The 57,671-nt window shown below is 34.9% G+C and carries 39 protein-coding genes and 1 tRNA gene (2 of these 40 cut by a window edge); 23 read left to right on the top strand and 17 right to left on the bottom strand.

The window, feature by feature from the left end; translation table 11 throughout:
- The 13 genes from VP395_RS07230 to polA all read right to left on the bottom strand — a co-directional run.
- Positions 1-285, bottom strand: the start of a protein-coding gene (locus VP395_RS07230; protein ID WP_346241107.1) for a hypothetical protein. Its footprint begins 321 nt before the window's first position; only the first 285 of its 606 coding nucleotides appear in the window; its start codon is at positions 283-285; the stop codon falls past the left edge of the window.
- Positions 285-1,745 (bottom strand): RNA polymerase factor sigma-54, encoded by a 1,461-nt coding sequence (rpoN, locus tag VP395_RS07225; RefSeq protein WP_346241106.1) that lies wholly within the window; start codon positions 1,743-1,745, stop codon positions 285-287. Before rpoN ends, VP395_RS07230 begins: the two co-directional genes overlap by 1 nt.
- A 69-nt stretch (positions 1,746-1,814) precedes the next feature.
- Complete coding sequence (gene asnS / locus VP395_RS07220; RefSeq protein ID WP_346241105.1) at positions 1,815-3,248, bottom strand: asparagine--tRNA ligase; 1,434 nt, start codon at positions 3,246-3,248, stop codon at positions 1,815-1,817.
- A 137-nt stretch (positions 3,249-3,385) separates the two neighbouring features.
- Positions 3,386-5,791 (bottom strand): efflux RND transporter permease subunit, encoded by a 2,406-nt coding sequence (locus tag VP395_RS07215; protein WP_346241103.1) that lies wholly within the window; start codon positions 5,789-5,791, stop codon positions 3,386-3,388.
- Positions 5,792-5,838: 47 nt separating this feature from the next.
- Positions 5,839-7,104 (bottom strand): hypothetical protein, encoded by a 1,266-nt coding sequence (locus VP395_RS07210; protein WP_346241102.1) that lies wholly within the window; start codon positions 7,102-7,104, stop codon positions 5,839-5,841.
- Positions 7,105-7,160: 56 nt separating this feature from the next.
- Entirely contained in the window at positions 7,161-7,718 is a 558-nt protein-coding gene (gene frr / locus VP395_RS07205) for a ribosome recycling factor (protein ID WP_346241101.1), read from the bottom strand.
- A 44-nt stretch (positions 7,719-7,762) separates the two neighbouring features.
- On the bottom strand, positions 7,763-8,470 hold the full coding sequence (gene pyrH / locus VP395_RS07200; protein ID WP_346241100.1) for a UMP kinase: 708 nt from the start codon (positions 8,468-8,470) through the stop codon (positions 7,763-7,765).
- 336 nt (positions 8,471-8,806) lie between these two features.
- Positions 8,807-9,781 carry a translation elongation factor Ts gene (gene tsf, locus VP395_RS07195; RefSeq protein WP_346241099.1) on the bottom strand — a complete coding sequence of 325 codons (975 nt, stop codon included), beginning with the start codon at positions 9,779-9,781 and terminating at the stop codon, positions 8,807-8,809.
- Between the two features lie 83 nt (positions 9,782-9,864).
- Positions 9,865-10,641 carry a 30S ribosomal protein S2 gene (gene rpsB, locus VP395_RS07190; RefSeq protein WP_132214410.1) on the bottom strand — a complete coding sequence of 259 codons (777 nt, stop codon included), beginning with the start codon at positions 10,639-10,641 and terminating at the stop codon, positions 9,865-9,867.
- A gap of 193 nt (positions 10,642-10,834) precedes the next feature.
- A complete protein-coding gene (gene rpsI / locus VP395_RS07185) occupies positions 10,835-11,221 on the bottom strand; it encodes a 30S ribosomal protein S9 (protein ID WP_346241098.1) in 387 nt (128 codons plus the stop codon).
- Positions 11,221-11,676 (bottom strand): 50S ribosomal protein L13, encoded by a 456-nt coding sequence (rplM, locus tag VP395_RS07180; RefSeq protein ID WP_346241097.1) that lies wholly within the window; start codon positions 11,674-11,676, stop codon positions 11,221-11,223. The genes rpsI and rplM overlap by 1 nt, the downstream gene beginning before the upstream one ends.
- Before the next feature lie 234 nt (positions 11,677-11,910).
- Positions 11,911-12,873: an L-threonylcarbamoyladenylate synthase gene (locus VP395_RS07175; protein ID WP_346241096.1), complete on the bottom strand. Its 963-nt coding sequence runs from the start codon at positions 12,871-12,873 to the stop codon at positions 11,911-11,913.
- 39 nt (positions 12,874-12,912) lie between these two features.
- Complete coding sequence (gene polA, locus VP395_RS07170; RefSeq protein ID WP_346241095.1) at positions 12,913-15,759, bottom strand: DNA polymerase I; 2,847 nt, start codon at positions 15,757-15,759, stop codon at positions 12,913-12,915.
- A gap of 260 nt (positions 15,760-16,019) precedes the next feature.
- Between polA and VP395_RS07165 the strand changes: the two genes are divergently transcribed.
- Together VP395_RS07165 and VP395_RS07160 are read left to right on the top strand one after the other, a co-directional pair.
- A complete protein-coding gene (locus VP395_RS07165) occupies positions 16,020-17,255 on the top strand; it encodes a metallophosphoesterase (RefSeq protein WP_346241094.1) in 1,236 nt (411 codons plus the stop codon).
- A gap of 131 nt (positions 17,256-17,386) precedes the next feature.
- Positions 17,387-17,683, top strand: a complete 297-nt coding sequence (locus VP395_RS07160; RefSeq protein WP_346241093.1) for a thioredoxin family protein — start codon at positions 17,387-17,389, stop codon at positions 17,681-17,683.
- Between the two features lie 23 nt (positions 17,684-17,706).
- Here VP395_RS07160 and VP395_RS07155 read toward each other — a convergent pair whose 3' ends face one another.
- Both VP395_RS07155 and VP395_RS07150 read right to left on the bottom strand, forming a co-directional pair.
- Positions 17,707-18,429 (bottom strand): polysaccharide deacetylase family protein, encoded by a 723-nt coding sequence (locus VP395_RS07155; RefSeq protein ID WP_346241092.1) that lies wholly within the window; start codon positions 18,427-18,429, stop codon positions 17,707-17,709.
- A 3-nt stretch (positions 18,430-18,432) separates the two neighbouring features.
- Complete coding sequence (locus tag VP395_RS07150) at positions 18,433-21,741, bottom strand: glycosyltransferase family 117 protein (RefSeq protein ID WP_346241091.1); 3,309 nt, start codon at positions 21,739-21,741, stop codon at positions 18,433-18,435.
- A 240-nt stretch (positions 21,742-21,981) separates the two neighbouring features.
- Between VP395_RS07150 and VP395_RS07145 the strand changes: the two genes are divergently transcribed.
- Positions 21,982-22,054 (top strand) — tRNA-Gln (locus VP395_RS07145).
- Positions 22,055-22,366: 312 nt separating this feature from the next.
- On the top strand, positions 22,367-25,414 hold the full coding sequence (locus tag VP395_RS07140) for a choice-of-anchor I domain-containing protein (RefSeq protein WP_346241090.1): 3,048 nt from the start codon (positions 22,367-22,369) through the stop codon (positions 25,412-25,414).
- A 51-nt stretch (positions 25,415-25,465) separates the two neighbouring features.
- Here VP395_RS07140 and VP395_RS07135 read toward each other — a convergent pair whose 3' ends face one another.
- Positions 25,466-26,290, bottom strand: coding sequence for a universal stress protein (locus VP395_RS07135; protein WP_346241089.1), 825 nt, complete (start codon positions 26,288-26,290; stop codon positions 25,466-25,468).
- 135 nt (positions 26,291-26,425) lie between these two features.
- Between VP395_RS07135 and rimP the strand changes: the two genes are divergently transcribed.
- From rimP to infB, 3 genes are read left to right on the top strand one after another with little or no spacing between them, the layout of a single operon-like run.
- The gene (gene rimP, locus VP395_RS07130; RefSeq protein ID WP_346241088.1) at positions 26,426-26,887 is read left to right on the top strand and encodes a ribosome assembly cofactor RimP; all 462 of its coding nucleotides are present in this window, start codon (positions 26,426-26,428) and stop codon (positions 26,885-26,887) included.
- A gap of 13 nt (positions 26,888-26,900) precedes the next feature.
- Positions 26,901-28,133, top strand: a complete 1,233-nt coding sequence (gene nusA / locus VP395_RS07125) for a transcription termination factor NusA (protein ID WP_346241087.1) — start codon at positions 26,901-26,903, stop codon at positions 28,131-28,133.
- A 29-nt stretch (positions 28,134-28,162) separates the two neighbouring features.
- Positions 28,163-30,970 (top strand): translation initiation factor IF-2, encoded by a 2,808-nt coding sequence (gene infB / locus VP395_RS07120; protein WP_346241086.1) that lies wholly within the window; start codon positions 28,163-28,165, stop codon positions 30,968-30,970.
- Positions 30,971-31,041: 71 nt separating this feature from the next.
- Here infB and VP395_RS07115 read toward each other — a convergent pair whose 3' ends face one another.
- Positions 31,042-31,431: an SPOR domain-containing protein gene (locus VP395_RS07115; RefSeq protein WP_346241085.1), complete on the bottom strand. Its 390-nt coding sequence runs from the start codon at positions 31,429-31,431 to the stop codon at positions 31,042-31,044.
- 214 nt (positions 31,432-31,645) lie between these two features.
- Here VP395_RS07115 and VP395_RS07110 point away from each other — a divergent pair, with 214 nt between their 5' ends.
- The 16 genes from VP395_RS07110 to sov all read left to right on the top strand — a co-directional run.
- Positions 31,646-32,929 (top strand): cytochrome c3 family protein, encoded by a 1,284-nt coding sequence (locus VP395_RS07110; protein WP_346241779.1) that lies wholly within the window; start codon positions 31,646-31,648, stop codon positions 32,927-32,929.
- 33 nt (positions 32,930-32,962) lie between these two features.
- Positions 32,963-36,067 carry a TAT-variant-translocated molybdopterin oxidoreductase gene (locus VP395_RS07105; protein ID WP_346241084.1) on the top strand — a complete coding sequence of 1,035 codons (3,105 nt, stop codon included), beginning with the start codon at positions 32,963-32,965 and terminating at the stop codon, positions 36,065-36,067.
- A gap of 28 nt (positions 36,068-36,095) precedes the next feature.
- Complete coding sequence (gene nrfD / locus VP395_RS07100) at positions 36,096-37,553, top strand: NrfD/PsrC family molybdoenzyme membrane anchor subunit (protein ID WP_346241083.1); 1,458 nt, start codon at positions 36,096-36,098, stop codon at positions 37,551-37,553.
- Positions 37,554-37,556: 3 nt separating this feature from the next.
- Positions 37,557-38,087 carry a DUF3341 domain-containing protein gene (locus tag VP395_RS07095; RefSeq protein ID WP_346241082.1) on the top strand — a complete coding sequence of 177 codons (531 nt, stop codon included), beginning with the start codon at positions 37,557-37,559 and terminating at the stop codon, positions 38,085-38,087.
- 5 nt (positions 38,088-38,092) lie between these two features.
- On the top strand, positions 38,093-38,644 hold the full coding sequence (locus VP395_RS07090) for a c-type cytochrome (protein WP_346241778.1): 552 nt from the start codon (positions 38,093-38,095) through the stop codon (positions 38,642-38,644).
- A 22-nt stretch (positions 38,645-38,666) separates the two neighbouring features.
- The gene (locus tag VP395_RS07085) at positions 38,667-40,022 is read left to right on the top strand and encodes a quinol:cytochrome C oxidoreductase (RefSeq protein WP_346241081.1); all 1,356 of its coding nucleotides are present in this window, start codon (positions 38,667-38,669) and stop codon (positions 40,020-40,022) included.
- 29 nt (positions 40,023-40,051) lie between these two features.
- On the top strand, positions 40,052-41,119 hold the full coding sequence (locus tag VP395_RS07080) for a cytochrome c oxidase subunit II (protein WP_346241080.1): 1,068 nt from the start codon (positions 40,052-40,054) through the stop codon (positions 41,117-41,119).
- 29 nt (positions 41,120-41,148) lie between these two features.
- Entirely contained in the window at positions 41,149-42,948 is a 1,800-nt protein-coding gene (locus VP395_RS07075) for a cytochrome c oxidase subunit I (protein ID WP_346241079.1), read from the top strand.
- Positions 42,949-43,184: 236 nt separating this feature from the next.
- The gene (locus VP395_RS07070) at positions 43,185-47,870 is read left to right on the top strand and encodes a gliding motility-associated C-terminal domain-containing protein (protein ID WP_346241078.1); all 4,686 of its coding nucleotides are present in this window, start codon (positions 43,185-43,187) and stop codon (positions 47,868-47,870) included.
- Positions 47,871-47,898: 28 nt separating this feature from the next.
- Positions 47,899-48,858, top strand: coding sequence for a PorP/SprF family type IX secretion system membrane protein (locus VP395_RS07065; RefSeq protein WP_346241077.1), 960 nt, complete (start codon positions 47,899-47,901; stop codon positions 48,856-48,858).
- An 18-nt stretch (positions 48,859-48,876) separates the two neighbouring features.
- On the top strand, positions 48,877-50,766 hold the full coding sequence (locus VP395_RS07060; protein WP_346241076.1) for an OmpA family protein: 1,890 nt from the start codon (positions 48,877-48,879) through the stop codon (positions 50,764-50,766).
- A 195-nt stretch (positions 50,767-50,961) separates the two neighbouring features.
- Entirely contained in the window at positions 50,962-51,984 is a 1,023-nt protein-coding gene (gene ruvB, locus VP395_RS07055) for a Holliday junction branch migration DNA helicase RuvB (protein ID WP_346241777.1), read from the top strand.
- Entirely contained in the window at positions 51,981-52,904 is a 924-nt protein-coding gene (queG, locus tag VP395_RS07050; protein WP_379884212.1) for a tRNA epoxyqueuosine(34) reductase QueG, read from the top strand. The genes ruvB and queG overlap by 4 nt, the downstream gene beginning before the upstream one ends.
- 153 nt (positions 52,905-53,057) lie before the next feature.
- On the top strand, positions 53,058-55,358 hold the full coding sequence (locus VP395_RS07045; RefSeq protein WP_346241075.1) for an NADP-dependent malic enzyme: 2,301 nt from the start codon (positions 53,058-53,060) through the stop codon (positions 55,356-55,358).
- 51 nt (positions 55,359-55,409) lie between these two features.
- On the top strand, positions 55,410-55,991 hold the full coding sequence (gene ruvA / locus VP395_RS07040; RefSeq protein WP_346241074.1) for a Holliday junction branch migration protein RuvA: 582 nt from the start codon (positions 55,410-55,412) through the stop codon (positions 55,989-55,991).
- Between the two features lie 6 nt (positions 55,992-55,997).
- Positions 55,998-57,671, top strand: partial view of a T9SS outer membrane translocon Sov/SprA gene (sov, locus tag VP395_RS07035; RefSeq protein WP_346241072.1) — the start only. It continues 5,580 nt past the right edge of the window; 1,674 of the gene's 7,254 nt are visible here — the first part of the coding sequence; it begins with the start codon at positions 55,998-56,000; the stop codon falls past the right edge of the window.

Raw genomic sequence — 57,671 nt, 5'->3', positions numbered from 1 at the left:
AATACGTAATAAAACTATTAGAATAATAATACAATTTAAGGTCAAGGGTAAAATGCGCTCGTTAGTTGTTTTTAAATAAATTGACTGTATTTTTCCTAATGTTTTTAATAAAAAGTATATTAAAATAGGCAATAAAACAGTTAGTATAGCTAAAGAAATAAGTTTAGCATATATTATTTCTTCAGGTGTAAAACGTGGAGATACTAAAAAATAAAAAACAACACCAACTAGCGGCATAAGTAATGGATGGAAAATAAACGAGATACTTTTTAAAATACGATCCATTATATTTTTTTTCGTAATCGAGCCACCGGAATATCTAATTGTTCTCTGTATTTTGCAACTGTGCGTCGTGCTATAGGATAGCCTTTTTCTTTTAAAATTAAAGCTAAAGTCTCATCTGTTAAAGGTTTTCTCTTGTCTTCTTCCTCAATAACCGTTTCTAAAATTTTCTTTATTTCTCTTGTTGAAACATCTTCACCTTGGTCGTTTTTCATCGATTCTGAAAAGAATTCTTTTATCAACTTCGTCCCGTAAGGGGTGTCTACATATTTACTGTTTGCTACTCGTGAAACGGTAGAGACGTCCATAGAAATTTCATCAGCTATATCTTTTAAGATCATGGGCTTTAAATTGCGCTCATCACCTGTTAAAAAATAGTCTTCTTGGTAGTGCATAATGGCACTCATGGTAATAAATAAAGTTTGTTGGCGCTGTTTAATAGCTTCAATAAACCACTTAGCAGCATCTAGTTTTTGTTTGATAAAAATAACGGCATCTTTTTGGGACTTCGATTTGTCTTTCGACTCTTTATAGCCTTTAAGCATATTGTTATATTCTCTCGATACATGAAGCTCTGGGGCATTGCGGCCATTTAGCGTTAGTTCTAATTCACCGTCAACTATTTTAATGGCAAAATCGGGGACCACATGCTCTACAATTCTATTGTTTCCTGCGTAAGATCCACCAGGTTTAGGGTTCAAATGTTCAATTTCACTAATGGCATCTTTTAATTGAATTTCTGAAATGTCAAACTTTTGAATGAGCTTGTCGTAATGCTTCTTTGTAAATTGTTCGAAGGCGTCATCAATAATTTCAATAGCTAATTCGGTATCGGGTGTTTTTTCTTTTCTATGCAATTGAATACTTAAGCACTCTTGTAAATTTCTGGCGCCAACACCTGCTGGGTCTAATTGATGTACAATTCTAAGAACTTTGGCAATTTTTTCTTCGGTGGTATAAACACTTTGGGTGAATGCTAAATCGTCCATAATATCGGATAACGATCTACGGATGTATCCACTCTCATCAACGCTACCAACTAAGAATTCAGCTATTTCGTATTCTTCTTCATCTAGCCTATATGTATTTAGCTGAGTTATTAAATGTTGTGTAAATGAAGTTCCTGCGGCATAGGGCATCGTTTTTTCCTCATCATCACTGCTGTAATTATTGGTTTGGGTGCGGTAATCTGGAATTTCATCATCACTTAAATATTCATCTACGTTTATATCATCATTACCTATTGATTCGCTATCATCAAAGTCGTCATTTGTATTATCTAAATCCAAATCAAAGTCACTTTCAATTTCTTCGGCACCACCTTCAAGAGCTGGATTTTCTTCTAGTTCTTGTTTTAAGCGTTGCTCAAAAGCTTGCGTAGGTAACTGTATCAATTTCATTAATTGAATTTGTTGCGGCGACAGTTTTTGCGATAATTTGAATTGTAAATGTTGTTTGAGCATATTTTGATTTGGTTTAAAATGATAGTAAAATAATTTTTCACTAATTTATTACCAAGATACTAATGTTTTTTAAAATTCGGCGTTTTGAGGTGTTCTTGGAAACGGAATAACGTCCCTTATATTGCTCATTCCTGTAGCAAACATAACCAAACGTTCAAAACCTAAACCAAAACCAGCATGAACCGCAGTGCCAAATTTGCGTAAATCTAAATACCACCATAGCTCTTCTTCAGGAATATTAATAGAAGCCATTCTTTGTTTTAGCACTTCTAAACGTTCTTCACGTTGTGCGCCACCAACAATTTCGCCAATACCCGGAAAGAGAATATCCATGGCGCGAACCGTTTTTCCATCGTCATTCAAACGCATGTAAAATGCTTTTATGTTTGCGGGATAATCAAATAAAATAACAGGGCATTTAAAGTGTTTTTCGACTAAAAAACGTTCGTGTTCACTTTGTAAATCGCAACCCCATTCATTAATGATATATTTGAACTTCTTTTTCTTATTAGGGTTGCTGTCTCGAAGTATATCAATGGCTTCGGTGTAACTAACGCGTTTGAAATTATTATCGGTTACAAAGTTTAATTTTTCAATCAAACCAAATTCACTGCGTTCGTTTTGTGGTTTGGTTTTGTCTTCGTCTTTTAATCGGGCGTCTAAAAACTCTAAATCTTCACGGTTGTTTTTAAGAATGTATTTTAGCACGTATTTCATGAAATCTTCGGCTAAATCCATGTTACCCGCCAAATCCATAAAAGCGACTTCGGGTTCAATCATCCAGAATTCAGCTAAATGGCGTGATGTGTTTGAGTTTTCAGCCCTAAAAGTAGGTCCGAATGTGTACACTTTTCCTAAGGACATGGCGTAAGTTTCGGCTTCTAACTGCCCAGAAACGGTTAAATTGGTTTCCTTTCCGAAGAAATCTTTAGAATAATCTACATGGCCTTCTTCATTTAAAGGTGGTTTTTTAGCATCCAGATTGGTAACTCGAAACATTTCGCCTGCACCTTCGGCATCACTTCCTGTAATTATAGGAGTATGTACGTAGTAAAACCCGTTTTCATTAAAATATTGATGAATGGCAAACGAAAGGGTAGAACGCAAACGCATAACCGCGCTAAACGTGTTGGTTCTGGTACGTAAATGGGCATTTTCTCTTAAAAATTCGAATGAGTGCTTTTTTGGTTGAATGGGGTAAGTTTCGGGATCTGAATCTCCTAAAACTTTCAATTCCTTAACTTGGATTTCTACTTTTTGCCCTTTGCCTTGGCTTTCAACTAAATCGCCTTTAATATGAATAGCAGCACCTGTGGTAATACGTTTTAAAAGGGCTTCATCAAAGTTTTCAAAATCTACTACACATTGAATGTTGTTTAGTGTAGAACCATCGTTTAAAGCGATGAATCGGTTCGCTCTAAAAGTTCTAACCCATCCTTTTATATCAACTTCAGAACTAACAAAATCTTGTGACAGTAATTCTGAAATACTACGTAATTTCATAAGTATTAAAATTTATTAATGTAAATATAGAAAATTCAGAATTCAGAATTCAGAATTCTGAGACTATTCGGTTTCGTAGATGAAAATTCAAATTCTTAAAACCAAATTCCAAAGATTTTCAGTTTTGAATTTAGAATTTAAATATTGAAATTTTCTTCTTCTGTTTCGTCTTCTTCAGGAATAATATTTATTGCAGGTTCTTTCAAAACTTCTTTATTGGCAATGCTGCGTTCTAAAGATAGTAATAGCGAAGGAAGCAAAAGAAGATTGGATAACATAGCAAAAAGCAATGTGGCGGATACTAATGCCCCCAAAGCGACGGTACCACCAAAACTAGAGATGGTAAATACCGAGAAACCAAAGAATAACACAATAGAAGTATAAAACATGCTCACACCTGTTTCACGTAAAGCACCGTAAACCGATATTTTAATTTTCCAGTTGTTGGCTTGTAATTCTTGTCTGTATTTAGCCAAAAAGTGAATGGTATCATCAACCGAAATACCAAAGGCGATACTGAATACCAAAATGGTTGAAGGTTTTATAGGAACGCCCAAATAACCCATCAATCCTGCGGTTACCAATAGCGGAATGAGGTTAGGGATTAGTGAAACAACAATCATACGTGCAGACCTAAACATATACGCCATAAACAAAGCGATTAAAAGTATGGCAAGCGATAAAGAAATAGCAAGGTTTTTAACCAAATAGGTAGTGCCTTTTTGAAATACTAAGGCTTTCCCCGTCATGGTAACGTTGTATTGTTCTTCAGGAAAAAATTTGTCTATTTCACTTTGAAGGTTTTCTTCAATACGTTCCATTTTATCGGTGCCAATATCTTTCATAAAGGTTGTGATACGCGCATATTGCCCAGTACTATCCACAAAATTCTTAAGTAAATCAACATCGGATGTTGAGTTTTTGGCGTACGATAAAATAAAACTGTTTTCTTGTGAAGTAGGCAGTTGGTAAAATTTGGTGTTTCCGTTGTAATAAGCTTGTTTGGAATATTTAACCAAATCTACCACAGAAATGGGTTTCGATAACTCAGGCGTTTCGTTAATGGCTTCCTGTAATTCATCCATACGTCTTAACGTAGAAAGTTTCATAACACCTTGTTTTCGCTTGGTGTCAATCATAAATTCCAAAGGCATAATACCGTTAAATTCATCTTCAAAAAAACGGATGTCATTTACAAATTCAGAATTTTGTGGCATGTCTTCAATTAAACTGCCCGAAATCTTTATTTGGTAGATGCCTATAATACTTACTATCAATAGAACTAAAGCTACAGAGTAAATGGCAATGCGTTCGTGCTTTACCATGCGCTCCATCCAGTTTACAAAACCACCAATCCAACGTTTGTTTAAGTGTTCTAAATGTCTGTCTTTTGGGTAAGGTAAAAACGTATAAATAATAGGGATAATTAATAAACACAGTATAAAAATAGATAGGATACTTAACGAAGCTACAATACCAAATTCTTTTAAAAGGGTGCTTTCAGTGAAAATAAACGTGGCAAAACCAGAGGCGGTAGTTACATTAGTCATTAATGTAGCATTTCCAATTTTTGTGATAACGCGCTGTAACGATTTCACTTTATTACCATGAAGTTTTACTTCGTGTTGGTATTTATTAATTAAAAAGATACAGTTTGGAATACCTATAACAATAATTAATGGCGGAATGAGAGCTGTTAAAACAGTTATTTCGTAGTTTAAAGCGCCGATAATTCCGAGAGTCCACATCACCCCAATACAAACAACAACCAGCGAAATTAAAGTAGCTCTAAACGATCTAAAAAATAAAAAGAAAATAAGCGAAGTAACCAACAAAGCCGCTAGTACAAACCAAACAATTTCATCTACAATTAATTGCGCGTTTAGTGTTCTAATATACGGCATGCCCGAAATGCGAACATCTAAATTTGTAGCAATCTCAAAATCTTCAATTTTTGGTATTAATTCATTAAGTATAAATTCTTTTCTGGCCGATGTATTTACAATAGCTTTATCAAGATAAATAATGGTTCTTATGGTTTTTGTTTTCTTATTGAATAAGAAATTATCATAAAATGGATATTTGTTGAAAAGCTCATCTTCAAGTTCAATTATTTGAGAAACTGATCCTATAGAATCTTTAATAAAAGGTTGAAGGCTGAATTTTTGGTGAAGCGTATCTTTTACTAGTTTTTGAAGGTCTTTAACAGAAATAACCGTTTCAACTTCATCATATTTTTTAAAACTGTTGGCTAATTTGTTCCAGGCGTTTAGTTTATCAACAGACAATAAAGTGCTGTCTTTTACGCCAATAATGACAAGATTTCCTTCTTCACCAAAAGTTTTTAAAAAGTTGTTGTAGGTGATGTTTACTTCGTGATCATCTGGTAAAAGGTTCGCTTCGGTATTGGAAAAACGCATATTTTTCCATTGCGTACTAAACAAAATGGTAATAATAATGATACTAACAAGAATACCAATTTTATTACGTAAAATTAACCTTGCGATAACGTCCCAAAAATCCTTGGTAAAAAGTTTTAACATGCCTTAAATAAAAGTTGCGCAAAGGTAGAAAAAATGAGGCTATTACCTCATAAAGTCAAGTTAAATGTAAACTTAAAGGCAACATTATCACCAAACTCGGGCAAATGATAGGCGCCATAGCGGTAAGTAAAACTTAAACCAAATCCAAAAAGTAGTTTATTGATTTCAAAACCCGATTCAGTATAGCCTTTTTTAAGCGAGCCAAATGTAACGTTTTGGTGTTTTTCAGGTTCTTTGGTGTCGCCTATGGCATAACGTGTAATTAAAACTATTTGCGGTTTGTAACGGGCTGTAACATAAAAAGGTTTGAGATAATGTTTGAATTGAAGTGTAGCAAACTTATCAGAAAAAAACTCATTAAAAAACATGGTTTCAAAACTATTGGTACCCGCAACCGAAAAGCGTTGCATGATAGTTTCTTTTGTAATGTTATTGGGGTAGGCGTGGTATAAATGGGTTAAGGGAATATCTCCATTTGCTATACCACCTACTAATGTGATTTCAGAAAGATTACTATCTTTTTTTCCAATTTGGTGAATGGTTCTAAAATCTATTTTCGAAAAATTTAAATCGCTTTTAAAAACATCATTAAAACTTTTGGTGTATTGTAATGTGATTAATGGATATTCGTTTTCTTTTACGTTAGTTTCGGAAACCTTAGTGCTTTTAAGTGGACTCCATTGGAATGCAAATTTAGCAATACTTAAGTTGAAAGTATTTAATACACCATTATTGGTTACGTAACCGTAGCTATAAGTGGGTTTAATGTAGCTTTCTGAAAATTCGGTTTCTGCATTTAAATTGTTTGATATTTGGTGTTCGAAAGCAATGGACTTTGTAATATGTTTATGAAACAAATCGATATTGAGTAAACGAGGTTCAAAGAACTGAAAAATGCGTTTATCCGTTAAAAATTTTGTGCTTCCGGTTTCTTGTAAGTCATCGGTATAAGAAAACGTCATCCATGTATTGGTTTTTTCGTTTAGCCTAAAACTGCTACCAACATTATATTTAAATGTATCGTCTCTAAATCCATAAACAGCGTATCCGTTTATTCTAACATTTTCTGAAAAGGCATCATTTGTAATGCCACCTATTCCCGTTCGTATACCTTCATATTGGTTGTATTTTATAAGATATCTTAAATCAAAATTGAAGTATTTGGTTGGGATATAGCCATTTGCTAGTCCTTTAACCAAAGCGGTTTTTTTAACAGAATCTTGTATCGCTTCTACATGGTTTTCTTTAGCAGATTGTGCCTGAGATATTGTAACAAAAAAAGCATAAACTAGAAGAATACAATATTTAAACATAGGTATAATGCAAAGCTAAAGTTTGAAAAAAAAGCGACTTTTCAGTCGCTTTAAAATTATACAGTCATAATTTCCTTTTCTTTGTTATCGAAAAGGTCATCAATCTTTTTAACGTACTTATCGGTTAAATGTTGCACATCTACCTCGGCGTTCTTTTTAAGGTCTTCAGATACTTCGTCTAATTTTTTAATATCATTATTAGCATCTTTTCTTGCAGAACGAACCCCGATTTTTGCGTCTTCAGCTTCAGCTTTAGCTTGTTTTGCTAAATCACGACGGCGTTCTTCTGTTAAAGGAGGGACATTAATAATAATAGTATCGCCATTGTTCATAGGATTGAAACCCAGATTTGCAATTTGAATCCCTTTTTCAATTTCTTGAAGCATCTTTTTTTCCCATGGTTGTACGGTAATAGTTCTACCATCTGGAGTATTTACATTGGCAACCTGAGATAGAGGTGTTTGCGCCCCGTAATAACTTACCATAACACTTCCAAGCATGGCAGGACTCGCTTTTCCTGCTCTAATATTAACAAATTGCTTTTCTAAATGCTTAATGGCACTGTCCATTGCCTCTTTTGCTGTGTCTAATATAAATTGTATTTCTTCATTCATAATATCAAACTTTTTCAATCAATTACTTAAAAATTACGCCAAGTTTATAGGTTTACTTCGGTTCCTACTTTTTCGCCAGAAACAACTTTTAGTAAGTTCCCTTTTTTGTTCATATCGAAAACTATAATTGGAAGTTGGTTTTCTTGACTAAGTGTAAAAGCCGTAGTATCCATTACTTTTAAGCCTTTTCGCAACACATCATCAAATGATATAAAATTGAATTTTACAGCATTAGTGTCTTTTTCTGGGTCGGTATTATAAATACCATCCACACGTGTTCCCTTTAAAATCACATCGGCTTCAATTTCTATAGCACGTAAAACTGCTGCAGAATCGGTAGTAAAATAAGGATTTCCGGTACCACCACCAAAAATAACAACACGCCCTTTTTCTAAGTGACGCATTGCTTTACGGCGTATAAAAGGCTCTGCCACTTGGTTAATATGTACAGCAGACTGTAAACGAGTTGGCAAGCCAGCATCTTCCAAAGCACTTTGTAGCGCTAAACCATTAATAACGGTTGCAAGCATACCCATATGGTCTCCTTGCACACGGTCCATACCGTTACTAGCACCAGCAACCCCTCTAAAAATATTGCCACCACCAATTACTATGGCAACTTCAACACCTTTGTCGGTAATGGTTTTAATATCTTTTGCATATTCGGCCAAACGTTCTGGGTCAATACCGTATTGGCGCTCTCCCATTAGGGCTTCACCAGATAGTTTTAAAAGAATTCTTTTATATTTCATTATTTTTATACTGAAGTTGTGCAAAACTACATAAATTTTTGGTGTTTACCGAAGTCCAATTTATCAAAATAACGGTATACATCAATAAATTTTATGTTTTGGGTGTTACCCTAAAGAGATGGGTTTGTAGTTTGCCCTGAGCATAGACGAAGGGCTATAAGTTCTGGCTCCTGCATCGCTGTGGGCTTTCTACTCCAATCGCTAAGCCAAGTCAATTACTTAAAAACTAACTATAATCCCAGAAATTAAGTTCATCATTTCACAAAAAAAACCACTTCATTTTGTTATGAAGTGGTTAAATATTTATAATATTAAGTCCTGTTTCTAGGAAATTTATTATCCTAAAGCAACACGTTTAAATCCTGCAATAGCAACATCTCCATAAGAAGCAACATATTTAGCAACGTTTATTTTATCATCTTTAATAAAGTTTTGATCTAATAAACATTGTTCTTGGTCTAAAGTGGTGTTGTCTGAAATAAAACGCTCTAATTTACCTGGTAAAATCCTATCCCAAATTTGTTCCGGTTTTCCTTCAGCTTTCAATTCAGCTTTTGCAGTTTCTTCAGCTTTTGCTAAAACTTCAGGCGTTAATTGCGCCATAGAAATGTATTGTGGTACATTTTTAAGGGTTTTACCTAAACGAGCAAACTCTTCATTATCTTTTTCAATAACAGCAATTCTAGCTTCTAATTCTGAAGCAATATATGCAGGGTCAAAATCTTTGTAAGATAATGTTGTTGCACCCATAGAAGCAATTTGCATTGCAACATCTTTAGATAATGTTTCAGCATTTTTTACATTAGCAGTTAAACCTACTAAAGCAGCAATTTTGTTAATATGAACGTAAGAACCAACATAAGGAGCTTCTAATTTTTCAAAAGCATTGATATCTAATTTTTCACCAATAACACCTGTTTGCTCAATTAATTTATCAGCAACAGTCATTCCACCAAAATCAGCGGCTAAAAGTTCTTCTTTTGTGTTTACTGTAAATGCTAAATCAGCCAATTGGTCAGCTAATGCAATAAAGTTTTCGTTTTTACCAACAAAGTCAGTTTCGCAACCTAAAACGATGGCAACACCTACGGTATTGTCAGCATTAACTTTTGCAATAGCAGCACCTTCAGAAGACTCACGGTCTGCACGGTTTGCAGCAACTTTTTGGCCTTTTTTACGTAAAACTTCAATTGCTTTATCAAAATTGCCTTCAGCTTCAACTAAAGCTTTTTTACAATCCATCATTCCTGCACCTGTAGCTTGTCTTAATTTATTAACCTCAGCTGCTGTAATTTTTACTGTAGATTCCATATCTTTTTTAATTTAAAAAAGTCGTTCAAATATTCCTGTAAAGAAAATAATTAAACGACTTATTTGTATTGTGAAATTGTTAATTATTCTTCCTCGTCGGTAACAACTGCTTTAGATGCACGTTTTTTAGTTGGTGCAACTTTTTCATTGTCATCATCTTGGTCTTCTTTGTCAGATTTTCTATCGGCTAAACCAGCAGCAATAGAAGCTGTAACATAAGATAATACTTTATCGATAGATTTAGAAGCATCATCATTTGCAGGTATTACATAATCAACTTGACGTGGATCAGAGTTAGTATCAACCATTGCAAAAATAGGAATGTTTAATTTTTGAGCTTCTTTAATAGCGATGTGCTCACGTTTAATATCAACTACAAATAATGCACCTGGTAAACGTGTCATGTCTACAATAGAACCTAAGTTTTTTTCCAACTTAGCTCTTAAACGATCTACTTGTAAACGTTCTTTTTTAGAAAGCGTTAAGAAAGTACCATCTTTCTTCATTCTATCAATCATAGCCATTTTTTTAACAGCTTTTCTAATAGTTACGAAGTTAGTTAGCATACCACCTGGCCATCTTTCAGTGATGTAAGGCATAGTGATAGATCCTGCTTTTTCAGCTACGATATCTTTTGCTTGTTTTTTTGTTGCAACGAATAAAATTTTACGGCCAGAGGCAGCAATTTTAGCTAATGCTTCTCCAGCTTCGTCAATTTTAGCCGCTGTTTTATAAAGGTTTATAATATGGATGCCGTTACGCTCCATGTATACGTAAGGAGCCATGTTTGGATCCCACTTACGTGTAAGGTGACCGAAGTGTACACCTGCTTCAAGTAATTCTTTTACTTCTACTGCCATTTTGTAATAGTTTACGTTCTGTTGATTAGCAATGTTCCTTTTTTGCTTTAAGCAATTAAGCTTTAGGCTTTAGGCTTCATTTAGATGCTTAACTAAATCCTGTTTTTTACGACTAGGACAACAATAACTGGTTAAATTTTTTGTTTGAAATGAAATTGCTGTAATCGCGTCCAGCATGACATTCCTAATAATATTAACGTTTAGAGAACTGGAATTTCTTACGCGCTTTTTTCTGACCGAATTTTTTACGCTCTACCATTCTTGGGTCTCTTGTTAATAAACCTTCTGGTTTAAGTGTCAATCTGTTTTCTGCATCTACTTCACACATAGCGCGAGAGATAGCTAAACGAACAGCTTCTGCTTGACCAGTAATACCGCCACCTAATACACTTACTTTAATATCAAAGTTACCTTCGTTATTAGTCAAAGCTAATGGTTGGTTTACTTTGTATTGTAAAGTAGTTGTAGTAAAGTAAGCGTTTAATTCTTTTTTGTTTACTGTGATGTTACCTTTTCCTGGGGCAACATATACACGAGCAACAGCCGTTTTTCTGCGACCAATTTTGTGAATTACTTCCATTACTTGAATTCGTTTAAGTTAATTGCTTTTGGTTTTTGTGCAGCGTGAGTGTGCTCTGAACCAACAACAACATTTAAATTACGGAATAAATCTGCACCTAATTTGTTTTTAGGTAACATTCCTTTTACTGATTTTTCTACTACGCGTGCTGGATCTTTTCCAAACAGTTCTGTAGCAGTTAAACTTCTTTGACCACCTGGATAACCTGTATGACGAATGTACGTTTTATCGTTCCATTTGTTTCCGGTTAAGTTGATTTTTTCTGAATTGATAACAATTACGTTATCACCACAATCAACGTGTGGTGTGAAGCTAGGTTTGTGTTTGCCTCTTAAAAGTTTTGCAACTTTTGAAGCTAAACGACCCAAAGATTGACCTTCAGCGTCAACTAAAACCCACTGCTTATCTGCAGTAGCTTTATTGGCTGAAATGGTTTTGTAGCTTAATGTGTCCACGTTATTAATTATTTTTATTAAACATTCCTCTCTCAAAAAGAGTTTGCAAATGTACGATAATCTATTTGATTACCAAATAGTGAATGCACTTATTTTTAATTAGTTTGCTAACCTTTATTAGCGTGTGAAATCATATTATTTTTAAAACTAATTACACTTTAATATGTGTGTTTTGATTTGGTTTTTTAGTAGCCTTTAATAACATTATTTATAATTGTTTAAATGAATTATAAATTATTCTTTTTTAGTGGCTCTCAAAAGTCTATCGTTTATTGATTTTCCTAAACCATAATCCGGAAATGTTTCACATACAATCATATCAAGGTTTAATTTATCTAAAGTATGTAATGTACTGTACACCTTTGAAGTAGCCTCCATTAAATTTGAATTTTCAGAAAGAACGAATTGATTTTTGAGTGAGTAATTTTCAATAGGCTTGTTAAATAGCAAAAACCCTATCTTTTTTTCTGAATATGGATATATAAAAGTGCTCACATTTTCAACCAGAAATGTTGGGGTAGATGGTGCATAATGTCTAGAAAGCATTCCAGGAGCATCAGGATTGCTATCCTTTTTGTTTTTTATTTCAATATTACCAATCACAGCTTGTATGTCTTCAATTGAAATTGAACCTAATCTATATATTATGGGCTCATTGTTTTCAAAACCTACAATAGTCGATTCGATGCCGTTTTTACATGAACCCCCATCTAAAACCATTTCTAGATCGTTTTTAAAATAATCTTCAACATGTTCAGCACAAGTAGGGCTTATGCGTCCAAAAGGGTTTGCACTGGGTGCTGCTAACGGAAAATTTAAACCTTCTAATAATTTAATAGTTACAGGGTGGTTTGGAATTCGTACAGCCACTGTATCTTTTCCTGCTGTTACAGTATCGGGTACGCTAGGTTGTTTTTTTAAAACCAATGTTAATGGCCCGGGCCAAAATGCATTACTTAATAGTTTTGCTTTTTCGGGAACCTCTCTAACAATTTTATCTAAATTATCAATAGAGGGGATATGAACTATTAATGGATTGAATAATGGCCTTTGCTTCATTTTAAAAATGCTGCTAATTGCGCGTTCACTATAAATATTTCCTGCTAAACCATAAACAGTTTCTGTTGGAATAGCAACTAATTTATCTTCCTTTAGAAGTTGAACAGCTTTTGAAATATCTTTCGAAATAATGGACATAAAGATTTAAATAAGCTGCAAATATATATCTTATATTTATTAGTGCGCCTCTAACCAATCATTTCCTATACCTAATTCAACATCTAAAGGAACTTCTAGAGCATATGCATTTTCCATTTCGGTTTTAACCAATGTTTTGATGGTTTCCAGTTCTGGTTTATAAACATCAAAAACCAACTCATCATGGACTTGTAGTAACATTTTGGTTTTGAAGTTTCCTGCTTGCAGTTTTTCGTATATATGAATCATAGCTATTTTAATAATATCGGCAGCGCTACCTTGAATAGGTGCGTTTACGGCATTACGTTCGGCAGCACCACGAACTACGGCATTTCTGGAATTAATGTCGTTTAAATAACGGCGTCTACCTAAAACGGTTTGAACGTAGCCATTCTCTCGTGCAAAATCGATTTGTTCGTTGATGAAGTTTCTGAGTTTTGGGTAGGTTAAATAATAGGTGTCAATCAATTCTTTAGATTCACTACGCGATAAATCGGTTTGATTGCTTAACCCAAAAGCAGAAACGCCATAAATAATACCAAAATTTACCGTTTTAGCATTGCTACGTTGTTCTCTGGTTATTTCTCCAATAGGGACATTAAAAACTTTTGATGCGGTACTTGCATGAATATCTTCACCATTTTTAAAGGCGTTAATCATGGTTTCTTCTTTGCTTAAAGCGGCAATGATGCGGAGTTCTATTTGCGAATAATCAGCAGCTAGCAATATATAATCTTTGCTTCGTGGAATAAAAGCTTTTCGTACTTGGCGTCCGCGTTCGGTACGAATTGGGATATTTTGAAGGTTGGGATTATTGCTTGAAAGTCGGCCAGTAGCCGCTACTGTTTGCATATAATCGGTGTGCACTCTGCTGGTTGAAGGCTCTACCTGTGTTGGTAAGGCATCCACATAAGTACTTTTTAGTTTCGATAAGCCCCTAAAATCTAATATGTGTTGAATAATATCATGATCTTTTGCCAAATAACTCAAAATATCTTCACCTGTGGCATATTGTCCAGTTTTGGTTTTTTTAGGTTTATCAACCAGTTTTAATTTGTCAAATAAAATATCTCCCAATTGTTTTGGAGAAGCAATGTTGAATTCTTCACCCGCTTCTGCATAAATTTTGGTTTCTAAAGATTTTATATCGTTTTCAAGTTGTGCTGAAAGTGAATTCAAGAATTTTTCGTCTAAATTAATTCCTTCCAATTCCATAGCGGCGAGTACTCGAAGCAACGGAATTTCTATATCGTCAAATAGTTTTTTGGTATTGGCATCTCCTAACTCTTTTTCAAAATGTTCTTTTAATTGCAACGTCACATCGGCATCTTCAACTGCATATTCCGTTTGTTTTTCTAAGGATACCTCTCGCATCGAAAGTTGGTTTTTCCCTTTTTTACCGATTAATTCTTCAATAGAAATTGGTGTGTAATTTAAATAGGTTTCTGCCAAAACATCCATATTGTGGCGCATATCGGGGTTAATTAAATAATGCGCTAACATGGTATCAAACAGCTTTCCTTTTACTTCAACATTATATTTAGCCAGTACTTTAATATCGTATTTTAAATTCTGACCAATTTTTTCAATGTGCTCATTTTCAAAAAACGGGCGTAATTGCTCTATGAGTGCTTGGGCTTCATCTTTGTGTTCAGGAAACGGCACATAAAACCCTTTGCCAACTTCCCAAGAAAAAGCAATGCCAACTAATTGTGCCGTTATGGGATTGATATCGGTGGTTTCCGTATCAAAACATACCGAGGTTTGGTTCATCAAATTTTTAATAAACAGTTTTGTTGCCATACCAGAAGAGACACTTTGGTAAAAATGCGAGGTGGTTTCGACTGTTTTTCTGGTGAATTCAGAAATGGTTTCTGTCTCTTTTGAAGTAGAAATATCACCACCAAATAATGAAAATTGTCCTGCACCTGCTGAAGCTGTTTCTTTAGGTGTTGTTTGTATTTCTGTTTTATTAGAAGTTGAAGTGGTTTCGGTTGAAGTTTCTGTTGCAAATGTTTTCTCAAAATTAGCAAGCAACTGTCTGAATTCTAATTCCTGAAAAATTTCGGTTACTTTTGGTAAATTGGGTTGGTCCAATTCAAAATCCTTAGCATGAAAAGTTACCGGAACATCTAACATAATGGTGGCTAATTTTTTGGAAAGTAATCCTAATTCTTTAGCACCTTCAATTTTCTCTTTCATTTTACCTTTTAGTTCGTGTGTGTTGGCTAAAAGGTTTTCCATACTACCATATTCCGCTAAAAGTTTCTTAGCAGTTTTTTCGCCAACTCCAGGCAACCCAGGTATATTATCACTGGAATCGCCCATCATCCCTAAAAAATCAATTACTTGCAACGGGTCTTTTACTTCGAACTTTTTTTGCACTTCGGGGATTCCCCAAGTTTCGTAACCTCCACCAAAAACGGGACGGTACATAAAAATATTTTCGGAAACCAATTGCGCAAAATCTTTATCGGGCGTTACCATAAAGGTCTTATAACCTTCTTTTTCGGCTTGTTTAGAAAGTGTTCCAATAACATCATCCGCCTCAAAACCTTCTTTTACCATAATAGGAATGTGCATGGCTTTTAAAATGTCTTGGATATAAGGTACTGCAATTTTTATGGCTTCGGGCGTTTCATCTCTATTGGCTTTGTAGGCTTCAAACATTTCAACCCTATCGGCACTTCCGCCTTTATCAAAACAAACGGCTAAATGGTCTGGGCGTTCGCGTTTAATGACGTCTAAAAGCGAGTTCATAAAACCCATAATGGCAGACGTGTCAACACCTTTTGAGTTAATTCTTGGGTTTTTTATAAAGGCATAATACCCACGGAAAATTAAGGCATAGGCATCAACTAAAAAAAGACGTTTTTGATCGGACATTTATTGAAATATTAAAGTGAAACTACTATGTCGCCTCGAGCGCAGTCGAGAGGTTTTTAAAAACTATTCGCATAAAAATAAGTTCTCGACCGCGCTCGAACAGACAAGAAAACCAAAACTACGAAAAGAATTTTTGATTTAGGGTTTGCGATGTTACGATTGATGAAATTTTAACCTAGAAATTGAAATCAAACGTTTAACAGTTTCATAAGAAAATCAAAATACGAAATGAGTAACTTTACAAACTAATTTTTATAATTATGCTTCGATGGATTATTTTTCTTGTTATTTTCTTAATTCTAGATTTATATGCTTTTCAGGCATTTAAAACGGTTTCAAAAAATAACTGGTCTCACTTATCGTATTGGGTTATTTCTGTGTTAGTTGTTGGCAATTTTGTTTTTAACTATTATGGTTTTAATAGAAGGGACGGGTTTTCTCACGCCCATGCTTATGCTTTTGGGTTTTTTATAGCGATTTTGATTCCAAAAATGGTTCTTTTTTTAGGCATGTTTGCTGAAGATGTTTTTAGGGTGCCCTTGGCTATTTACCGCTATTTTACTGAAGGAGATGCAGCAAAAGGAAATTACTTTGCGGCGCGCAGGCAGTTTGTTAGTCAGATAGCTTTAGGTATAGCTGCAATTCCGCTGGTGTCGGTTTTATATGGTATTTATAAGGGTAAGTATAATTTTAAGGTATTAAAGTATACGCTCACTTTTGAAGATTTGCCCAATGCATTTCATGGGTATAAAATAACACAGTTAAGCGATATTCATTCGGGCAGTTTTGACGATATTGAAAAAGTTAAATACGCCGTAAATTTGGTTAATGAGCAGCAAAGTGATGTTATTCTGTTTACGGGTGATATGGTAAACAATAAAGCTGAAGAAATGCATCCTTACATGGATGTTTTTAATAAGCTACAGGCTAAAGATGGTAAATTTTCGGTATTGGGAAACCATGATTATGGCGATTATGTTACTTGGAATTCTGAAGCTGCTAAACATCAAAATCTAGAAGATTTAAAAATCATTCAGAAGCAAATAGGCTTTGATCTATTATTAAATGAAAGTCGCTTTTTAGAAAAGGATGGTGAACGTATTGCCTTGGTTGGTGTTGAGAATTGGGGTACAGGTGGTTTTAAACAAGAAGGCGATTTGAAACAAGCCGCTTCTGGTATTAAAAAAGAAGATTTTAAAATATTAATGAGTCACGACCCAACCCATTGGGAAAAAGTGGTGATTGATGATGATTACCATTACCATCTAACATTAAGTGGTCACACCCATGGTATGCAGTTTGGTATTGAAATACCTGGGTGGTTTAAATGGAGTCCAGCAAAATGGCGTTACAAGTATTGGGCAGGTATTTACGAAGAAATGGGGCAATATATAAACGTAAATAGAGGTTTTGGGTATTTGGCATTTCCTGGGCGTGTAGGTATGTGGCCAGAGATTACAGTGATTGAACTTAAAAAAGGGACAAGTATTACCTAATTTATTATATTTTTATTATACAAAGTAATTACCTATTTTTATAATAATGCATTATAAACACTGTGTTTATTGATATTTTCGAAAAATTGCGTAGGTTTGTATAAGTACATTTGACTAATAAACAATAGAGTATGTCAAAATTTGGGGAACTAATTGATGTAGAAATTCCTGTTTTGTTAGAATTTTTCACAGATTGGAATGATCAATCTACAGCAATGCATGCCGTTTTAAGAGATGTGGCAGCGGCACTTGGTGATAAAGCTAAAGTGATTAAAATTGATGTTGAAAAAAACGAAGAGCTAGCTGAAGCGTTGCGTGTAAAAACACTTCCAACATTAATTGTTTACAAAGACGGCGAAATGAAATGGCGACAAAGTGGTGAGCAAGACGCTAATACACTTATTGGCATCATTCAAAAGTATGTTTAACATTTCTGATTGTTCTGAAAATCTTATTTTAAATCAATCGATTTAAAAACAAACCCTTTTTTAGTATAAAACTCCAACACTTTTGGTAATGTGTATTGCATATTTTTTAATGCTTTTATACTATCGTGAAACACCACAATACTCCCGTTAATTGCATTTAAGGTAACATTTTTTAAGCAAGTTTCTTCTGAAACTTCTTTATCCCAATCAAAGGAGAGTACATCCCACATAATAATTTTGTAACCTAAATCTAAGAGTTTTTTTCCTTGTTTGGGGGTTATTTGTCCGTAAGGAGGACGGAAAAGATTGACGATTGACACTTGTTGACTGCCGTTTGTTGAATCATTGCCCCGATAGTTATCGGGATTGGAATTTGATTTTTGGAATTTGATTTTTGGGATTTGATTTTCAAAAACGGTTTTGCACAATTCAATATTAGCCAAATAGTCTTTCGATTTTGTTTTCCAGCCTTTAATATGGTTGTTTGTATGGTTTCCAATGGCATGTCCATCATCTAAAATATTTTGAAAGATGTCGGGGTGTTTTTCAATATTATTTCCAATGCAAAAAAAAGTAGCTTTTGCGTTGAATTTTTTTAGGGTATTTAATGTCCAATTAGTTATTTCTGGAGTTGGGCCATCATCAAACGTAAGATATAGAACCTTATCGTTAGTAGGGATGTCCCAAACATAGTTTGGGAACATCTTTTTGGCTACTAATGGAGTTTTTACAGGTGTTAAGGTCATGCCTTACTCAGTTGTTGAATCTATACTGCTATCGTTAGCTGGTATATCTAAATCTGTTTTTGGAGTATCTGATTTTTCACTTTGTCCTCCATAAAAGTGTTTAAATAGCATTAAATGATTGTTAAATATATCACCTTCTGCTTCAGCAAATTTAGGATCGTATTTTACAACAACGTTTATTAAGCCTTTATAGCGTTCAATATCCGTGTAAATATCTTCAAAAAATCGTTCTTGATTAGCCGTTTTTAATGTGCTGTAATAGAATAAATTCTCTTGGTATTTTTTAGCTACCTCTTTAAAGAGTTTTTGAGCTTTTTCTTTATTGCCTACTTCGTAGTAAGCACTTATGTACGGCTCTAAAAGCGTGTAGTATCCAAAATACTCAACAGGCATATTTGTCATGGCTATGTCTGCGATTTCTTCAGCTTTACTTAGTTTTTTCTCCGTAAGCAATTGTTCAATTAATCGGGCTAAATTACCTCTGTAAGAAATGGAGTTTTTACGTGTTTCTGGATCGTGATAAATATCTGGACTGCCACTATTGCCCCAATCCCATTTTTTAACTTTTTTGTACATAAGGTCGCTATCAACACGTCCCATGTCAAACGGGTTTGCTCTATCAACGGATGTTTTTATAGGTACTAATTTGTAACACATACCATCTAATTGTAAGTAGTCTTTCATCCAAATATAATCGTCGTCACCAAAGCTACCACCAGTAAAATAAATAGGACGCTTCCAATTGTTATTAGCAACAATATCAAGCATTAATAACCTGTTTTTGTATAAAGCACCACCACTTACATTTATATCAATATATGGTACTATTTTATCGGCGTCTTTAGGGCTTACTATACCAGATTTTAAAGCGTTTTCTTTGTTTACTGGAATCCTTAAGAACTCGGTTGGTAAATAGCTCGCATTTAAATCTTGTTCTCTAACTTGTGAAATATCAACCCCTTTTTGTTCTAAAATATATCTATACTTGGTTTTGGGGTTATTACTCGCAATAAAATCCAAAAACTGTTTTACTTGCAAGGTGTCTTTCACAACGGGTTCTATAATGATATAGTCATTAGTGCCATATTTATATAAATCGTGTGTTAGTTGTGAAGGAATCGGGTCGCTTTCATAAGCTTTACGTTTCATTTGGTCTATATACCAATCCGTTTGAAATAAACTGGTGTTTACAACGCGCACATCGGTTCTGTAGCCTTCAATTTCTTGAGCATACCAAAGTGCGAAGGTGTCATTATCTCCAATTGTGAATAGAATACCGTCTTCTGCACACGAATCTAAATACATTTTAGCCATAGACCTAGCGGTATATTTGTCTGATCGGTCGTGATCGTCCCAATTATTAGCTGCTAAAATACCTGGAACTAATATTAGACAGATAACAGATAATGCTGGTGCTAAAAGTTTAGGTGAAATGTATTTCTTTAAAGCATCATATAAGGCATATACACCAAAACCTATCCAAATGGCGAACACATAAAACGAGCCAACTACCGAGTAATCGCGCTCACGTGGTTCAAAAGGGCGTACGTTGGTATAAACCTGTATGGCGACTCCTGTAAAAAGGAAAAATACCAATAAAATCCAAAAGACGTTTTTGTTGCTATTGAATAAGAAGAAGAAACCTAAAAGTCCTAATATAAGGGGTAACAAGTAATAGGTGTTTCTTGCTTTGTTGTTTTTTACATCGCTAGGTAAATTGTCTTGAGACATTCCTAAAAGCTTTTCGTCTAATGGTTTTATGCCAGTTATCCAATTACCATGGTTGTCATACTTTCCTTGAATATCATCTTGTCTTCCTGAAAAATTCCACATAAAATAACGCCAGTACATGTAGCCTAATTGGTATTCAAACATATATTTAATGTTACTTGCCAATGAGGGTTTTTCAATATCAATATAACTTTTAAAACGTTTTAAAAAACTGTTGTAATCTTCATAATCAACAGAACCTTTAGCGACTTCACTTTTAAAGTTATTAATAGTAGTTCGCAATTCGTTTTCCATTTGGTACTCTGGTTTTAGTTTGAAATCTAAAAAACCAGAAAACATCATGTAGTTTTCGGCATGTTCTGCACTCCACATACGCGGAAGAATGGATGCATGCTTATGGTTGTAGTTTTGTTTCGCATTTTTGTAATTGTTTACAACCACGTATTCACCTTTGGCTTCGTCTTTTTCGTATTTAGGTTTGTCGTCTATATACGGGTTGTTTTCATCTAAATAAGCATATTGATCGGTAAACTGTGGGCCGTAAAACAAATGTGTTTCAGGATATTGCTCTAAATTATAATAAGCTAATAATTCTCTGGCGCTTGAGGGGTTGTTTTCATTAATAACCACATTGGCATTAGCACGAATAGGAAGTAGTAACCATGTTGAAAACCCAATAATAATAAAGGTGACGCATAATATGCCTGTATTAAGGTGAACCAATTCCTTTTTTTGTGTATAATTTAATCCGTAATAAATTATTCCTACCAATAAAATACCAGCAATAATAGAACCTGAATTAAAAGGAAGCCCGATTGAATTGACGAAGAAAATTTCAAAAACACTAAATATTTTAAGAATATTTGGTGCCAATAATTTAAAAATGAATAATAGTATAGCTACGGAAACTACATTGGCAATAATGAAGTTTTTTAGAGTAATGGTTTTGTAGTTTTTAAAATAGTATATAAGACCGATAGCAGGAATGGTTAATAATCCCATAAAGTGAACCCCAAAGGAAAGCCCAATAATAAAGGCAATTAATATAAGCCAACGGCTACCACGGGGTTTGTGCATGTCTTGTTCCCAACGCAGTCCAAGCCAAAACATAACGGCCATGATTAATGTAGCCATGGCATATACTTCAGTCTCTACAGCATTAAACCAAAACGAATCTGTAAATGTAAAAGCTAAACTACCAACTACACCGCTACCTAAAATAGCAATTGCTTTTTCTTTAGTGATGTCGTTTTTAAGACCAACTATTTTTTTTAAAAGCAACGTAATGGTCCAGAACATAAACAGAATGGTGAAGGCACTAGATATGGCACTCATCATATTCATCATAAAACCAACTTGAGAAGGCTCTAAAGCAAACATAGAGAAAAACGCTCCAAGCATTTGGAATAAAGGTGCTCCTGGTGGGTGACCTACTTGTAATTTAGCTGAAGTTAAAATATATTCGCCTGCATCCCAGAAACTAACAGTGGGCTCAACAGTTAAGCCGTAAGTTATAAATGCTATTAAAAAAGTGAGCCATCCTAAAATGGTGTTCCATTTTTTAAAATTAAAATTGGTCATATTGTGAAATTGTAGTTAGCAATTAATTGAAATAATTGGGTATTTATCTTTTAAATTCCAGATTTTTAGCTCTCAACTTAGAACTTTAAACTTGGAATGTTCAAAATCTGTGGCGAATTTAATAATAAATATGGTATTCAGTACGTTTTTAAGTAAACGTTAAGTATTGATAATTATTTTTTCAAAAAAATGCTTGCGAAAATAAAACTTTGTACTAAATTTGCACCCTCAATTACACATTGGCTTATGGTGTAACTGGCAACACGTCTGGTTTTGGTCCAGAAGAGTCTAGGTTCGAGCCCTAGTAAGCCAACATAATTGCAAAATCCTGATTCTAGATTGAGTCAGGATTTTTTTATTCAAATAATTGGGGCGTTACCACAAGGGTCGCTCTTTCCGCTTCAAATGCGTAGCATTTATGATTTCATTGATTTAAATTGTTGTGCATGAGTAATGGCTAACGCAAAACCATAACACCTTTTAATGTTTACGTAACATCCATAAACTTAAATTTCCATTTCATTAAAATTAGAAGTTGATATTTTACATCAACATAATTATAAGGTAATACCAAAAAAAAGAGTAATCACTTTATTTATGGAATTAATTAATTCAAATAAATGAAATGAAAAAAATTACTCTTTTTGCTAGTTTACTGGCGTTGTCTTTTACAAGTTTAAATAGCCAAAACACACTTCAGCACTTAGCAAGTTATCCAACAAGTGTTGAAGGCTCTGCTGAAACTGTTGCTTATGATGTAATCAACCAAAACGCCTTTTTTACTAATTCAGCAAGCAATAGTTTTACTATTGTAGATATTAGCAATCCAGTTGTGCCAACCTTAGTTAAAAATGTAGATTTATCTACTTACGGCGCAGGCCCAAATTCTATCGCTATACATGGTAATATTGTTGTGGTAGCTGTTGAAGCAAGCCCAAAACAAAACCCAGGTAAAGTGGTGTTTTTCGATTTAAATGGCGATTATGTTCACGAAATAACGGCAGGCGCTTTGCCAGATATGTTAACTTTCACTCCAGATGGTATGAAACTTTTGGTTGCAAATGAAGGAGAGCCATCTGATGATTATACCAACGACCCAGAGGGTACTATTTCTGTTGTAGATTTAAGCAATGGTGTTGTGTCTGCATCAGTAACTTCAATTAATTTCAATGCTTATAATGATAAAAAAGCATCGCTTCAAAATAAAGGCATTCGTATTTTTGGAAACAATGGAATGGCTACTGTTTCTCAGGATATGGAACCAGAATATATTACTGTTATAGAAGATGGTACTAGAGCTTATGTAGGTTGTCAAGAAAATAATGCATTGGTAGTTTTAAATTTAACTAACAATACTATTATTGATATTTTACCTTTAGGTTATAAAAACCATTTATTAGGAACACCAACAGTTACAAGTTATGCTATTAACGAGTTAGTTGCTAGCTGGCCAACGTTAGGAACACCGGTTTACGATGGTGGACAAGCGCCAGTACTTTTAGGTGGTTTCTCAGGATTGTTTTACGATGCTGCAAATTCTACAGCTACCAATTATGTTTTTTATGCTATACCAGATAGAGGACCTAATGCCGATGCCGTTTCTGGTGTTACACCCGCTTCTACAAAACCTTTAAGACCATTCAAATTGCCAGATTATCAAGGTAGAATCGTAAAATTCACTTTAAATAAAACAACAGGAGCAGTTACTTTAGATGATCAAATTCTTCTTACTAGAAAAGATGGAACAACCCCTATAACAGGAAAAGGAAATATTCCAGGATATGATGAAGTGCCAGTAACCTATACCGATGCTGCAACAGCTTATGTAAATTCAGATTATGTTGATGGGGCTTCAGAAGTATACCACGAGTTACCTTATGATGAATATGGCGGTGATTTTGAAGGTGTTTTAATTGATAAAGATGGTAACTTTTGGGCATGTGATGAGTACAGGCCAGCAGTATATAAGTTTCAACCTAACGGAACTTTAATAGAGCGTTATGTGCCATCTGGAACATCAGTATTGGGAACAACCCCCCAAGTAGCAGGAACTTACGGTGCAGAAACATTGCCTGCAGTATATTCTAAAAGATGGGATAATAGAGGTTTTGAAGCTATTGCTTATGATGAAGTTAATCACATAATTTATGCATTCATTCAATCGCCTATCGATAACCCCTCAAGTGCTGCGGTTAGAAACAAATCGGATGTCATAAGAATTTTAGGAATTAATGCCGATACAGGCGCTCCAGTTAGTGAGTATGTTTATTTATTAGAAAGAAACAAAGATGCAGGTTATGCGTCTTCAAGAGTTGATAAAATTGGTGATGCTGTTTATACAGGAAGCGGTAAATTTTTAGTTATTGAAAGAGATTCTGAAGGACCAACAGCAACCTATGGAAAAAAATATGTTTTTGAAGTAGACATTAATTACGCTACTAATATTTTAAATACGGTTTTAACAGGTTCAAAAGAATTAGAAGAATTATCGGCAGATGAAATTGTTGCTCAAAGTATATTTCCAGTTCATAAAAACAAAGTGGTAAACTTGCCAACAATTGGGTATCAATCATCTGATAAAGCTGAAGGTATTGCTTTGTTGCCAAACAACGAAATTGCCATATTAAATGACAACGATTTTGGTTTAGCAGGCGCAGGAATTACAGATGCCAGTGTATTAGGCATTATTTCTTTTGCAAACGATTATGGTTTTGATGCTTCCGATAAGGATAATGCGGTAAACATTACACAACACCCAACTTTAGGTATGTTTATGCCAGATGCCATCACTTCATATAAAGTAGGAGGTTTAAATTATATTGTAACAGCAAACGAAGGTGATTCTAGAGATTATGGCGGGTATTCTGAAGAAACACGTGTAAAGAACTTAACTTTAAATTCAGCTTATTATCCAAATGCTGCGGCACTTCAAGCTGATGCTGATTTAGGTAGGTTAAAAACAACCCTTGCAGATGGAGATTATAACAACGATGGAACTTTCGAACAAATTTATTCTTATGGAGCACGATCGTTTTCAATTTTTGATGAATACGGTAATTTAGTATTTGATAGTGCAGACCAATTTGGTCAAAAAATAGCTTCAGAAGAACCAACATTGTTTAATGAAGATGCTGGCGTAAAAGATGGTAGATCAGACGATAAAGGTGGTGAGCCAGAAGCAGTAGCCATTGGAACTATTGATGGTAAGATCTACGCTTTTATTGGTTTAGAAAGACAAAGTTCTATTTTAATGTACGACATCACAAACCCAAATGATGTTGAGTTTATCACTTACTATTCAGGAAATAGAACGTCTGGAGATACAGCACCTGAGATTATAAAATTCATTCCTGCAGCCAATAGTCCAAACTCAAAAAACATGCTTTTGGTAGGTTATGAAGTAAGTGGGTCGTTAGGGATTATACAAATAGACGAAACGGTACTTTCTATAAGTGAAGAAGTTGCAAAAAATGACTTCAAAATATATCCTAATCCAGTGGTTGAGGGTATTTTAAAATTCAATAAAACAATATCTGGAACTATTTACAATGTAAGTGGTCAAGAAGTTAAAATATTTAATAACGAAAGTTTTTTAAATGTATCTCAATTCACTTCTGGAATCTATATAATAAAAACAAAAGAGCACGGTGTTAAGCGCTTTATGAAATTATAAATTCAGTATAAATTAAATCAAAATCCCAATCGAAAGATTGGGATTTTTTTGTTAGATTTTGAATGTAATTACAGGTCGCTTTGCATGGTTTACTAAATCTTCACTGATACTGCCATTAAAGAAATGTGAAATACCTTGTCTGCCATGGGTACTCATACCAATTAAATCAGCTTCGATATATTGTGAAAAATTCATAATGCCTGTTTCAATGGTCACATCATTGTAGATGTTAATGGTATGACTTGGCATTTTTATATCTTTAATAAAACTTTGAATTCTATTTTGGGCGTCGTTTGATGTTATAAAATGATTTGGCGTATTCACCATAAGTAAGTGTATTTTAGAGCTGAAAATGTTGGCAAATGCAATAGCTTTTTTAAAAGGTGTTATGCTTTCTTCGTTAAAATCAGATGCAAAAACAAAGTCTTTTGTTTTGAATGTTTTGTGCTCATTTTTAATAACAAGTACAGGGGTTTCAGAAGTACGAACCACTTTTTCGGTATTACTGCCAATTAGCATTTCTTTTAGTCCACTTGCCCCGTTAGAACCCATAATAACCAAGTCTATTTGGTTTTTTTTGCAAACTTGAAATACCCCTTTAAATATTTCATGAAACTCGACATGTTCATGAATTACTAAGCCTTTTAAATAGTCTTTTGCTTTTATTTCTTCAAATTGTTTGTGTGCTAGCTTCATAAAAAACATAGCCTCAGGCAGGTCGTTATAAGAACTCATTGGGTCTACGGTGTGCATGGGTACTTCAAGGATATGCAGTAAATATAGTTCGCAATGATGTTTTTTTGCTAATTGAGCAGCTACCTTTAAAGCGTTTTCAGCTTGGGTAGAAAAGTCGGTAGGAACGAGTATTTTTTTCATGATTTCATAAGTAAGAATTACCTAAATTTATGAAATATTACTTTAGAAATCAATAAAATATTATATATTTGCACCGTTGAAAGGCTAAAATTAAAGAAAGAGGGGACGGAAAGTCCCCTCTTTTCATAATAAAAAATGTTTAAAAATACCGTTAAGAATTTATTAGACGCTGCGTTAATTGAACGACCAGATTTGTTTTTAATTGATTTCTCAATTCAAGGAGATAATCATATTAATATTGTGATTGATGGCGATAAAGGCGTTTTAGTTGAAGATTGTATGTTTGTTAGCAGAGCTATTGAACATAATTTAGATAGAGAAGAGCATGATTTTTCTTTAGAAGTCATGTCAGCTGGAGCATCGTCTCCTTTAACAGAAAAAAGGCAGTATAGCAAGAATTTAAAAAGAGAGCTAATTGTAAGAACAGTTTCAGAAAAACTAGAAGGCGTACTTACAAAAGCAACCGACACAAATATTACATTAGAGTGGAAAGTTAGGGAGCCAAAACCAGTAGGGAAGGGTAAAGTAACTGTGAAAAAACAAGCGGATATCGCTTATGAAGATATTGTAGAAGCAAAAGTTATGATTAAATTTTAATTCAATAAGAGTTATGGAGAATATCGCGTTAATTGAATCTTTTTCAGAATTCAAAGACGATAAGCTAATTGACAGAGTAACGTTAATGGCTATTTTAGAGGATGTATTTAGAAGTGCCTTAAAAAAGAAATATGGTGACGACGATAATTTCGACATTATTGTAAATCCGGATAAAGGTGATTTAGAGATTTGGAGAAATAGAGTGGTGGTGGCTGATGGTGAGGTTGAAGAACCAAACCAAGAAATTTCATTATCTGAAGCGCGTAAAATTGAGCCGGATTTTGAGGTAGGAGAAGAGGTTTCTGAAGAGGTGAAGCTTATCCATTTAGGAAGGCGTGCTATTTTAGCATTGCGCCAAAATCTTATTTCTAAAATTCATGAACACGATAACACCATCGTTTTTAAACAATTTAAAGATTTAATTGGTGAAATTTATACTGCTGAGGTACATCATATTCGTCACAGAGCGGTTATTTTATTAGATGATGAAGGAAACGAAATTGTGCTTCCAAAGGAAAAACAAATACCATCCGATTTCTTTAGAAAAGGTGACAATGTAAGAGGTGTTGTTGATAGTGTTGAATTAAAAGGCGCTAAACCAACCATCATTATGTCTAGAACGTCTCCGGCGTTTTTAGAAAAACTTTTCGAACAAGAAATTCCAGAAGTTTTTGATGGCTTAATTACTATTAAAAACGTAGTGAGAATACCTGGAGAAAAAGCAAAAGTAGCTGTAGATTCTTATGATGATAGAATCGACCCTGTTGGTGCTTGTGTAGGTATGAAAGGTTCAAGAATTCACGGTATTGTGCGTGAACTTGGTAACGAGAATATTGATGTAATTAATTACACAAACAATTTACAATTATATATAACAAGAGCGTTAAGCCCTGCAAGAGTAACTTCAATAAAAATTAATGAAGAAACGAAGCGCGCTGAGGTTATTTTAAAACCAGAAGAAGTTAGTAAAGCCATTGGTAGGGGTGGTCATAACATTCGTTTGGCAGGTCAATTAACTGGCTATGAAATTGATGTGTTTAGAGAAGGTGCTGAGGAAGATGTTGAGTTAAGAGAGTTCTCTGATGAAATTGAAAGCTGGATTATAGAAGAATTTAGTAAAGCGGGATTAGATACTGCAAAAAGCATTTTAGAGCAAGATGTAGTAGATTTAGTAAAAAGAACAGATTTAGAAGAAGAAACAATTAAAGACGTTATTAGAATTCTTAGAGAAGAATTTGAAGAATAACATATATTTGAGTATTTTAAAGGCAATTTATGGCTGACACAATTAGATTAAATAAAGTATTACGTGAACTCAATATTTCTATTGACCGCGCAGTTGATTTCTTGGAATCAAAAGGGGTTGATATTGAAAAAAGTCCGAATACTAAAATTTCAGAAGAAGTACATTCAATTCTTTCAAATGAATTTCAAACAGATGCCAACAAAAAAGTAGCATCTAAAGAGGTTGGTGAAGCAAAATTGAAAGAAAAAGAAGTGCTGCGTGAGCAAAGAGAACGTGAAATTGAAGAAAAGCAAAAAGAATCAGCCAGGAAAGAAGAAATAATAAAAGCCACTAAAACGCTTTCTGGACCTAAGCAGGTTGGAAAAATTGATTTGGGTTCTAATAAAACTGATGAAGTACCTGTTACAGCAAAGCAAGAAGATAAATCTGTTGAGGTTTCTAAAGAAGAAGTTGTAGAAAAGGTCATTGAAAAAGAACCGGTTAAAGAGGAAGTGGTAAAACCTCAAGTTATTGTTGAGGATAAGAAAGAAACTAAACCAGAAGCTGCCAAATCTAAAATAGGAATTACACCGGAATCTAAAAAAGATACTGAAGTTAAAAAACAGATAACTAATTCTGAAGGTGAATTAATTCCTGAAGAAAAGGTGAAAACTAAATATCAGGTACTTACCGGTCCAAAAATAGCAGGCGATAAAATTGACTTATCTCAATTCAATAAGCCTAAGAAAAAGAAAGAAGACAAGAGGCCAGATTCAAAGCCCGGTGATGCAGCTTCGGCCAACAAGAAAAAACGTAGACGTATTAGTAAAGTTGGTGGCCCGCAACAAGGCACTGATAATAGAGGTGGTGGAGATTCGAATAAGTCAGGTAGCGACCGTTTTAAAGGTAATAAACCAGGGCAAGCAAGACGTCCTATTGTTAAAGAAGATCCTAGTGATGAGGATGTTAAAAAGCAAGTACGTGAAACTTTAGAGAAACTTCAAGGAAAGTCTTCAAAAGGTAAAGGTGCTAAATATAGAAGAGATAAAAGAGATCAACATAGAGATCAAACCGAAAGAAATCTAGAGCAAGAAGCAGCAGAAAGTAAAATTCTTAAAGTTACAGAGTTTGTCACTGCAAGTGAAGTGGCTACTATGATGGATGTTCAAGTTACTCAAATTATTTCGGCGTGTATGTCGCTTGGTATGATGGTAACTATGAATCAGCGTTTAGATGCTGAAACATTATCTATTGTAGCGGATGAATTTGGATTCGAGGTAGAATTTGTAACAGCTGATATTGAAGAGTCTATTGAGCTTTTTGAAGATAAGGAAGAAGATTTAAAACCACGAGCACCTATTGTAACCGTAATGGGTCACGTAGATCATGGTAAAACATCGCTTTTAGATTATATACGTAAAGAAAATGTAATTGCTGGTGAATCTGGCGGTATTACACAACATATTGGTGCTTATGGTGTTGAACTAGATAACGGGCAAAAAATCGCCTTTTTAGATACACCTGGTCACGAAGCGTTTACCGCAATGCGTGCTCGTGGAGCTCAAGTTACAGATATAGCAATTATTGTGGCGGCTGCAGATGATGATATTATGCCGCAAACAAAAGAAGCTATAGCGCATGCCCAAGCAGCAGGAGTTCCAATAGTTTTTGCGATCAATAAAATTGATAAACCAGCTGCAAATCCTGAAAAAATTAAAGAAGGATTAGCGCAAATGAATTTATTAGTTGAAGATTGGGGTGGTAAAATTCAATCGCATGATATTTCTGCAAAAGTAGGTACGGGTGTTAAAGAATTATTAGAAAAAGTATTACTTGAAGCCGAATTATTAGAGTTAAAAGCAAATCCAAATAAGCCAGCATTAGGCACTGTTGTTGAAGCATTTTTAGATAAAGGTCGTGGATACGTTGCAACTATTTTGGTGCAGGCAGGAACCCTTAAAGTTGGTGATTATGTATTAGCGGGAAAAAACAGCGGTAAAGTAAAAGCCATGCACGACGAACGCGGTAATAACGTTGTTGCTGCAGGTCCATCAACACCAGTATCTATATTAGGTTTAGATGGTGCACCACAGGCAGGAGATAAATTTAATGTATTTGAAGATGAGCGTGAAGCGAAGCAAATTGCTTCAAAACGCGCACAATTACAACGCGAACAATCGGTTAGAACACAGCGCCATATTACGTTAGATGAAATTGGGCGTCGTATTGCATTAGGTGATTTCCAAGAATTGAATATCATACTTAAAGGTGATGTTGATGGTTCAGTGGAAGCGTTAACCGATTCATTCCAAAAACTATCAACTGAAGAAATTCAAGTAAATATTTTACATAAAGGAGTTGGTGCTATCACCGAAAGCGATGTGTTGTTAGCAACTGCTTCTGATGCTATTATTATCGGATTTAATGTACGTCCTGTTGGAAATGCAAGAAGTATTGCTGATAAAGAAGAAATTGATATCAGAACATACTCTATTATATATGATGCCATAAACGATCTTAAAGATGCGATGGAAGGTATGTTGTCTCCAGAGTTTAAAGAAGAAATTTTAGGTACTGCGGAAATTAGAGAAATATTTAAGGTGACCAAAATTGGTAGTATTGCTGGTTGTATGGTGACTAGCGGAAAAATCCTTAGAAGTTCTAGTGTTCGTTTAATTAGAGATGGTGTGGTAGTTTATACTGGCGAATTAGCATCCTTAAAACGATTTAAGGACGATGCTAAAGAAGTAACCAAAGGTTTCGATTGTGGTATGCAAATCAAAAACTACAACGATATTCAAGAAGGTGATATAATTGAAGCTTTCCACCAAGTGGAAGTTAAAAAGAAACTTAAATAATTTGAGTTTCAATAAATAAAAAAGCGACCATTGGTCGCTTTTTTATTTATTGAAACATTTCTAAACATTAATCATTTCTTTGGTTTAAAAATAAAGGCAGAAGGAAACTTATTTTTAATTTTATTCAAAGCTCTGTCCGCTTCTAATCGTGTTCTAAAATTCCCAACCCAAACTTTAAAATTTGGGGGTTCGTATATGTCGGTAGAATTCCAATCGGAAAAGGAGTTTCCAAATTCTTTTATAGCGGCACTGGCTCCAGACCTATTGCCATTATATATTTGTATTTTATATCTATCAGAATCACTCTCGTTTTTATTCATTTCTTTTTTAACCTCTAGTAAAGTGGCTATTTTTTTGTCTTGATTAACTACAACATTTCCTTGTTGTGCAAAACAATAGTTTGCGGTTGATATAAAAGCTAAAATACCTAAAGCGCTAATTTTTAAATTTAATGATTTCATTTTCAAATATATTTACACAAATGTATACGTTATAAACTTAATTTAAGCTGTTTTTATTATTTAGAATCTCTCTAAATTATCAATTAACAGTTCTCTAACATTTCTCAAATCGACTTTAAGTATTACTTTTGTTTGAGATTTTTTTAACTGTATTTTTTTCAATTGTTAAATGAAAAAATCATACCAAAGTTTAGAAGTTAATTTGACCAACAATATGAGAAAGGTGATTCACCGTAAATTAAGCGTAAACATTCTTCGTATAAGCTTAGTTTTATTATTAGCGTTTACAACCTCGCTTTCTGCTCAAGGAGATCCAGCAAAAGGGAAATCATTATTTAATGCCAATTGTGCAGCATGTCATCAACTAGATAAGAAAATGACAGGGCCTGCTTTACGTAATGTAGAAGCACGTTTAGCTGATGAACAAGGTTTGGGTAAAGATTGGATTTATGCTTGGGTAAAAAATAGTCCAGGAGTCATTAAATCTGGCGACGCTTACGCAAACAAAGTATATAATGAGTATGGCGGTGCGGCGATGACTGCGTTCCCACAATTATCTGATGAAGATATTGATAACATTCTTGCATATACTGCTGAAGTTTCAGTAACAGCTAAGGATGGGGGTAATATGCCTCCACCGCCACCACCAGTTGATCCTGGTATTTCAAACGAAATTATCTTAGGCGCTTTAGCTATCCTATTTATATTGTTGGCAGCTGGGTTGTTTTTAGTGAACAAAACATTACGTCGTTTTGCTGAGGCTCAAAATATAGAATTGCCTAAAGAAACTAAAAGAACACCACTTTGGCAAGCATTTGTTCAAAACCAATTTTTAATGTTGGTTGTGGCTATATTCTTTTTGTTGTCTAGTGCTTATTTTGTTTATGGTTATTTTATGCAGGTTGGTGTAGATCAAGGGTATCAACCGGTACAGCCAATTCACTTTTCGCATAAAATACATGCTGGTGATAACGGTATCGATTGTAAATACTGTCACTCTTCTGCAAGAACAAGTAAAACTTCAGGAATTCCATCATTAAATGTTTGTATGAACTGTCATAAATCAATTTACGAATACAAGGGAGAAACAACTCCAGAGCATTCTAAAGATTTCTATGATGGTGAAATTAAAAAACTATACAAAGCAGCAGGATGGGATGATGCTGAACAAAAATACACAGGAAACTCACAACCTGTAAAATGGGTACGTATTCATAACTTGCCGGATTTCGTTTACTTTAACCACTCACAACACGTTACAGTTGCTGGTGTCGAGTGTCAAACATGTCACGGTCCAATAGAAGAAATGGAAGTGGTTTCTCAGCATGCGCCTTTAACTATGGGTTGGTGTATTGAATGCCACAGAACTACCGATGTTAACGTAAAAGATAATGCATACTATACTAAAATTCATGAAGAATTATCTAAAAAGTATGGTGTAGATAAGTTAACGGCTGCTCAAATGGGTGGTTTAGAATGTGGAAAATGCCACTATTAATAAATTTAATAAGAAGTAATTCAATTATATAATATGTCATCAAACAAGAAATACTGGAAAAGTGTTGAAGAGCTAAACGAGAATAGTTCTATTGTTGAGACGCTAAAACAAAACGAGTTTGTAGAACAAATTCCTACTGATGAATTTTTAGGTGATAAAAATACATTAGAAGCAAGTTCTACTACACGTCGCGATTTCTTAAAATATGTAGGGTTTAGTACAGCTGCAGCATCTTTAGCTGCTTGCGAAGGACCTGTTGTTAAATCTATTCCTTATGTAGTACAACCTCAAGAGATTATTCCTGGTGTTGCCAACTATTATGCAACAACTATTGCTGATGGATTTGATTTTGCTAGTGTTTTAGTTAAAACGCGTGAAGGTCGTCCCATTAAAATTGAAAATAACACTTTAGCTGCTGTTAATGGAACAGCAAATGCTAGGGTTAATGCTTCGGTTTTAGGATTGTACGATAGTTTAAGAGTTCAAGGGCCCAAAAAAGCAGGAGCCTCTATTTCTTGGAGTACATTTGATAAAGAAACCAATCAAAAATTAACCGATTTAAAAGTTGCTGGTAAAGAAATTGTGTTACTAACACAAACTTTTGCGAGCCCTTCTACTAGTAAGTTAATTTCCGAATTTAAAGAAAAATACGGTAATGTTCGTCATGTAGTTTATGATGCTGTTTCAGAATCGGCTGCGTTAGATGCTTACCAAGCAAAATATGGAGAGCGTGGTTTAGCTAATTACGATTTCTCTAATGCCATGACCATCGTTTCTGTTGGTGCCGATTTCTTAGGCGATTGGCAAGGTGGTGGTTTTGATTCTGGTTATTCAAAAAACAGAATTCCGCAACATGGTGAGATGTCTCGTCACATTCAGTTTGAGTCTAATATGTCTTTAACTGGTGCCAATGCCGATAAGCGTGTACCATTAACACCAAGCGAACAAAAAATAGCTTTAGCTAAATTATACAGTTATGTAGTTGGTGGTTCTGTTTCAGGAAGCTTGCCATCACATATTGAAGATGCTGTTAAAAAAGCAGCAGCTCAATTAAAGAAAGCTGGAAGCAAAGGCGTTGTAGTTACAGGAATTCAAGACGTCAATGCTCAAACCGTTGCTTTAGAAATAAATGCATTTTTAGGTAGTAAAGCATTCGACCCAAAAACTCCTGTAAAAACAAGACAAGGTAGTGATAATGCTGTTTTAAGTTTAGTTGCTGATATGAAAGCAGGTAAAGTTGGCGCTATTATAATGAGTGGTGTAAATCCAGTTTATACGTTGCCTAATGCTTCAGATTTTGTAACAGGATTAAAGAAAACAGAATTATCTATTGCGTTCTCAATGAAAGTTGATGAAACTGCGTCAGAAACGCAATACGTGGCAGCAGCACCTCATTATTTAGAATCTTGGGGCGATGTTGAATTGAAAAAAGGACATTACGCGCTTACACAGCCAGCTATTCGTCCGTTATTCAAAACAAGACAATTTCAAGAAGCTTTATTAAAATGGACAGGAAGCGATGTTTCTTACCACGATTATATTAAAGATACTTGGGGAACAACTATTTTAGGTGGTAGTTCATTCAATCAAGCGCTACACGATGGTGTGTATTTTGGAGCTATTGCTACTGAAACTGAAGATACATCAGATGCTGAAACATCTGCTGAAACACCTTCAGGAAATGCTGCAAGTGCTTTAGCTGCTTCAGCAAAAAAATCAGGTTTAGAATTAACATTATATACCAAAGTAGGTATGGGTGATGGGCAACAAGCCAATAACCCATGGTTACAAGAATTTCCAGACCCTATTACAAGAACATCTTGGGATAACTATTTAACCATTTCAAAAGCTGATGCTGACGCATTAGGTTTAATTAATAAGCACGTTGCAAATGGCGCTTTAAATGGTAGTTATGCTAATGTGACTGTAAACGGAACAACTATAACTGTACCGGTTATGATTCAACCTGGGCAAGCTAAAGGTTCTGTTGGATTAGCGTTAGGTTACGGAAAAACAAAAGGTTTAAAAGAAGAAATGCAAACAGGTGTTAATGCCTATGCATTATATAAAGGTTTTAATACAGTACAAAACGTTACTATTGAAGCTACAGCTGGAGAGCATGAATTTGCATCGGTACAGTTACATAATACGTTGATGGGACGTGGCGATATTATTAAAGAAACATCTTTAGAGATTTTTAATACATACGACAGAGAAGATCATAAGCATGGTTGGAATGTAGTTCCTAAAGTATCTTTAAACCATAAAGAAACTCCAGTAACATCTCCAGATGTAGATTTATGGGATGAATTTGATCGCTCTATTGGGCATCATTTCAACTTATCAATCGATTTAAATGCTTGTACAGGATGTGGGGCATGTGTTATCGCTTGTCACGCTGAAAATAACGTACCAGTAGTTGGTAAAACAGAAGTGCGTCGTAGCCGCGATATGCATTGGTTACGTATCGATAGATATTATTCATCTGAAGAATCGTTTGTAGGTGATAACAAGAAAAAAGAAGATATTTCTGGATTAGGAAGTTCATTAAGCGAATTTGGCGAAATGGAACATGCTTCAGTGAATCCACAAGTAGCATTCCAACCAGTAATGTGTCAGCACTGTAACCACGCACCTTGTGAAACTGTTTGTCCTGTGGCAGCAACGTCGCATGGTCGCCAAGGTCAAAACCATATGGCTTACAACCGTTGTGTAGGTACTAGATATTGTGCAAACAACTGTCCTTATAAAGTACGTCGTTTCAACTGGTTTTTGTACAATGGAAATGATGAGTTCGATTACCATATGAATGACGATTTAGGTCGTATGGTATTAAATCCAGATGTGGTTGTACGTTCTCGTGGTGTTATGGAAAAATGTTCTATGTGTATTCAAAAAACACAAAAAACAATTCTTGATGCAAAACGTGATGGACGCGAAATTAAAGATGGTGAATTCCAAACAGCATGTTCTGCAGCTTGTGGAAATGGTGCGATGGTTTTTGGAGATATCAATGATAAAGAAAGTAAAGTTGCAAAACTTAAAGAAGATAACCGTATGTATCACTTATTAGAGCATGTTGGGGTAAAACCAAACGTGATGTATCAAACAAAAGTGAGAAATACAACTGAAGCATAAATCTAATTAAAGAATCAATTATATAATTATGGCGTCTCATTACGAAGCACCTATTAGAAGACCCTTAGTTACAGGTGAAAAATCATACCACGACGTTACTGTGGATGTGGCTAAACCAGTAGAAGGAAAAGCAAATAAACAATGGTGGATAGTTTTCTCTATAGCACTTGTAGCTTTCCTTTGGGGAATTGGATGTATTTTATATACCATATCAACAGGTATTGGAACTTGGGGTTTAAATAAAACTGTAGGTTGGGCTTGGGATATTACTAACTTCGTTTGGTGGGTTGGTATTGGTCACGCAGGAACACTTATTTCTGCGGTACTTTTATTATTCCGTCAGAAATGGAGAATGGCCATTAACCGTTCTGCGGAGGCGATGACCATCTTCTCGGTAGTTCAGGCAGGTTTATTCCCAATCATTCACATGGGTCGTCCTTGGTTAGGATACTGGGTGTTACCAATACCAAACCAATTTGGTTCGTTATGGGTAAACTTTAACTCACCATTACTTTGGGACGTGTTTGCGATTTCAACATATTTATCGGTATCATTAGTATTTTGGTGGACAGGTTTATTACCAGATTTCGCTATGCTACGTGATAGAGCTATAAAACCTTTTCAAAAGAAAATATATTCTTTGTTAAGTTTTGGTTGGTCTGGTCGTGCTAAAGATTGGCAACGTTTTGAGGAAGTATCATTGGTACTTGCAGGTTTAGCAACACCACTTGTACTTTCTGTACATACAATTGTATCTTTTGATTTCGCAACGTCGGTTATCCCTGGTTGGCATACAACAATTTTTCCTCCGTACTTCGTTGCTGGAGCAGTATTCTCAGGATTCGCCATGGTGAACACGCTTCTTATTATCATGAGAAAAGTGTGTAACTTGGAAGATTATATTACGGTACAGCATATCGAATTAATGAATATTGTCATCATGATTACAGGTTCTATTGTAGGTGTGGCTTATATTACCGAGTTATTTATTGCATGGTATTCTGGTGTAGAATACGAACAATATGCGTTCTTAAACAGAGCAACTGGGCCATACTGGTGGGCATATTGGGCGATGATGACGTGTAACGTATTCTCTCCGCAATTTATGTGGTTCAAGAAATTAAGAACAAGTATCATGTTCTCATTCTTTATTTCAATTGTAGTAAATATAGGAATGTGGTTTGAACGTTTTGTAATTATTGTAACATCTTTACATAGAGATTACTTACCATCTTCATGGACGATGTTCTCGCCAACATTTGTAGATATAGGTATTTTTATAGGAACTATTGGATTCTTCTTTGTATTATTCTTATTATACTCTAGAACATTCCCAGTAATTGCACAAGCCGAGGTGAAAACCATTTTAAAATCATCTGGAGAGCGTTATAAAAATATTAGAGAAAGAGGTGATAGTTTGGTAGGAACTGGAGCAGATGTAAGAACTTCTGTAAATAAAGTAAATAACAACAAAAACGAAGCGTAGGCAATGGAAGCATCTAAAGTAATTCACGCTATTTATACCGATGATGATGTATTAATGTCTGCCGTTAAAAAGGTCAAGGCAGAAAGATATCACATTGAAGAAATATATACACCGTTCCCGGTTCACGGACTAGATAAGGCTATGGGATTAGCACCAACACGTATCGCTATTACAGCGTTCATGTACGGTTTGGTAGGGTTATCTGTGGCAATCACAATGATGAATTTCATTATGATTGAAGATTGGCCTCAGAATATTGGTGGTAAACCGAGTTTTAGCTACATAGAAAACATGCCTGCATTTGTGCCAATTATGTTTGAGTTAACGGTGTTTTTTGCAGCGCATTTAATGGTAATTACTTTTTACTTGCGTAGTAGAATGTGGCCATTTAAAAATGCTGAAAATCCGGATCCAAGAACTACCGATGACCATTTTTTAATGGAAATAGCTGTAGATGGTAATGAGGAAGCTTTAGCAAGTTTGCTTAAAGAAACTGGAGCAGTTGAGATTAATTTAATTGATAAAGCGCATTAATAATGATGAAGAGCTTAATTAAAATATTAGTATTAGCGGTCTTTTTAGTTGCCGTATCATGTAAAAAGGATACAGCACCAAACTATCAATTTATGCCAAATATGTATGAATCTGTAGGGTATGAAACGTACGGAGAAGCTGCTTTTAGAGATGGGGTTGAGGCACAATTACCTGCAGAAGGTTCTATAGCAAGAGGGTTTATTCCTTTTGATATTGAAAACTCAACTGAAGGTTACATGTTAGCAAAAGAAACTTTGAAAAGCCCTTTAGATTCACTTTCGGTAGATTTAGAAAGAGGAAAAGCATTATATGATATTTATTGCGGTATTTGTCATGGTAATCAAGGGGATGGACAAGGGAACTTAGTGAAGCGCGAAAAAATTCTTGGTATTCCTAGTTACGACGATGCAGGTAGAGCTATAAACGAAGGAAGTATTTACCATACTATTTATTATGGAAAAAATGCGATGGGTTCTTATGCTAACCAGTTGAAAGAAGAAGAACGTTGGCAAGTAGTTTCCTATGTGCTGGAATTAAAGGCTAATTTAGAAAAGTAAGATAGACAAGATTATTATAGATATGTATACATTTTCAAATAAATTAAAGACATTTTCTTTCATACTAATGATTTTAGGAGCGTTAGGAGTTGGATATGGTTTTATGACATCTCATAAATCTTTTGAAGAAGTTGAAACCTTACTTGCAGAAGAATCTCATCACGGTGGTGGTCATGCAGTAGAAGCTTCTCATGGAGCAGCAAGTCATGATGCACATGCAGTTGATAATGGACATGGTGAAGAAGCACATGCTCAAGTAGATGAACACAAAGAACATATTGAACATGTTCAGCATCAAATAGCAAACAGACCTTGGTCTGCACTATATGTAGCTGCATTTTTCTTTATGATGATTGGGTTAGGCGTATTAGCATTTTATGCGATTCAAATTGCATCACAAGCGGGTTGGTCTCCAGTATTATTTAGAGTAATGGAAGGAATCACCGCTTATGTATTGCCTGGTGCTTTAATCGTTTTAGCTATTGCTGTGGCTTCGGGTACTATTGGTCATTATAATTTATTTGTTTGGATGGATCCTGAAGTAGTAGCTCACGATAAATTAATCCAAGGAAAAGCAGGCTGGTTAAACATAGGTTGGTTTGCGGTTAGAGGTTTAATTTTTATAGCTGGTTGGAGTTTATACCGTCATTTTGCTCGTAAATTCTCAATTGCACAAGATACTGCTGAGGATAATAGTAACTTTAAAAAATCATTCAGAATAGCCGCCGGGTTCTTAGTGTTCTTTATATATACAGAATCGATGATGTCTTGGGATTGGATTATGAGTGTAGATCCACACTGGTTTTCAACTTTATTTGGATGGTATGTTTTTGCAAGTATGTTCGTAAGTGGTATTACGGTTATTGCCTTAGTTACTATTTACTTAAAATCTAGAAACTATTTGGAGTTTGTAAATGAAAACCATTTACATGATGTTGCAAAGTTTATGTTTGCTTTTAGTATTTTCTGGACGTACTTATGGTTTTCACAGTTCATGCTTATTTGGTATTCAAACATTCCGGAAGAGGTAACCTATTTTATAACACGTTTTGGAGATTACCAATTGCCATTCTTAGGTATGGTAGTAATGAATTTTGTGTTCCCAATTTTGATGTTGATGAATGCTGATTACAAACGTATTCCTTGGTTTGTAGTAATGGCTGGATTGGTAATTTTGTTTGGACATTATATTGATATTTTCAATATGATCATGCCAGCTACCGTAGGAGACAGATGGTTTATAGGTATTCCTGAATTAAGCTCTATATTGCTTTTTGCTGGATTATTCATATTTGTAGTATTTACGGCTTTAACAAAGGCACCGTTACTTGTAAAAGGATATCCTTTTAGAAAAGAAAGTGAAGATTTTCATTATTAATCAGATATAAATAAAGACGAACGATACAAATGACTGCTTTATTAACAATTATAGTTTTAGTATTTATTTTAGTTGCCATTTGGCAAATGGTAAAGATTTTTGATTTGGCTCAGGCTAAAGTTGAAAATTCTCAGGTCGCCAACGACAACGATAATAAAATCAATGGGTATTTAATGATGGGCTTTTTAGCATTCATTTATATCATTACCATCGTATGTTTTGCTAAATGGGGCGATTTACCATTAATGTCAAATTCGGCTTCCGAACACGGACCGACTCTTGACAATCTAATGGTTATCTCGATGATAATTATTTTTATCACACAGACCATTACACAATTTTTATTACACTATTTTGCTTTTAAATACAAAGGTGAAAAAGGTAAAAAAGCCTTGTTTTTTGCTGATAATAACAAGTTAGAAGCTATTTGGACTATTATTCCAGTGATTGTTTTAGCAGGTTTAATCATCTACGGTTTAAACACTTGGATTAATATTATGGGTGTGGACGAAAGTGACGACCCAATCGTTATCGAATTATATGCGCAACAATTTAACTGGAAAGCTAGGTACGGTGGCGCGGATAATACTTTAGGTAAAGCCAATGTACGTTTAATTGATATTGATAGAGCTAATATCTTAGGCTTGGATGAAGCTGACCCAAATGCTCAGGATGATGTCATTACAACCGAATTGCATTTACCAGTTGGTAAGCCCGTATTATTCAAAATGCGTTCTCAAGATGTATTGCATTCAGCTTATATGCCTCACTTTAGAGCACAAATGAACTGTGTACCTGGAATGATTACTCAATTTGGATTTACTCCAACTGTAACTACTACAGAAATGAGACAAACGCCAGAAATGATTGAGAAGGTTGCAAACATTAATAATATCAGAGTTGAAAAAAGTCAAAAGTTAATTGCCGAAGGTGGCGAAGCTTTAGATAGATACGAGTTCGACTATTTATTATTATGTAATAAAATCTGTGGAAAATCTCACTACAATATGCAAATGAAAATTGTAGTTGAAACTCAAGAAGAATACGATGCTTGGATGAAAGAGCAAAAAGAATTCAAAAACTCTCTAGTTAATTAATTAAAAAAAGATAAATACGCTATAAGATTATGTCAGCACACGAAGATACTCACGCTCACGACGCTCATGACGACCACGGACATCATCATAAAGAGACCTTTGTAACTAAATACATATTTAGTCAAGATCATAAAATGATTGCTAAGCAGTACCTAATTACTGGTACTATTATGGGGGTTATAGGTGTTTTAATGTCTATGATGTTCCGTATGCAAATCGCATGGCCAGAAGAACCAAATGTATTGTTTGAAGCATTATTAGGTAAATGGGCACCAGAAGGTGTTATGGATGCTGATATATACTTAGCTTTAGTAACCATACATGGAACCATCATGGTATTCTTTGTACTAACAGCTGGTTTAAGCGGAACTTTTAGTAACTTATTAATTCCATTGCAAATTGGTGCACGAGACATGGCGTCAGGCTTTTTAAATATGATTTCTTATTGGTTATTCTTCCTTTCTAGTATAATCATGGTTATTTCATTATTTGTTGAAGCTGGTCCTGCAGCTGCTGGATGGACTATATACCCTCCATTAAGTGCTTTACCAATGGCTCAAGGTGGTTCAGGTATGGGTATGACACTATGGTTAGTTTCTATGGCTATATTTATTGCTTCTTCTTTAATGGGGTCGCTTAACTATGTTGTTACTGTAATTAACTTACGTACAAAAGGTATGTCTATGACAAGATTACCTTTAACAATTTGGGCATTTTTTATTACTGCGGTTATTGGTATTATATCATTCCCAGTATTATTATCTGTTGCGTTATTATTAATCATGGATAGAAGTTTTGGAACATCATTCTTCTTATCAGATATATTCATTCAAGGTGAAGTATTACATTATCAGGGAGGTTCTCCTGTATTGTTTGAACACTTATTTTGGTTCTTAGGTCACCCAGAGGTATATATCGTTATTTTACCTGCGATGGGGTTAGTATCTGAAATTATGGCATCAAATTCACGTAAACCTATTTTTGGTTACCGTGCGATGATTGCTTCTATTTTAGCTATTGCATTCTTATCAACTATTGTATGGGGTCACCATATGTTTATTTCTGGTATGAACCCGTTCTTGGGGTCTGTATTTACATTTACAACCTTATTAATTGCAATTCCTTCAGCTGTAAAAGCATTCAACTGGATAACAACATTGTGGAAAGGTAATTTGCAAATGAATCCAGCAATGTTATTCTCTATTGGGTTTGTTTCAACATTCATAACAGGGGGTTTAACAGGTATCATTCTTGGAGATAGTGCTTTAGATATTAATGTTCACGATACGTATTTTGTGGTAGCTCACTTCCATTTAGTAATGGGTATATCGGCGCTTTATGGTATGTTTGCGGGAATTTACCATTGGTATCCAAAAATGTTTGGTCGTATGCTAAATAAAAACTTAGGATATATTCATTTCTGGATTACAGCAGTATGTGCTTACGGGGTATTTTTCCCAATGCATTTTATTGGTATGGCAGGTTTGCCACGTCGTTATTACACAAACTCTAATTTCCCATTATTTGACGATTTAGCAAATGTAAATGTTATTATTACCATTTTTGCTTTAATTGGAGGCGTGGTTCAAATAGTATATTTATATAACTTCTTCAGTAGTATTTTCTACGGAAAGAAGGCAACTGAAAACCCATGGCAGTCTACTACATTAGAATGGACAACACCTGTTGAACATATGCATGGTAACTGGCCAGGAGAAATTCCACACGTATATCGTTGGGCTTACGATTATAGCAAACCAGGACATGATGTAGATTTTGTGCCTCAGAATATTCCTTTAAAAGAAGGCGAAGAAGAGCTTCAGCATTAAAATATTACAATAAAAAAACGAAAAAACCCACCTTTTTAAGGAGGGTTTTTTCGTTTAAATACTTTTTTTTTACGACAAAATGTAAAATATATTAAAATATATCGTTGAAATACAAAAAAATCAGTTAAATTGCATTGTTTTTAAATATGTAAGATTAATTATATTAATGGTATTGTATAATTAAATCAATATTTTAAAACAGGCTATTAATAATATGATTCTAATCTATTTCAACTATGATAACAAACGACTTATCTAGGAAAGCCATTAAAATAACATCAGGTGTTTTGATGTTTTTATGGGCATCAATTTCATGTTTTGCGCAGTGTCCTACTATAGCAGATCCAAATCCACCACCAATATGTGATGCTTCCAAATTCACTTTTAATAGTTTAAATGCTTTTGCAACCAATAATGGCAATGGCATAGTTTGGTATGCTACAAGTACAGGTGGTGCTGCTTTTAATCCAAATCAATTAGTAAAGGAAGGTACCTATTACGCCGATGATAACTCAGGAACTTGTGGTTCTAGAGCATCTATTGTGGTGGATTTTCAAGTGAATCCTTCAGGAAAAAATTTAGATCGTATATATTGTAGTAACGATAATGCCACAGTCCAGACCTATATAGATGATGTGTTGCAATCAGGCATTCCGTTAGGCGGTTCTGTTGAAGTTTATTATGATTTTAATTTAACCAATCAAGCAAATGCAAGTGATGCTATTCCAGGTGGCGCTTCAAATTATTACATTGTTTTTGTTGATCCTTCACCAACATTTTGTAAAAGTCAATTGGAGATTGGTCAAGTAGGTGTATTTTCTGCACCAACAGACCCAACACCAGCATCACCACAGCAATTTTGTGCAACTTCAAATCCAGTAGTAGGTAATTTAAATCCAGGAACTACTGCTTCAAATTACAAATGGTATGAAAATGTTGATGGTTTTGGAGATCCCATTCCGCCGGCTTTATCAGTATTAACTCCCTTGGTAAACGGAAAAACGTATTACATACAAATTGATGATATTTTTTGTACAAGTAATGCAGTTGCAGTTACAGCTAATATTGACATTCCTGTTAATGCAGGAACCTCAAGTTCTTTAGAGTACTGTAATAATAATTTACCAGCTAACGATTTTAATTTGTTTGATGAATTAGGAGGGCCTAAAGATACTACAGGTTCTTGGTCGGGACCTTTAGCTACTTCAAATGGGTATTTAGGAACCGTTAATATTTCAACATTAACTACTGCGGGAAATTATGTATTTACTTATACTGTGCCTAGTTCGGGTGTTTGTCCTAATGGTGTTGCAACAGTGACTATTAGAGTTTTCCAAACATTTAGTTCGGGAACACAGGCAGCTAGTAACCCTGCAGCCTATTGCGAATCTCAATTGCCGTCGTCTTTTGATTTATTAACTTTATTAGACAATGAAGACCCAAATGGTCAATGGACACAGGGTAGTTTAAGTTCAGACCCAGTAATAACTAACCCAATAGATTTAACGGGTTTTATTCCAGGAACATATAATTTTACTTACACTCAAAATTTATCACCAAACCCATGTCCAGAACAATCTACAACTGTTCAAGTTGTAGTACTAGAAGATCCAAATGCAGGTAATGCTGTGAATCAAACATTTTGTGAAAATGATTTAGCTTCAAACTCACCATTCGATTTGTTTAACGCTTTAGATGGTTCTCAAGATAATAATGGTGGAACTTGGACAAATGCTGGTAATGTAACTGTAACAAATCCGATTGATATTTCAAGTTTAACAGTGGCGGGCAGTCCTTATACTTTTAACTATACGATTGATAATGGAACTTGTTCTGATACTGAAATCATAACCATTACAATAGAACCCGCACCAGAATCTGGTACAGCAAATGCACCAGTTTCATTTTGTGAAGGTTTAGCACCTGCAAGTTATAATTTATTCGATTTGTTAACTGGTGAAGACCAAACAGGAACCTGGTTTACAGGAACTGATAATTTAGGAGCTTCAGTTTCAAACCCAATAGATCTCTCTGGTTTAACACCAAATACTTATTATTATACCTACGATGTTGATGCCATAGGAAGTTGTGATGATGCTTTAATAACCGTAACGGTAATAATAAATCCGTTACCAGTAACAGGAACACCAACTCCAGCAATTTATTGTGAGAATGATTTAGCGGCAAATACACCATTGGAATTATTTGACCAATTAACAGGCGAAGATGCAGGTGGTACATGGACAGATGATAATGCTTCAGGAGCTTTATCAGGAAGTGATGTTAATTTAAATGTATTAACAATAGGTTCATATAATTTTACCTATACCATTACAGATGCTAACGGATGTACAAACAGTTCTACTGTAGTTGTTAGAGTTGATGATGCGCCAGAATCGGGAACAGCAAATGCACCAGCTTTATTTTGTGAAGATTTAGCACCAGCCAGTTATGATTTATTCGATTTATTAACAGGAGAAGATCAAACAGGAACATGGTATTCTGGTTTAGATAATACAGGAGCAACGGTTTCAAACCCAGTAGACTTGTCTAGCTTAACACCAGGTGATTATAATTTTACTTATGATGTTGATGCCATAGGAAGTTGTGATGACGAATTAGTAACCGTAACCGTAACAATAAACCCATTACCAGTAACGGGAACACCAACACCAGCTATATTTTGTGAGAATGATTTAGCGGCAAATACACCATTGGAATTATTTGACCAATTAACAGGCGAAGATGCAGGTGGTACATGGACAGATGATAATACTTCAGGAGCTTTATCAGGAAGTGATGTTAATTTAAATGTATTAACAATAGGTTCATATAATTTTACCTATACCATTACAGATGCTAACGGATGTACAAACAGCTCTACTGTAGTTGTTAGAGTTGATGATGCGCCAGAATCAGGTACAGTTAATGCACCAGTAGAATTCTGTTTAGCAGTTATAACCACAGGGCAAACTTATAATTTATTCGATTTGTTAACTGGTGAAGATCAAACGGGTGTTTGGAATGATGACGATACCTCAGGGGCATTATCAGGAAATTTAGTAACACTTGATGGTCTTGCAACAGGAACTTATAATTTCACTTACGATGTTGATGCCATTGGTAGTTGCGACGATGTATTGGTAACAGTTTCAATTGGAATAAAAGATACGCCAGCACCAACAGCTACTGCAATTCAAGAATTTTGTGAAACAGCAAGAGTTTCAGATTTAACTGCTACAGGAACTGCCATCCAATGGTATGATAATGCAACAGGAGGAACAGCATTAGTAGGAACAGCTTCATTAATTGATGGTGAAGATTACTTCGCTACTCAAACCGATGCAGCCACAGGTTGTGAATCTTCAGTTAGAACTTTGGTAACAGTAACTATTTATCTGTCACCAAAATCAGGAAATCCAGTTTCAATTATGGATTGTAATACTAATAATTCCATAGATTTATTTACTGGATTGGATGGAACACAAGATGCGGGTGGTACGTGGCAAGATACAGATGGCACAGGTGCTTTAACAGGAAATATTTTTGATGCTACTGGATTAGCAGCAGGTAATTATCAGTTTACTTATTTGGTTACAGCATCTTCACCTTGTGTAGATTCAAGTACCATTATAACCGTAACTATTGATGAACCTTTAAATGCAGGTAGCAATAATACACTAGATGTGTGTAGCAATAACGGAACAACCGATTTGTTTAACTTAATAGGAAGTGCCGATACAGGAGGGACTTGGTCGCCAGCCATGGCAAGCACAACAGGTGTATTTGATCCTTTAGTAGATGCTTCAGGAACTTACACATACACATTAACAAATGCTTGTGGAACCGTAAGTAGTGAAGTAGTTGTTACGGTTACTCTAGCTCCAAATGCAGGAACAGATAATTCAGTGGCTATTTGTGTTATAGATGGTCAAACAGATTTATTCCCGCTTTTAGGAACTTCTGCCCAAAGCGGAGGTACTTGGTCACCATTGTTAACAAGTGGTACAGGAGTTTTTAACCCTAGTGTGGATACTGCTGGTATTTACACATATACTGTAACAGCGGTTTCACCTTGCTCACCAGATTCAAGTGCAGAAATCACCGTATCAGTTAATGATTCACCTCAAATAGTGGTGCTAGACCCAAATCCATCATTTTGTTTAGTTGATGGTCCAACGGTAACAGATTTAGCGGCAAGTATAAGGCCAACAGGAGCCGTAAATTGGTATGCCGATGCAGCTTTAACAATGCCATTAACAGCTATCGATGCCTTGGAAGATGGAGAGGATTATTTTGCAACCCAAACTACAGGTTCAGGATGTGAATCTTCAGTAAGTGTTCAAATTATTGCAACTATTAATGATACACCCACACCAACGATAAAAGATTCTACTAAGGAATATTGTATTAATGACAATCCAACATTACACGATCTTTCTCTTAACTTAACAGAACACGTAGAATTAGAAGACAATGTAGTTTGGTATGATGCTGATTTGAATGGTACAGTAATTAGCGATACATCAACACTTTCAAATTTAACTACCTATTACGCAGCACTTGTTGATGCTACTACGGGTTGTGAAAGTAGTATACGTTTAGCTGTAACGCTCGATTTAACATCTTGTGGAGCACTTGTTTTACCAGATGGATTCTCACCAAATGGGGATGGTGTTAACGATACTTACGATTATGATAATTTATCCATTTTATATCCAAATTTTGAAATAGAGATTTACAATCGATATGGTAGCATTGTTTATAAAGGAAATGCTTCAACATCTCGTTTTGATGGGAAATCTAATCAGTCTAGAACAACCTTTAAAGGTGACTTGCCAGTTGGAATGTACTATTATATTTTCAACTTCAATGATGGTGAGAACAAACCAAAACAAGGAAATTTATACTTAAGCAGATAATTTTTAGATAAACAAAAATTTAGAAATCATGAAAAATTTAAATATATATCAAAAAATAGCTGCGGTAGTAGGATTGACATTAATGTCTTTTCAAAGTTTCGCGCAGCAAGACCCTCAATTTACACAGTATATGTATAATATGAGCGTTATAAATCCAGCATATGCTACAACAGATGCAGCTATTTTGAATCTAGGAGGATTGTATAGAACGCAATGGGTAGGCATTGAAGGCGCACCCAAAACAGGAACTTTTTTCGCTCACGCACCTGTTAATGAAAAAATAGAAGCTGGTATTTCCTTTACTAACGATAATTTAGGCGATGTAGTACAGGAAAATAACATATATGCCGATTTTGCGTATATACTTCCAATGGGTTTAGATGGCGGAAAGTTATCTTTAGGTCTCAAGGCAGGATTCACATTTTTCAATGTTAATTTCGATGGTTTCAATCTCCAATCAGGTAGTGCTTCAACAGATATGGCTTTCAACGAGAACATCAGTCAAACATTTCCAAATATTGGAATTGGAGCCTTTTATTTTACCGATAATTATTATGTTGGTTTTTCGGCTCCAAATATGCTAAATTCAAAGCATATAGAAACAGAGAATGGTGTAAAAGCAACAGGAGTTCAAAGTATCCACTATTATTTAACGGGTGGCTATGTGTTCGACATCAATCAAAATCTAAAATTAAAACCTGCATTTATGGCAAAGTCGGTACAAGGTGCGCCGTTAGCACTAGATATTACAGCAAATGTTTTAATTAATGAAAAACTAGAAGCTGGTTTAGGATACCGTTTAGACGATGCTATAAGTGGTTTATTAAGTTTTAGGGTAATGCCCGATTTAAAAATAGGCTATGCTTACGATTTTACAACCTCCAACCTAGGTAATTACAATTCAGGTTCTCACGAAATATTTGTTTTGTTTGATGTTGATTTATTTGGGTTTAAAGGAGGTTATGACCGTTCACCTAGATTCTTCTAACCTTAAGACTATAAAGAGATGAAAAAACATACCTACATACTTGCAAGCCTTTTATTAGTTAGTGGAGTAGCACTAGCTCAAAAAAGCAATTTAAAACGTGCCAATAAGCTTTTCGAAATGAGGGCTTATATTGAAGCAGCCGAAATGTACGAAACCAAAGACCGTAAACAAGAAGTGCTTCAAAATTTAGCCGATAGCTATTACTATAATGCCAATCTTCAAAAGGCGATTAAAACCTATAGAGAGTTATTTGTAAATTATGGCGATTCTATTGATATTGAATTTCACTTTAGATTTGCCCAAGCTTTAAAAGGTGTTAAAGATTATAAGGAAGCCGATGCGCATTTAAGCAGGTATTACAATAAACCTGTAAATACGTCTGCTTTTATAGAGTTAAATGAAAAAACAACACCACATACGTTTAAGTTAGCGCAAATAGGAAACGAAATTGCAACTAATAGCGACTTTGGTTTGGTTTTTTACGGTGAAGACAAAGTGGCTTTTGCTTCAACCAGAAATACCAAAAATCCGTCCTATGCTTGGAATAAGTTACCGTATTTAGATTTGTATTCTGGAACATTAACCAACGATGGAAAATTGGAAAATGTTGTTTCTTTTTCAGATGAAATAAATACCGATTCACACGAAAGTAATGCCACTTTTAGTAAAGATGGAAATACCATGTATTTCAACAGAACCAATAATACGCGTACTAAAACTGAAGACGACCGTATTGCCCATGTGCAGATTTTTAAGGCTGAATTAGTAGATGGAAATTGGACGAATATAAAAGAATTACCATTCAATTCTAATAAATACAGCTGCGAGCACCCAACCATTAGTGAAGATGGAAAAACGCTTTATTTTGCTAGTGATATGCCAGGAACTCTTGGTGGTTTCGATATCTATAAAGCAGCTATTAACGAGGATGGAAGCTACGGAACACCAGAAAATTTAGGTTCTAATGTGAATACAAAACACCGTGAACAATTCCCGTATATAAGCGATTTAGATGTGTTGTATTTTGCATCCGACGGTCATTTAGGATACGGCGGATTGGATGTTTTTAGAAGCAATTCTGTAAACGGAAATTTCGATAAACCAGTAAACTTAGGAAGTTCTATCAATAGTAATTTAGACGATTTTGCTTATACCATACGTGAAAAAGATAATAAAGGATTTGTATCATCAAACCGTAGTGGTTTCGATAGATTGTATGGTTTTGCCAGAGAAGAAAACATTTTAACCAAATATTTGGTTGCAGGTTTGGTGCAAGACAAAAACAGCAAAGAATTGCTCCCTGGTTCATTGGTTACGTTGTTTAACGATACTGGCAATGTAATTCAAGATTCCATTGTTGGTTCAAAAGCCGATTATTTGTTCAAAATTGAGCCAAACAAAAAATATAAAATTAGAGGAACTCGTAAAGCATATATTCCACAAGACGTAGAGTTTTCAACCGATAGTCAAGGGGAAATTCAACACAATATCTATCTAACCTTAGAGTCGTTTGCCGATGCGGAAGAACGTGTTAAGCAAAACGAAAAGGGAGATGTTCAAGTAGAATTAGATAAAATCTATTTCGATTTTGATAATTCTAAGATTCGTGATGATGCCGCTATCACTTTAAATGTATTGGTAGATTTAATGAAAAAATACCCATCTATGGAAGTAGAAGTTTCAGCACATACCGATGCTCGAGGATCAGACCAGTATAACCTGGATTTATCTAAACGTCGTGCAGCTTCAACCTTAGAATATTTAGTAAGTCAAGGCATTGATAGAAACCGATTAAAAAGCATTGGCTACGGCGAAATGCAACCACTTAACGAGTGTATTAAAGAAGGGATTTGCGAAGATGAAGCATATGACATAAACCGTCGTTGTGAGTTTACAATATTGAATTAGTAGAGAAATAATAACCAACCATAGATTTAACCAAACTTTTGATGAAGCCTTTCCTTTTTAGGAGAGGCTTTTTCTTTATATTTGCGAAACTAACCTGCAAGGTTTTGGTAGCCTTATAGGTTTGTGCCAATTATTTGGTAAATTATATATGTAGAACTGGTAATTAAAATGATTCCTGTTTTCACAGGAATGTGTATGAACGAAAATCTAGACCCAACAAACGAAAACTTTTCTCCTGAAGAATTAGATGTCGAAAAAAAATTGAGACCACTGTCTTTTGACGATTTTACGGGTCAAGATCAGGTGTTGGAGAATCTTCAAATTTTTGTTCAAGCGGCTAACTTGCGTGATGAAGCTTTAGATCATACGCTGTTTCATGGACCTCCAGGACTAGGAAAAACAACATTGGCGCATATTCTTGCCAATGAACTAAATGTTGGTATTAAAATAACTTCAGGCCCCGTTTTAGATAAACCCGGCGATTTAGCAGGATTGTTAACCAATCTTGAAGAACGCGATGTGTTATTCATTGATGAAATTCATCGATTAAGCCCTATTGTTGAAGAGTATTTATATTCTGCAATGGAAGATTACAAGATTGATATCATGATTGAATCGGGTCCCAATGCACGTTCGGTTCAAATAAATTTAAATCCTTTTACTTTAGTTGGAGCCACAACACGATCAGGCTTGTTAACAGCGCCTATGCGTGCCCGTTTTGGAATTCAAAGTAGGTTGCAATATTATAATACCGAACTTTTAACAACTATTGTACAGCGTAGTGCTTCCATTTTAAATGTTCCAATATCCATGGAAGCAGCCGTAGAAATTGCAGGTAGAAGTAGAGGAACACCTCGTATAGCAAATGCTTTATTACGTCGTGTTAGAGATTTTGCCCAGATAAAAGGCAATGGAAGCATCGATATAAAAATTGCAAAATATGCTTTAGAAGCATTGAATGTGGATGCTTTTGGTTTGGATGAAATGGACAACAAAATATTAACCACCATTATAGATAAATTTAAAGGCGGACCAGTTGGTATTTCCACATTAGCCACAGCTGTTAGTGAAAGCGCCGAAACCATTGAAGAAGTTTATGAACCCTTTTTAATACAACAAGGATTTATTATGCGAACGCCTCGTGGACGAGAAGTTACGGAACTTGCGTATAAACATTTGGGAAAAATAAAAGGACCTATTCAAGGCGGGTTGTTTTGATAAATAATAAAACTAAATATACACAACTCATCAAAACCGAAGCCAAACGCCTCGGTTTTTTGTCTTGTGGCATTAATAAAGCTCAGTTTTTAGAAGAAGAAGCACCTCGGTTGGAAAAATGGTTAAAAAACAACATGCATGGCGAAATGCAGTACATGGAAAACCATTTTGATAAGCGATTAGACCCTACAAAACTGGTTGAAGATTCTAAATCAGTTATTTCATTATTGCTGAATTATTATCCTGAAGAAACACAAAACCAAAACAGCTTCAAACTATCAAAATACGCTTATGGAACCGATTATCATTTCGTAATAAAAGATAAATTAAAATCACTTTTACATTTCATTCAAGAAGAAATTGGCGAAGTTCATGGTCGTGCATTTGTAGATTCTGCACCGGTACTTGATAAAGCTTGGGCAGCAAAATCTGGTTTAGGATGGATAGGGAAGCATAGTAATTTATTAACGCAACAAGTAGGGTCTTTTTATTTTATTGCTGAATTGATTGTTGATTTAGATTTGGAATTTGATACCATAACAACCGACCATTGTGGAACTTGTACCGCTTGTATAGACGCCTGCCCAACAGAAGCCATCACTGAACCTTATGTGGTTGATGGTAGCAAATGTATTTCCTACTTTACCATTGAATTAAAAGAAAATATTCCAACAGAATTTAAAGATAAGTTTGATGATTGGGTGTTTGGATGCGATGTCTGTCAAGATGTTTGTCCTTGGAATCGATTTTCGAAATCACATAATGAACCACTTTTCAATCCGCATCCCGAATTACTATCTATGACCAAAAAAGACTGGGAAGAGATTACTGAAGACGTTTTTATAAAAATATTTAAAGATTCCGCAGTTAAACGCGCCAAGTTTTCTGGTTTAAAACGGAATATTGAATTTTTGAAATAATCGTTAGGTATTAATCCTTCTGAAATTACATGTAATTTTTGAGTAATTTAATACACTTTTTGGTTAAAAAAGTACTACTAATAAAGTCAAAAGATTAAGGTGTGCATTCAATAGGTTTATTATCTTTGTTCGATTAGTTAACTAATTATTCCTATGAGCGAAGAAAGTAAACGTAGAGAGGCCCTTATATACCACGCTAAACCTACTCCAGGTAAAATTAAAGTGGTTCCAACCAAAAAATACTCCACCCAACGCGATTTGGCATTAGCTTATTCGCCAGGGGTAGCTGCGCCATGTTTAGAGATTGAAAAAGATAAAAATAACGCATATAAATATACTGCAAAAGGTAATTTAGTTGCTGTAATATCAAACGGTACTGCGGTATTGGGCTTAGGTAATATTGGTGCATTGGCAGGGAAGCCCGTTATGGAAGGTAAAGGTTTATTATTTAAAATTTTTGCTGATATAGATGTGTTTGATATTGAAGTTGATACCGAAAACATCGAAGAATTTATAGCAACTGTAAAAAATATTGCACCGACTTTTGGAGGTATTAATTTAGAAGATATTAAAGCACCTGAAGCGTTCGAAATAGAAAGGCGTTTAAAGGCAGAACTAGATATTCCAGTAATGCACGACGACCAGCATGGAACTGCCATTATATCAGCGGCAGCTTTAATTAATGCGGTTGAAATTGCAAAGAAAAAACTAGATGAAGTTAAGATTGTAATTAGTGGCGCTGGTGCAGCGGCCATCTCCTGTTCGCGTTTGTACCAAGCTTGTGGTGCTAAACGTGAAAATATGGTGATGCTAGATAGTAAAGGTGTAATTAGAGACGATAGAGAAAATTTATCATCTGAAAAAGCCGAATATGCCACTCACAGAAAAATAGATACACTTGATGAAGCTATGGTAGATGCCGATGTATTTATTGGTTTGTCTATGGCAAACATTGTATCGCCAGAAATGCTATTGTCTATGGCTAAAAACCCGATAGTTTTTGCCATGGCAAATCCAGATCCAGAAATAAAATACGACATCGCCATTGCAACACGCAAAGACATTATTATGGCAACGGGAAGAAGTGATCATCCTAATCAAGTAAACAATGTACTTGGTTTTCCATTTATATTTCGTGGCGCATTAGATGTGCGCGCAACCAAAATTAACGAAGAAATGAAAATGGCGGCTGTAAAAGCTTTGGCAAGATTAGCTAAAGAATCGGTGCCCGAACAAGTAAATATAGCTTATGGAGAAACCAGATTAACATTTGGTAAAGAATATATTATTCCAAAACCTTTCGATCCGCGTTTAATTGCCGAAGTGCCACCAGCTGTAGCCAAAGCAGCTATGGAAAGTGGTGTTGCCAAAGAGCCAATTCTAGATTGGGAAAAGTATAAAGACGAATTAAGAGAACGCTTAGGTAACGATAACAAACTGATAAGATTGATATTTAACCGTGCAAAACTAGATCCTAAGCGTGTTGTTTTTGCTGAAGCAGACCAGCTTGCCGTTATAAAAGCAGCTCAAATAGTTTATGAAGAAGGTATTGCTATTCCTATTTTATTAGGTAGAGTTGAAACCATTAAAGAATTGATGGCTGAAGTAGAATTTGATGCTGAAGATATACTTATAATTGACCCAAAAACAGAAGAAGAAAATGATAGAAAAAATAAATATGCCAAAGTGTATTGGGAACAACGTAAACGACGTGGTGTAACCTATTATTCTGCACAGCGATTAATGCGTGAGCGTAATTATTTTGCAGCAATGATGGTAAATGAAGGTGATGCCGATGCCTTGATTTCAGGATATTCTAGAAACTATCCATCTGTTGTAAAACCTATGTTAGAGCTTATTGGTATGGCAAAAGGAACATCGCGTGTGGCAACAACCAATGTGATGATGACCAAACGTGGTCCACTATTTTTAAGTGATACGTCCATAAATATAAATCCAAATGCAAGAGAGCTTACCAAAATTGCTCAAATGACTTCGCAAGTGGTTAAAATGTTTGGCATGGATCCGGTTATGGCAATGATTTCATATTCTAATTTTGGGTCTTCTTCAAACGAAAATGCAGCAAAAGTACGTGAAGCTGTTGCACATTTGCACCGTTATTATCCCGATATGATTATTGACGGGGAGTTACAAACAGACTTTGCTTTAAATGCTGAAATGCTTCAAGAAAAATTTCCGTTTTCAAAATTAGTAGGTAAAAAAGTAAATACCTTAATATTCCCAAGTTTAGACTCGGCCAATATTACCTATAAATTATTAAAAGAATTAAATGAAGCTGTGTCCATTGGCCCTATCATGATGGGTATGCGCAAACCAGTACATATTCTTCAATTGGGTGCTAATGTAGATGAAATAGTGAATATGACAGCTATTGCAGTTATTGATGCCCAACAAAAAGAAAAGTTAGAATTGGAAAAGGGAAACTCTAAGTAATTCTGTTGAAAATAAATTTATTACATTTGGTCGATTAACGAATTGCTATAGATGATCACACATATTCAAGGAAAACTTGTAGAGAAAAACCCAACCGACGTTGTTATTGATTGTAACGGCGTCGGTTATGTTTTAAATATTTCTTTACATACCTATTCTCAAATTCCTGATGGCGAGCATTTAAAACTATTTACACATCTTCAAGTTAAGGAGGATTCTCATACGCTTTATGGGTTTTCATCATTAGCAGAACGCGAAATTTTCAGGTTATTAATTTCAGTCAGTGGTATTGGCGCTAGTATTGCACGCACTATGCTATCTTCATTAACCCCAAAACAAGTTATAGAAGGTATCGCTAGTAGCGATGTGGCTTTAATACAAGGAATAAAAGGTATTGGCGCAAAAACCGCACAGCGTGTTATTATAGATTTAAAAGATAAAGTCTTGAAGATTTATGATATTGATGAAGTTTCTGTTTCTAAAGGCAATACCAATAAAGATGAAGCGTTATCTGCTTTAGAAGTGCTTGGTTTTGTGAGAAAACAAGCAGAACGTGCTGTGGAGAAAATTATTGTGGCACAACCAGATGCCACTGTAGAAACCATTATTAAACAAGCTTTAAAAAATTTATAATAGATTTTGAATATAACCAGCCTTAATTTTTATAAATCCATTAAAAAATGTCATGCTGAGCGCAGCCGAAGCACGCTTTTAGTTCTTATTTTTTTGTTTTCGCTAACTACTTGGGCGCAACAACCAACAGTTCAAGATTCGGTTAAAACAGGGTTTAATTTAGGAAGTATTAAAACACCAGACCCTAATAGTATTGAGTCTAAATACACCTACGATGCTTTAACAGACCGCTACATATACACCGAAAGAATAGGTAGTTTTAATATTAACTACCCTGTTATTTTAACTCCAAAAGAGTATTATGCTTTGGTAGCTAAAGAAAGTGCAAAAGCATATTATAAGGAAAAAATAAGTGCTTTTGACGGTAAAAAGAATGGTGCCGATGATGCTCAAAAAAATCTGTTACCAGAGTTTTATGTGAAATCAGATTTTTTTGAATCTATTTTTGGAAGCAATACCATTGAAGTGGTACCGCAAGGTTCGGTAGAAATGGATTTAGGGATGCTGTTTTCAAAACAAGATAATCCGTCGTTTTCACCAAGAAATAGAAGTAATTTTACGTTTGATTTCGACCAACGTATCAGTTTAAGTTTATTAGGTAAAGTAGGTACACGGCTGCAAGTAACCGCCAATTACGATACACAATCTACTTTCGACTTTCAAAACCTTATCAAATTAGAATACACACCAACCGAAGATGATATCATTCAAAAAATTGAAGTTGGTAATGTAAGTATGCCTTTAAACAGTTCCTTAATTACAGGCGCACAAAGTTTATTTGGTGTAAAAGCCCAATTGCAGTTTGGGAAAACAACGGTAACGGGCGTGTTTTCTGAACAAAAATCACAAGCTAATACCATAGTGGCTCAAGGTGGCGGCACTTTAGAAGAGTTTGAGCTTTTTATTAGAGATTATGATGAAAACCGCCATTTCTTCTTAGCGCAGTATTTTAGAGATACTTATGGTACAGCTTTAGAAACCTATCCGTATTTAAATAATAAAGGCTTACAAATTACAAGAATTGAGGTTTGGGTAACAAACAGAAGTAATAAAACCGACAATGTTAGAAATGTGGTGGCTTTGCAAGATATAGGGGAGTCCGATCCTAGCAAAGTAGGTTCTAGTGTAACTATAACAGCAGCACCAACAACATATCCAAATAACAAAAATAATGCATTCGACCCAACAAATATTGGCGGTAGTGGTTCTCAACTTACTACAGCTATTAGAGATATAGCTACAGTACAATCTGGTATCACCGTACCAAGTGCGAGAGAAGGTTTCGATTATGCTAAATTAGAAAATGCCAGAAAGTTAATTAGTGGTCAAGAATATGTTTTAAACACTCAGTTAGGATATATTTCGTTAAACCAACGTTTGAACAACGATGAGGTTTTAGCAGTAGCGTTTCAATATACCTTGGGCGGACAAGTGTACCAAGTAGGTGAGTTTGCCAACGATGGGGTAGATGCAACCAATGTAACCACCAATGGCTCTGGGCAAGTAACAAATGTGGTTAATAGTAATTTAATACTAAAGTTATTAAAGAGCAGTATTACCAATGTGAACCAACCTGTTTGGGATTTGATGATGAAAAACATCTATGATACAGGTGCTTACAATTTAAGTTCAGATGATTTTAAACTAAATATTTTTTACAACGAAGCTTCGCCATTAAAC

The sequence above is a fragment of the Mariniflexile soesokkakense genome, from assembly GCF_039650365.1.
Lineage (GTDB): Bacteria > Bacteroidota > Bacteroidia > Flavobacteriales > Flavobacteriaceae > Mariniflexile > Mariniflexile soesokkakense.
Note: the sequence above shows the minus strand (reverse complement) of the source record. Positions and strands in the feature narration are given on the sequence as shown.

Coding starts and splice junctions, on each gene's coding strand:
- rpoN (WP_346241106.1), bottom strand. CDS start 1,745: ATGCTCAAACAACATTTACAATTCAAATTATCGCAAAAACTGTCGCCG.
- asnS (WP_346241105.1), bottom strand. CDS start 3,248: ATGAAATTACGTAGTATTTCAGAATTACTGTCACAAGATTTTGTTAGT.
- VP395_RS07215 (WP_346241103.1), bottom strand. CDS start 5,791: ATGTTAAAACTTTTTACCAAGGATTTTTGGGACGTTATCGCAAGGTTA.
- VP395_RS07210 (WP_346241102.1), bottom strand. CDS start 7,104: ATGTTTAAATATTGTATTCTTCTAGTTTATGCTTTTTTTGTTACAATA.
- frr (WP_346241101.1), bottom strand. CDS start 7,718: ATGAATGAAGAAATACAATTTATATTAGACACAGCAAAAGAGGCAATG.
- pyrH (WP_346241100.1), bottom strand. CDS start 8,470: ATGAAATATAAAAGAATTCTTTTAAAACTATCTGGTGAAGCCCTAATG.
- tsf (WP_346241099.1), bottom strand. CDS start 9,781: ATGGAATCTACAGTAAAAATTACAGCAGCTGAGGTTAATAAATTAAGA.
- rpsB (WP_132214410.1), bottom strand. CDS start 10,641: ATGGCAGTAGAAGTAAAAGAATTACTTGAAGCAGGTGTACACTTCGGT.
- rpsI (WP_346241098.1), bottom strand. CDS start 11,221: ATGGAAGTAATTCACAAAATTGGTCGCAGAAAAACGGCTGTTGCTCGT.
- VP395_RS07175 (WP_346241096.1), bottom strand. CDS start 12,873: ATGTCCATTATTTCGAAAGATATTTCAAAAGCTGTTCAACTTCTAAAG.
- polA (WP_346241095.1), bottom strand. CDS start 15,759: ATGTCCGATCAAAAACGTCTTTTTTTAGTTGATGCCTATGCCTTAATT.
- VP395_RS07165 (WP_346241094.1), top strand. CDS start 16,020: ATGCTTCGATGGATTATTTTTCTTGTTATTTTCTTAATTCTAGATTTA.
- VP395_RS07160 (WP_346241093.1), top strand. CDS start 17,387: ATGTCAAAATTTGGGGAACTAATTGATGTAGAAATTCCTGTTTTGTTA.
- VP395_RS07155 (WP_346241092.1), bottom strand. CDS start 18,429: ATGACCTTAACACCTGTAAAAACTCCATTAGTAGCCAAAAAGATGTTC.
- VP395_RS07150 (WP_346241091.1), bottom strand. CDS start 21,741: ATGACCAATTTTAATTTTAAAAAATGGAACACCATTTTAGGATGGCTC.
- VP395_RS07140 (WP_346241090.1), top strand. CDS start 22,367: ATGAAAAAAATTACTCTTTTTGCTAGTTTACTGGCGTTGTCTTTTACA.
- VP395_RS07135 (WP_346241089.1), bottom strand. CDS start 26,290: ATGAAAAAAATACTCGTTCCTACCGACTTTTCTACCCAAGCTGAAAAC.
- rimP (WP_346241088.1), top strand. CDS start 26,426: ATGTTTAAAAATACCGTTAAGAATTTATTAGACGCTGCGTTAATTGAA.
- nusA (WP_346241087.1), top strand. CDS start 26,901: ATGGAGAATATCGCGTTAATTGAATCTTTTTCAGAATTCAAAGACGAT.
- infB (WP_346241086.1), top strand. CDS start 28,163: ATGGCTGACACAATTAGATTAAATAAAGTATTACGTGAACTCAATATT.
- VP395_RS07115 (WP_346241085.1), bottom strand. CDS start 31,431: ATGAAATCATTAAATTTAAAAATTAGCGCTTTAGGTATTTTAGCTTTT.
- VP395_RS07110 (WP_346241779.1), top strand. CDS start 31,646: ATGAGAAAGGTGATTCACCGTAAATTAAGCGTAAACATTCTTCGTATA.
- VP395_RS07105 (WP_346241084.1), top strand. CDS start 32,963: ATGTCATCAAACAAGAAATACTGGAAAAGTGTTGAAGAGCTAAACGAG.
- nrfD (WP_346241083.1), top strand. CDS start 36,096: ATGGCGTCTCATTACGAAGCACCTATTAGAAGACCCTTAGTTACAGGT.
- VP395_RS07095 (WP_346241082.1), top strand. CDS start 37,557: ATGGAAGCATCTAAAGTAATTCACGCTATTTATACCGATGATGATGTA.
- VP395_RS07090 (WP_346241778.1), top strand. CDS start 38,093: ATGAAGAGCTTAATTAAAATATTAGTATTAGCGGTCTTTTTAGTTGCC.
- VP395_RS07085 (WP_346241081.1), top strand. CDS start 38,667: ATGTATACATTTTCAAATAAATTAAAGACATTTTCTTTCATACTAATG.
- VP395_RS07080 (WP_346241080.1), top strand. CDS start 40,052: ATGACTGCTTTATTAACAATTATAGTTTTAGTATTTATTTTAGTTGCC.
- VP395_RS07075 (WP_346241079.1), top strand. CDS start 41,149: ATGTCAGCACACGAAGATACTCACGCTCACGACGCTCATGACGACCAC.
- VP395_RS07070 (WP_346241078.1), top strand. CDS start 43,185: ATGATAACAAACGACTTATCTAGGAAAGCCATTAAAATAACATCAGGT.
- VP395_RS07065 (WP_346241077.1), top strand. CDS start 47,899: ATGAAAAATTTAAATATATATCAAAAAATAGCTGCGGTAGTAGGATTG.
- VP395_RS07060 (WP_346241076.1), top strand. CDS start 48,877: ATGAAAAAACATACCTACATACTTGCAAGCCTTTTATTAGTTAGTGGA.
- ruvB (WP_346241777.1), top strand. CDS start 50,962: ATGAACGAAAATCTAGACCCAACAAACGAAAACTTTTCTCCTGAAGAA.
- VP395_RS07045 (WP_346241075.1), top strand. CDS start 53,058: ATGAGCGAAGAAAGTAAACGTAGAGAGGCCCTTATATACCACGCTAAA.
- ruvA (WP_346241074.1), top strand. CDS start 55,410: ATGATCACACATATTCAAGGAAAACTTGTAGAGAAAAACCCAACCGAC.